Origin of the sequence: Pseudomonas sp. OA65 (assembly GCF_017498305.1) — a bacterium.
Lineage (GTDB): Bacteria > Pseudomonadota > Gammaproteobacteria > Pseudomonadales > Pseudomonadaceae > Aquipseudomonas > Aquipseudomonas zanjanensis.
The window spans coordinates 203,910-257,284 of the sequence record NZ_JAGDEZ010000005.1; the positions used below are offsets into that span (position 1 = coordinate 203,910).

Here is a 53,375-nt window from a genome sequence, read left to right on the forward strand (position 1 = left end):
CAGCCCGGGCCGCCATGCAGGATCAGCAGCGGCGTACGGCCACTGCTGAGGTCGCCAGTGATGCGATACCAGGTTTGATACGGACCAAAAGGCGCAAAGCCTTCGTGCGTTACGGGAAAATCCATTTCGTGCCGCTCCCTAGGAATCCTGCGACACACGATACCGGGGACTGGCCGGCGGAATAACTAGAGAAACAGATAGGTTTTTGCCCGATTTCAGCTATCGAGCAACCGATAATGCACCGCCCTGACCACGGCCTGGACCCGATTCCTGGCGCCGAGCTTGTGCATTGCAGACGTCAGGTGGAGGGTGATGGTGGCCAAGGAACGATTCAGTTGCCTGGCGATGTCCGCCGCCGTCAACCCTTCAGCGGCCAATCTCAAGCACTCACGCTCACGTTTGGTCAGGCGAACCGGGCATGCGCGGGCTTCCTTGCCGAGCAGCGGAAAAGCCGCCTCTTGCAGGGCATGGGAAATCAGGCTGAAGTCACCCAGGGTTTGCCGGACATCCGGCAGGGTGCTCCCCTTCGTATCGGCGCGCAGCCCGGTCAGTGTCGCAAAGCCGCCTCTGGGCAAATGCATCGGCACCGTCACGCCGCAGGTCATGCGCGAATCCTGCAGGTAGCTCACGACCGGTGCATGACTCTGGCCGATGAACGGCTGCAGCACCGTGTCTGCCTCCGGTCGATAGGACCAGACAAAAGGAGATATGGCATTGATTGCCAGATGCTGGACGGGGTCGATCTGGTAATAACCTTCTTCACACCAGAGCGAATGCCAGTCACGGGGGGTATTGCGCAACTTCAGCACGGTCGGGGTGATCAATGCCCCCTCATGATCCAGCGGCACCGGACTGTAGTCGTACACCAAGGCGTCAAAGCCTAACGCCTGGACCATCCCCAATGCATTGTCCATCTGTTCGTCCAGGCTCCTGCCAGACAAAAGACGAGTATTGAAGTCAGACAGCTTGGCCTGCATCCATTCAGCTCCCTTATTAATTTCAATCCTGAAATCGTGCAAGTAGAATGCCACGCCTGAGCGAGGGAGTGCCAGATCAAACCTATAAGAATTGCTAGCTTATGGGCGCGTAGCTTCCTCGGTAAGGTTTAGCCAACGGGCGGTACCTGAGCAGGAGAGCAATGATGTGGCGTGAGATCGAGCCAGACCAGCGGTACGACGTGGAAGTCGATGGTCACCATCTGGTGGCCTATGGCTTTGGCGACGGCGACGAAGTGCTGTTGTGCCTCAATGGCGGCCCGGGACTGCCTTGCGATTATCTGCGCGACAGCCATGGCTGGCTCAAGGAAAAGGGCTTGCGAGTCATCGCTTTCGATCAGTTGGGTACCGGCGCCTCGGCCAGGCCTACTGACGAATCCCTGTGGGACATCACGCGCTATGTGGCGGAGGTAGAGACCGTCCGCCAAACCCTCGACCTGGGCAAAGTGCACCTGCTGGGCCATTCCTGGGGTGGCTGGCTGGCGATCGAGTACGCCATTCATCATCCCCAAGCGCTGAAAACCCTGATCCTGGAAAATACCGCCGGCGATATCCCTCACCTGTCCCTGGAGCTCGAACGTCTGCGGGCAGCCCTGGGCAGTGAGACCGTCGCGATGATGCAGCGCCATGAAGCCTTGGGCACCCTGGATCATCCGCAATACCAGGCGGCCATCACCCTGCTCAACTATCGCCATGTCTGCCGTCTGGACGAGTGGCCAGCACCGGTGACACGTTCCCTGGGCGACTGGAACATGGGGCCCTACATGACCATGCAGGGCCCCAACGAATTTCTCTATACCGGCAATCTCAAGGACTGGAATCGCATCGAGCAGATGGCCGGCTTCGAAATGCCTGTGCTGATCACCACCGGTCAACATGATGAACTGACGCCAGCCTGTGCAATGCGCATGAAAATGGCGCTCAAGGATGTACAACTGAATGTGTTCCCCAACAGCAGCCACATGCCGTTCTACGAAGAGCCCCACGCCTATTTCCCAGTCCTGCTGGATTTTCTGCTCCGCCATCGGAACTAGCCCATGAACCTGGCGCGCTACCGTTTCATACTGTCGCGCCCGCTACAGCTATTGCCGGTGCTGTTTGGCATCAGCATGATCACCTTTGTGCTCGTGCGCTCAATCCCCGGGGACCCTGCCCGGGCCCTGTTGGGCTCGCGCAGCACGCCGGAGGCGCTGATCAGGATTCGTGCCCAGTACGGTCTGGACCAGCCCTTGTGGATGCAGTACTTCTACTTTCTCAAGAACCTGTTCAAGGGCGATCTCGGCCAATCGCTGCTCTACAAAGTCGATGCCTTGAAGCTGATCAGTACCCGCATTGAGCCAACCTTGTTCCTGGTGCTCGGCAGCGTACTGCTGGCGCTGCTGATTGCCGTGCCGCTGGCAACGGTGGCGGCGCGCAACAAGGGTCGCTGGCAGGATCACCTGATTCGCCTGTTCACCACGGCAGGGCTTGGCATGCCGGCGTTTTGGCTAGGCATCATGTTGATCCTGCTGCTCAGTGTGCAGTTGGGGCTGTTCCCGGTCTCAGGCTATGGACGTACAGGGTGGGACAAACTGCATCACATGGTTTTGCCGTGCCTGACCATTGCCTTGGCACTCTCCGCCGTGCTGGTGCGCAATCTGCGCGCCAGCATGCTCATGGAGCTACACGCCGATCATGCCACCGCCGCACGAGCCCGGGGCTTGTCCGAGCGGGCGATATTTCGTCGCCATGTGCTGCCCAACTCCCTGGTACCGGCGGTCAACCTGCTGGCGGTGAACATCGGCTGGTTGATCAGCGGCACGGTGGTCATCGAAAGTCTGTTTGCCATTCCCGGCATCGGCCAATTGCTCGTACGCGGCATTTTTACCCGCGACTACATGGTGGTCCAAGGCGTGGCCATGGTGCTGGCCCTCGCCACCGTCACGGTCAATTTCCTCGCCGATGTGCTGACCGTGATGATCGACCCGCGGGTGAACATGCGATGAGCGGCCAGGCCCTCAGTCCCACCTGGCGACTTGCGCTGCGTTTGGGCTTGCGCAACCGGCGCCTGGCCACCGTGCTGGGCCTGGCGATTCTGTTTGGCTGGCTGTTGCTCGCACTCTTCGCACCCTGGGTCGCGCCCTTCGATCCGATTGCCCAGAACACCGATATCCGCCTGCTGGGGCCGAGCCTGGCCCATCCGTTCGGCACGGACAATTTCGGCCGCGACGTTCTTTCCCGAGTGATCTGGGGCGCGCGCATCGACTTGCAGATTTCCGTGATCGGGGTGGTTTTCCCGTTCTTGATCGGCACTTGCGTCGGCGCCTTGGCCGGCTATATCGGTGGCCGGTTCGACACGATCTGCATGCGCCTGATCGATATTATTCTGGCCTTCCCCTTCCTGGTGCTGATGTTGGCAATCATGGCCATCCTCGGCCCTGGCCTGGGCAGCTTTTATATTGCGATGGCCCTGGTCGGTTGGGTGTCCTATGCACGGCTGATCCGTTCGCAGATCCTGGTGCTCAAGCAAAGCGATTTCGCCTTGGCGGCGAAAAGCCTGGGCTTCGGTCATGGACGCATTCTGTTTCGGCACCTGTTGCCCAATGCCATGTTCGGTTCGATCGTGTTTTCCATGTCCGACGCGGTGCTGGTACTGCTCAATGGGGCGGCGGTCAGCTACCTCGGCCTGGGGGTTCAACCACCCACCGCCGAGTGGGGCACGATGGTCGCCGAGGGCCAGAGTTTCATCACCAATGCCTGGTGGATCTGCACCTTCCCGGGACTGGCGATCGTCACCTTGGCCATGGGTTTCAGTCTGCTGGCCGACGGTGTCGCCGAGCACCTGGGAGAGCGCCCATGAGCACACCGGTGTTACACGTCGAAGACCTCAGCGTGATCGCCGGCCACGGTGAGGGCGAAGTCACGCTGGTGGATCGCGTGTCATTTGACCTGGCCGAAGGTGAAATCCTCGGTCTGGTGGGTGAAAGCGGCTCAGGCAAGACGATGGCGTGCCGGGCCTTGATGCGCTTGCTACCCTCTTCAAACCTGCGGGTCAAGGGCAAGGCCGTGCGCCTCGCCGGTGAGGATCTGCTGTCGCTGGATGAAGCCGACATGCGGGGCATACGGGGTCGGCGGCTGGGGATGATTTTTCAGAATCCCGGCAGCCATCTTGACCCATTGATGCGTATCGGCGAACAGATCGGCGAGGGCATACGCCTGCATCAGGGGGCGTCCAAACGTGAAGCACGGGCGAAGGCCATCGATGTGTTACGCCAGGTGGGCATTCCCGATCCGCTAAGGCGGGTCGACAGTTATCCCCATGAGTTTTCCGGTGGCATGCGTCAACGCGCCATGATCGCCGTGGCCTTAGGTTGCAACCCCCAGGTGCTGATCGCCGATGAGCCGACAACCGCCCTGGATGTCACGGTACAGGCACAGATCCTGCGCCTGCTCCTGGATTTGCGCGATCAACGTGGGCTATCGATCATCATGATTACCCACGACCTGGGTGTCGTCGCCCAGACCTGTGATTCCATCGCGGTGATGTATGCCGGTCGGCTCTGCGAGCATGGCAACAAGCTTGATCTGCTGACTCACCCACGACATCCCTATACAGCGGCCCTGATCGACTGCCAACCGGCTACCAGCGCCGGCCATGCCATGCTCAAAACCATCGCCGGCCAGCCTCCTCTGCTGGATGCGCTGCCCACCGGTTGCCGCTTCAACCCACGCTGCCTTCAGCAGCGCAGCCAGTGCACGCAGTTGTTGCCACAGATGCAAGTCACGACAGAGGCACACCGAGTGGCCTGCCATTACCCGCTGCCGGTGGGAGTTTCGTCATGACCCTGTTGCACGTGAAGGATCTACAGGTGCGCTTCGCCGCCCCTGGCAGTGGTCCGTTCGGAATCAACAGGCAATGGTTGAAAGCCGTCAACGGTGTGTCGCTGAGCCTGGCCACCGGGGAAGTGCTTGGGCTGGTGGGTGAGTCGGGCAGCGGCAAGAGCACCCTGGGTCGGGCCATCTTGCGCCTCACGGAGGTCAGCGCCGGACAAATCCTGTTCGATGGCGTGGATATGGCTCAAGGCAAGCGGATCGACATCGAGCGGCTGCGCCACGAAACCGCGATGATTTTCCAGGATCCTTACACCGCCCTCAATCCGCGAATGAGTATCGGCGACACCCTGGCTGAAGTGCTGCGAGTGCGCTGTGCGATTCCTGCATCGCTGATTGGCCGGCGGGTCGATGAACTGCTGAACCTGGTTGGCCTGCGACCGGAGCTGGCCCACCGCAAGCCGGGTTCGTTGAGTGGTGGTCAATGCCAACGTGTGGGGATCGCTCGGGCACTGGCCATCGAGCCACGGTTGATCATCGCCGATGAATGCGTGGCCGCGCTGGACGTTTCCATCCAGGGACAGATCATCAACCTGCTGCTGGAGCTGCGACAGCGCATGAACCTGGCGATTCTGTTCATCGCTCACGACCTCGCGATCGTTCGGCGGCTCTGTGATCGGGTCGCCGTGATGTACCTCGGCGAGATCGTCGAGCAAGGCCCCACGGATGCCGTGTTCAGCAGCCCGCGGCATCCTTATACCGTCGCGCTGATCCAGTCCATTCCACACATCGATCCGACTCGACCGTTGCTGAGCGAACCCCTGCCTGGCGAGCCACCCAGCCCACTGAACCTTCCATCCGGCTGCGCTTTTCACCCGCGCTGCCGGTATGCACAACCCATCTGCGCGAAAACGCCGCCCCCCATCCATGACATCAATGGACATCGTTATAGCTGTGTGCTCGGAGAGCCATTGCTCTAAAAAACATTCATCAATAGGGAGTTTGACCATGCGATCGAAACATTTGAAGTTGCTGACCGCCGCGACGTTGACCGTTTGCACTCTGGCGGCCGGTGTCGCCCAGGCGGCAGGCGTGCTGACCATCGGTTGCCGTGAAGAAAGTACGACGTTCGACCCGATCAAAAGCGCGCAGAATCGTGATAACTGGGTGTTCTCCAATGTCTACGACGTATTGGTGCGCGTCGACAACACCGGTACCAAACTGGTGCCGGGGCTGGCCGAAAGCTGGCAGGTTTCCGACGATGGCCTGACTTACACCTTCAAACTGCGCTCGGCCAAGTTCTCCGACGGCTCACCGATTACCGCCAGCGATGCAGCGTTCAGTCTGTTGCGCATTCGCGACAACAAAGGGTCGCTGTGGAGCGACTCCTACAAGATTATCGACAAGGCCCAGGCACCCGACCCGCAGACTCTGGTGGTGACACTCACGAGCCCTTCAGTGCCCTTCCTCGCGCAGCTGGCGTTGCCCAACGTCTCCATCCTGTCGCAAAAGGCCATGGAAAAAATGGGTGAGGAAGCCTATGCCCAGGACCCCGTTGCCTCTGGCGCCTTTATCGTCAAGGAGTGGCTACGCGGTGATCGCGTGGTGCTGGAGAAGAACCCCAACTTCTGGCAAGCCGACAAGGTGAGCCTGGATGGCGTGGAATGGATCTCCATCCCGGATGACAATACGCGGATGTTGAAGGTACAGGCCGGTGAACTGGATTCGGCGATCTTCGTGCCCTTCTCGCGCGTCGAAACCCTGAAAAAAGATCCCAACCTGGTCGTACACATGGATCCCTCCACCCGTGAGGATCATCTGCTGATCAACCATGAGCACGGACTGCTGGGCAAGCCTGAAGTACGCCAGGCCCTGGACCTTGCGATCAACAAAAAATCCCTGGTCGATACCGTGACGTTCGGTCATGGCCAGGTGGCTTATTCCTACATTCCTAAAGGCGCGCTTTATCACAACGCCGATAATCTGCAGCGCCCGTACGATCCGGAAAAAGCCAAGAAAATGCTGGCGGATGCAGGCGCCTCAGGCCTGAAGCTCAACTATGTGGTCAATGCGGGCAATGAAGCCGACGAGCAGATCGCCGTGCTGGTCCAGCAACAGCTCGCAGCCGTCGGCGTGACAGCCACCTTGCAGAAAGTCGATCCTACCCAGAGTTGGCAAATGCTGATCGACGGCGATTACGATCTGTCCGTGATGTACTGGACCAACGACATCCTCGACCCGGACCAGAAGACCACCTTCGTGCTGGGACACGACACCAACATGAATTACATGACCCGCTACAAGAACGATAAGGTCAAGGATCTGGTCGCGGCCGCGCGGGTAGAAGTGGACCCGACCAAGCGCAAGCAGATGTACACCGATCTTCAAGCGATCGCCAAGCAGGACGTCAACTGGATCGATCTCTACTACAGCCCGTACATCAATATCTCGCGCAAGAACATCGAGCACTTCCAACAAAACCCACTGGGACGCTTCTCTCTTGAAGAAACGGTGAAGCGCTAGCGAGTAGGGGCTCTCATCCGAGTCGGATAGGGCCCGTGGCAACGCCTTGACCACGAGTCGAGGCTTGCCGCTTGGCTTCGATAAAAGATTATCCCTATCGGCCGTTAATACTGCGCCTATTAGCTATCTGGCAAAGGGGGACTAGCCTGAGTTCAGGCTGGTGCAATCCGGCCCGTGAAACCTGACAACAGATACGAAGCGTTCAGAAACGTATTGGGCTTGCCGTGGGCCATTGCACTGGCAACCAGCGCACGTAGCCGTGTCGCCACACACGATCAGTTGAGCGAACTGTGAGCCCTGCGCCCTGTGTCATTTATTTCGCCTGTCGCTATCCGAAGCCCGGCCGGGCTGGATAGCTGGATGAATACGACCAAAGGTAGCTTCCCATGGCAAACGAATCGAAATGCCCGTTCAATCACGCCGCTGGCGGTGGCACGACGAACCGCGACTGGTGGCCGAACCGACTGAATCTGAAGATCCTGCACCAGCACGCCTCGCTGTCCGACCCCATGGGTGAGGATTTCAACTATGCCCAAGCGTTCAAGCGCCTGGATTTCCAGGCCTTGAAACAAGACCTCAACGCACTGATGACCGACTCGCAAGATTGGTGGCCAGCGGACTTCGGTCACTACGGACCGCTGTTTGTCCGCATGGCCTGGCACAGTGCAGGCACCTACCGCACCGGTGACGGTCGCGGTGGCGCGGGCTCCGGCCAGCAGCGCTTTGCTCCGCTCAACAGCTGGCCCGACAACGTCAGCCTCGACAAGGCACGCCGGCTGCTGTGGCCGATCAAGCAGAAGTATGGTCGCAACATTTCCTGGGCCGACCTGATCGTCCTCACCGGTAACGTCGCGCTGGAGTCCATGGGCTTCAAGACCTACGGTTTTTCCGGTGGCCGCGCCGATGTCTGGGAGCCGGATGAAGACGTCTACTGGGGCTCCGAAAACAAATGGCTGGGGGGCGATGTTCGCTACGGCAAGCCCGACAAAGCCGCCATGCAGGATCCCGGCGAAGGCCAATTGGTCGCCGAGCCTGGCAACGAAGAAAGCCGCACTGACGACGGACGCAATCTGGAAAACCCGCTGGCCGCCGTGCAGATGGGGCTGATCTACGTCAACCCGGAGGGCCCCGAGGGCCAGCCGGACCCGGTCGCCGCCGGGCTGGACATCCGCGAAACCTTCGGCCGCATGGCGATGAACGACGAAGAAACCGTGGCACTGATTGCCGGCGGCCACGCCTTCGGCAAGACCCACGGCGCGGGACCTGCGGACAACGTCGGTGCCGAGCCCGAAGCCGCCGGCCTGGAGCTCCAAGGCCTGGGCTGGAAGAGCACCTTCGGCACCGGCAAGGGCGCCGACACCATCACCAGTGGCCTGGAAGTCACCTGGACCACCACGCCCACCCGCTGGAGCAACAACTACCTGGAGAACCTGTTCGGCTTCGAGTGGGAACTGACCAAGAGCCCGGCCGGCGCGCACCAATGGACGCCGAAAAACGGTGCAGGCGCGGGGATCATTCCCGATGCCCACGACCCGGCCAAACGGCGCAACCCAACGATGCTGACCACCGACTTGGCACTGCGCTTCGACCCGATCTACGAAAAAATCTCCCGGCGCTTCCTGGCCAACCCGGACCAGTTGTCCGACGCCTTCGCCCGCGCCTGGTTCAAGCTGATCCACCGCGACATGGGCCCGCTCTCACGCTACCTCGGCCCGGAACTGCCCAACGAAGAACTGCTGTGGCAAGACCCTATTCCAGCGGTCAACCATCCGCTGGTCGACGACAGCGACGTCGCCGCCCTGAAAGGCAAGCTGTTGGCCTCGGGTCTCACGGTTCCACAGCTGGTGTCTACGGCATGGACCGCGGCCTCCACCTTCCGCGGCTCCGACAAACGCGGCGGCGCCAATGGAGGCCGCCTATGCCTGGCCCCGCAGAAGGATTGGCCAGTCAACCAGCCTGAGCAACTGGCCCAAGTGCTGGCGATCCTCGACAAGGTCCGGAGCGCGTTCAACGCCGCTCAATCCGACGGCAAGAAAATCTCCCTGGCGGACCTGATCGTGCTGGCCGGCAGCGCCGGTATTGAACAGGCGGCAAAGAATGCCGGGCTCAGCGTGACGGTACCGTTCGCGCCGGGACGCATGGACGCCAGCCAGGAACAGACGGACGTGGAGTCGTTCGGTTTTCTCGAGCCTATCGCCGATGGCTTTCGCAACTACCTCAAGGGTCGGTACCGCGTGTCTGCCGAGGCGCTGCTGATCGACAAGGCACAACTGCTGACGCTCAGCGCCCCGCAAATGACGGCGCTGATCGGCGGTCTGCGGGTACTCGATACCAACGTCGGCCACACCGCTCACGGTGTCTTTACCCAACGGCCAGGGACGTTGAGCAACGACTTTTTTGTCAACCTGCTGGACATGGGCGTGGAATGGAAACCCCTTTCCGACACCCAGGAAACCTTCGAAGCCCGCGACCGCAAGACCGGCCAGGTCAAATGGACCGGCAGCCGTGTCGACCTGGTCTTCGGCTCCAACGCCCAGCTACGGGCCTTGGCCGAAGTCTATGCCAGCGCGGATGCGCAAGAGCAGTTCGTCAAGGACTTCATCGCGGCGTGGGTCAAGGTGATGAACCTGGATCGGTTTGATCTCAGGTGAAAAGTGTCCGAGGACATGAGGTCGTGCAAGGCGCCGGCCACATAAACTTTTCTTCACCCCACGCCCCCGCGTGATTGGGTACAGTCGCCTCGCTCATTCAAGAAACTAAGGTTTTAGCCCGCGCTCCCAGCGGGCTTTTTTTTGCCTGGCGTTCAGCGCCCCGCCAATACCCGGAAAAAAACTTTCAGATCCAGGACCGGCGGCCGATACAGGCCTGCACACGTTTTTGCTGGCTCTTAACAACAACAATCTTCCAGCGTACCGATGATCAAGCAGCACAACGTTCCTGGAGGAATTGATGAACAGCTGGTTTGGCAACATTAGCGTCAACATGAAATTGGGCCTGGGCTTCGGCCTGGTGCTGGTACTGACCTGCCTGCTGGCCCTGACCAGTTGGACCAGCCTCGGTGGGCTGATCGATCGCAGTAACTGGATGAGCGACATCACCCAGCTCAACGCCGGCCTGACCAAGCTGCGCGTGGTTCGCCTGCAATACATGCTGGCCAACGGTGACGAGACCGTCGCACAAAATGTGCAGACCACCCTCGATGGTTTCGTCGCGCAACAGAATGCCTTGCTCAGCAGCTTCAAAAGCCCGGCAAACGTCAAGCTGCTCAAGGAGCAGAGCGCGGTCATCGGCGCCTATCAGGTGTCCTTGAACAAAATGCGCAGCGCCTACCGCACCGGCAACAGCGCCCGCGATGTCATGGGCACGAACGCCGAGGTCGCCCTCAAACTGATCGAGACCCTCGACGCCGACGTGCGCCAGATGGCCCTTGGCGATGAGCGTTTCATCCAGTTCCAGGCGATCACGGAGGCCAAGCTGGCCTTCATGCTGGCCCGCTATGAAGTGCGCGGCTACACCGCCAACAGCAACGCCGACACTGAACGCAAGGCCCTCGCCCAACTGGACGCCGCCATCGCTTCGCTCAAGCCACTGAACGAACGTTTCTCCAGCACCCGCCAGGATGAACTGCGTCAGCTGGAAAACGCCCTGACCCAATACCGCAGCGCCGTGCAGGCCTTCAAGCTGGCCACCGCCGACGCGGTACAGGCACGCAAGGAAATGACTGAACAGGGCGCGTCAATCGTGACGTTGAGCGAGCAGCTGTACCAGATCCAGCTCGACCGTCGCGACGCCGAAAGTGCCCAGGCCCGCACCCTGCAACTGGTCAGCACTCTGTTGGCATTGCTGGTCGGCATCATCGCGGCCGTGATCATCACGCGCCAGATCACCGGCCCGCTGCGTGAAACCCTGGCCGTGGTCGAACGCATTGCCGGCGGCGACCTGTCGCAGAACGTCATCGTCACCCGCCGCGACGAGCTGGGTGTGCTGCAACAAGGCATCGCGCGCATGGGCGTGACCTTGCGTGACCTGATCAGCAGCATCCGCGACGGCGTGACCCAGATCGCCAGCGCCGCCGAAGAACTGTCCGCCGTGACCGAGCAGACCAGCGCCGGGGTCAACAGCCAGAAAGTCGAGACCGACCAGGTCGCGACCGCCATGCACGAGATGACCGCCACGGTCCAGGAAGTGGCGCGCAATGCCGAAGAGGCCTCCCAGGCCGCAGCCGCCGCCGATGGCGAAGCCCGCGCCGGCGATCAGGTGGTCAGCGAAGCCATCGCCCAGATCGAACGCCTGGCCAGCGAAGTGGTGCGCTCCACCGACGCCATGAGCGTGCTGCAACAGGAAAGCGACAAGATTGGCGCCGTCATGGACGTGATCAAGGCCGTGGCCGAGCAGACCAACCTGCTGGCGCTCAACGCCGCGATCGAAGCGGCCCGGGCCGGTGAAGCCGGGCGTGGTTTCGCCGTGGTGGCCGACGAAGTCCGTGGCCTGGCCCAGCGCACGCAGAAATCCACCGAGGAAATCGAAGGCCTGGTGGCCGGCCTGCAGAACGGCACCCAGCAAGTGGCTGCAGTGATGAACAACAGCCGCAGCCTCACCGACAGCAGCGTGGCCCTGACCCGCAAGGCCGGCGTGTCACTGGAAAACATCACCCGCACGGTGTCGAACATCCAGTCGATGAACCAGCAGATCGCGGCCGCTGCCGAGCAGCAGAGCGCAGTGGCCGAGGAGATCAGCCGCAGCATCATCAACGTGCGCGACGTCTCCGAACAGACCGCCGCCGCCAGCGAAGAAACCGCCGCCTCCAGTGTGGAACTGGCACGGTTGGGTAATCAGTTGCAGATGATGGTCAGCCACTTCCGCGTCTAAACACTCGCTCCACCACTGTGGGAGCGAGCCTGCTCGCGAAAGCGCCGGATCAGCCGACATTGAAGTTGGCTGACCTCGCCTTCGCGAGCAACTCCGCTTCCACAGGATTAGCAGCAGCCCTACCCACGAATCGCTCTTTCGTACAAATCTCCCGTCTCTAGTCCTACCGCTTTTCTTTGCCCGCTCCTGTACGGTTTTCGCTTGAACAAGCACATTCCGTTCGCACAGGAGATGCCCCACATGGACGTAAGCAACAACTTACTGTTGCACAGGCTCGTTGGCTCCCACGATGGTGAGGGCGCCACAAAAACCGCTTTGAAAACCGCCCTCGCACAAATGGGCGTGACATCGGTGTTCGATATCGTGCGCATGAGCAAGGCGCAGTTCGCCCAGGAAGTCGCCAGGTACTGCGATGTGAATGCCGAGCAGTCCTATGACAACGCGCAGAGCCATGCCCGAAGGATCAGTCGCTTGTACTTGGAGCATCAACTCTCCTCCAGCGACGCCAAGCCCCGTGTCCGACGCAGCCTGGGTTCAGACCCAACATCAGGGCCGATCAGCTATCAAGCGCTGTTCCAGGAAAACTGGGATCAATTCTGCAAGGACGGTGACATCGCCGCGATCGACTCGCCCGTCGCCTACCTGCGTGCGCTGTATCTGTTTGCCAGACAGTTGGAAGACAGCTCCACAGATGGCCGCAAGATAGCCCTGGGATCACGTCGAGCGGATCTCGACACACTGATGCTCGACTCACAAAGTGCCATGGTTCCACGCCCGATGCTCAACATCGTCAACGACACGTTGCGCAGCAATATCGAGGCCAGTCTCGATGAGGGCACAACGGTCCATCAGGCCTTGGCCAGCGCACACTATCCCTTTTCATTGCCCTATGACCTTCATCATCAGCAATGCCTGCTTGGGTTGGGCTCAGGCAAACCAACCTTGGGCGAAGTGAATTACCAGATCAGTCTCAAGCTTGCGTTTTGCCAGGACGGTTCAACGTACGGATACGTTTCGCAGTCACCCAGCGAGGCACAAAAGCTGCTTTCAGGGCTCAGTCCGCAGCAGCAGAAGATATTGCTCGCCCCCCTCGCTTCGCAAACCGATTTCGAAGTCCTGAAAAAATCCTACGGCACTGAAGAAGTTGGGCGCCTGGGCGACCTCGAATTCTTCAAAGAACGCACCGGGCTGACGACAGAGCAGGTCAAGCAGCTACTGGGGCATGGCCGGTACAGCCCTCATGTCTCGTCCAACAGCCCGCCCTCGACTCGTAACCGCCAGGACGCTAGTTACATCAATGGCCCCTACGCGTACCCCGCCCTACAGCTTGAAACCCAAACGACCCAACAAGGGTTCAGTAACAAGTCCTACGAACGTTTCGACCGCATGCAGCGAATGGTCCGATTGCAGCAATGGACCGGTATCCCCTTTGCCGAACTGGATACGCTACTCGTCAATGTCATGCATTCGGAAGGCGACGCCACAATGACACTCAGCGTCCATACCTTGCGCGCGCTGGGGGTCTATCAGTACATGAGGCGGCGTCATGGCATCACACCAGAAGAATTTGCCTCGCTCATGAGCGAAATGCCGACCCGCGCTAGTGCAGAGCGTGTTTCGTTGTTCGACCAGGTATTCAATCGCACCGGTCTTCTCCAAAGCCCTGCGTGGGGGGGGCAAGCGACAAACCTTGATACAGCCGACCTCAAGACACTCAGCTATCTCGGCGCGGGCCTGGGACTCGCCATCACCGAAGACGCGTTGCTACTGCTGATGAAACAGACCAAAAAATACCTGCCACTGAAACAGGATTTGCCGACGATCTCCTCGCTCTACCGCCAGGCCCGCATCGCACGGATGTTCGGGCTGTCGCCGCTTGAGTGCACAGAGCTGGCCCAGCTATTGGGAGGTGATAGGTTCTGTCGGGCGTTAGTGACCGGAGCACTGGATACCACGCACCCCGACATTCTCGACGTACTGATGGCAATGGATTGGGCAGTGGACTGGCTCAAGCAAAACAATCTCGATGTGCTGCTATGGTGTCGCCGGTTCGACAATGCCGGGCATGACTTGCCGTTGAACCAGAACCTGGAAAATCGATTGGCCGTCTTTCGGGAGCACGCCAAATCCATCAGCGACCATCAACGCCTGGTAGAAACATTGCTGCACGATACGGCGGACTTGTCCGCCGAATACCTTCCCAGCGTGATGAAAATGGCCGACACGAATGTCACAGGAATTGTCGAGGCGATCGCCGAAACTGTTGGCAAAACACCTGGATTGCTGACCCACGTGCTTCGCACCGCTGAAGCCTGTCAAAAATTGCATCTGAGCAGCAGCACGCTACAGGTGTTGATGGACCATCCCAAGTGGTTAGCCTCGGACAGTTCGGGAACGCTTACCCCCCAAACACTGTTTCTACTCGAACGGTTCAGTCATTGCGCAAGACATCAGGCGCAGTCAGAAGAAAACCTGCTGCACTACTTCCAACTCGCCAATCAAGACCCGTCTCAACACTCGGCAGAGACAGCCAACCACCTGTTGGCTCACCTGCTGGGCTGGAACCCTGGGCAAGTGAGTTGCCTGACAGCGAAGCTGACATCGAAACGCGCCATGACGATGCAAGACGTGGATTGGGTCATGCGTTGCCAGGCGTGTTGCATGAGTACAGGCCTGTCGGCAAGCCTGCTGCTCAAGGCTACTGAACTCAATAGCGGCAGCCCGACGCAGTACTGGAAAGCCGTCGGTGAAGGCCTGATCGCTGCGTGCCATTGAGGCGCACATTTTTTATTCAAGGATTGAATATGACCGTTGCCATGAAACAGCAGCTGGATGAAAGCTTGCGCGATGCACAGTTGGCGTACTACCTGAACAAGATTGTGCCCGCCAATGGCCCGTCAGGAACAGTGCAGCTCAAGTCCGCCCGAGACCTCTACGAATACTGGCTACTGGACGTGCTGGTCAGCCAGGATGTGCCCACCACACCTGTGGCGTGCGCCATTGCCAGCCTTCAGCAATACATCAATCGCATCCTGATGAATATGGAGCCCGGCTACGACCGGGCAAACATCACCCCCGAGCACTTGCAAACGTGGCGCAACGAGATGCATCAATACCCCATCTGGGCCGCTCATCAAAAGCTGCTTAATTTCCCCGCAAGTTACCTGGACCCCGTCCTGAGAAACAACAAGAGCGACAACTTTCAGCAGTTGGAAAACGAACTCAACCAGAACCGGATCCAGGCTGATGCGGTTCAATCGGCGGTCATGGCCTACCTGACCCGATTCGAAGAAATCGCCAACCTGAATATCCTCAATGGCTACATCGACGGTGCAGATTTTACCAACAGCACCTACTATTTCATCGCCAAGTCCCGCACCGAAAACACCTATTTCTGGCGCTCGTTGAACATGGGGCAACGTCCGCTGGACGGTACGCCACCGCCGCTACCGGCCATCGCCACCAAACTGGACCAGCCGGATCCGTTCGCCTGGTCGGATTGGGAAAAAGCCGATGTGCCGATTCCCGACAGCGCGGTCGAACACTCGATTCGTCCTGTCTGGTTCAACAATCGTCTGTTCGTTATCTGGGCAGAATGCATCCATCAGGAGCAGCCCGCCTCCAGCGCTCCTTCAAGCGCCGAAGCCACGGCCCCACAAATGAATCATCCGCTACTGCGCTTGTGCTATTGCTTTAAAAAACAGGATGGCATTTGGAGTACCCCACGAGTTGGCCTGCAGGGTTATTGCGAGGACAAAATACTATGTGGCAAGGACCTTAATGCCATTAAATCATCCATAGGTACTGTAGCTGAGCAACACAATAAAGGCGCCCACGGTGCATTGTTTCTCACTCTGTTTGCAGCAGGGTCCAAAACCGACGCCCTCCATAAGGCCGACAACGAATTTGCCTTTAATAGAACGATTTGTATCGACAGCAACCTCGCCACTACTAGCCCAACCATCACCGAGAAAGAGCACATAGGCGCTGCCAACCAGCGCATTCAAACAAGAATACTTTCAGAAATCGAAATCGCTGAAGCGTCTCTCCCAACGGACATGAACATTCTCATGTCGGATTTCGAAAGCCAACAACATCGGATAAGCATCAGATCGAAAACAGACCGGACCGCCTCCGCGGTGACGCTACGCATGACCTCAAGCCTTGACCTCAACGGGGTGGGTTTATATACAACTCCTGAAACAATCAAGTTGAGACTTGCAACCCGGCCCGATCAATCCCCGAGACTTCAACTTGACTTTGTACTTCCTGCTCGCAGCCTGCCAGACGCAGCCTACGTTGTGCTTGAGCCGGGTTCACAACTCACCATCAGCAGCCACACCCCGTTATCGCACCCGCACAAGCTATCGATCGACGGCATGGCTGATGTACTCAGAGACTCTGAACATTCGCTCGGTATTACCCTGCACGCAAATACAAACCTTCGGGGAAAAGTTGTTTCTACAGCGGCAGTACGGCATCTGATTAAGGAAAGTAGACGCGGGAATGACAGCTCAGTTTCCGGACAGGTACGAAACGTAACGATGCAAGCCAGCAATGGCACAGCTCAGGACCTTGGTCAGGCCGTCGTCAGTCTTGATGAACCGCTTTACCTTCAATATGTAATTTTCCGTCAGCCAACCCACTTGGAAACTCAAGCGCCGTCATATAAAGACCTGACGGTGGTAGCGGAGTCCAACCCCGCGCCTAAGCTCATGAAGTCCTTCGAGTTCGTTTGGCACAGCAGGGAACTCAGCGGTGACGGCGATACATTTTTTTGTGGGGTCGCCTTTGTCTACCCCAATGAACCGGAAACGAAGCGCTATTCCGCTCTTAAAGGCATCAAGCTGAGCTTCATCCCGACGCGCCGCCAGGCCCCAGGCATTACTTCCTCATCGACAGCCGGACTATGCACCGCCCAATTCATCGATTTCACCCATAGCGCCGCCAAAACCAGCGATGTCGGAAGCCTACTCCGCCAGCCGATCAGGTTGAACACCACGTTTGCCGCAGAACTGATCCGCCGTACAGAAAACGGCCTGGATGAACTGTTCGATTGGACGACACAACACTTGCGCGAACCGACCATATCCGACGGCGTCAACAATGGGATGGATTTCCACGGACCTTACGGTCGTTATTTCACCGAACTGTTCCTCCATCTGCCATGGCTGGTCGCTCATCGCTTGAACGCCGAGCAGCGCTACGAAGAAGCCGAGCTCTGGTTGCGCCGCGTCTTCGATCCAAGTCGCGGCAAAGAAAATTGCTGGAAGGCCGTTCCTTTGCTCGACAGCAGCACGCCTTCGTATGCCGACCAGGCGCCCCACGACCCTCATCTGATCGCGCTCAGTCATCCAGTGCACTTTCGCAAGGCGCTGTACTTCCTGTACCTCGATATCCTGATCAATCGAGGCGACGCCGCCTACCGCGAACTGACCCCTGACAGCCTCAGCGAGGCAAAGCTATGGTACGTGCGGGTGCTGGATCTATTGGGACCACGCCCGATCGTTCAACTCATCGATGATTGGACGAGCATCAGCCTACAAACGCTGAGCCAAACGACCAGTGGCGATTTACGGACATTTGAACAATCACATGCCCATTCCCAGCCGTCATTGTCGGTTCGTGGGAGCGGCGAGCACGCGTCCTTGTCAGCGACCGACAGCCCGTATTTGCGCCTGCCGTTTCACCCGCAGTTGCTCCGGTGCTGGGACATTGCAGAAAGCCGCCTGTACAACTTGCGACATAACCTCGACATTGCTGGCAAACCGCTGCATCTGCCGATATTTGCAGCGCCGCTGGATCCTCGCGTGTTGCTCGGCCCTGCGGCCTTGAATACTTCGGACAATACGGTTCGAGGGGTGCCGCCCACAGCTATCCCGCACTTTCGGTTCTCGGTCATGCACCATCAGGCGTTGAGTGCGGTGGAAAGCCTCAGCCAGTTTGGCACCACACTGCTGTCGCTGATCGAACGCAAGGAACAGGCGCAGTTGCAAGAACTGCAACAACAGCAGGCCTGGGAATTGGCGAAAATCTCGGTCGACCTGCAGCGCCAGGCCTTGAATATCGATCGTCAGAACCGCCAGGCGCTGCTCGCAAGCCAGGCAATTGTTCAAAACCGGGTAACCCATTACAAAAAACTGCTGGACGGTAGTCTAACTGGCAAGGAAATAGCCGTCAGTGGGTTCGCCATATCCAGCGGTACGTTTGAGGCTGCTGCACTGTCTTTCCAAATCGGGGCGGGGTTGGCGATGCTGGCTCCAAACATGGTGGGGTTTTGCATGGGCGGCAGCCGTTGGGAGGGGCCGTTGCTCTCAGCCTCTGCGGCCGCCCATAGCACTGCGATCATAAACCGCACGATAGCGGCCGACCTCGACCGTCAAGCCATATTCGATCGCCGCCGGGAGGATTGGCAACACACCTATGATCAATCACAGCTCGAACTGGCCCAGATTGACGCACAACTGGCGCAATTCACTGAGCAGGAAACCGCCACTCGCCTGCAACTGCGCCTTGCCGAATCAACCCTGAGCCAAACCAAGACCCATTACGATTTTCTCAGCAAGCGATTTACCAAAGCACAGCTGTACCAATGGCTGAACAGCCAGTTTGCCGCACTCTATCGCCAAGCCTACGACACTACGCTCTCCCTGTGTTTGGCCGCCGAGCATTGTTGGCAATACGAAATTGGCGATTACCACACACGATTCGTTCGGCCCGGCGCATGGAATACAACCTATCGAGGACTAGGAGCAGGCGAGCAACTGAAACTCAGCCTGTTGAACATGCAGGCCGGATATCTGAGCCGTAACGAGCGAGAGCTCGAGATACGCAAGACGATTTCGTTGCGTCAATTAACGGACCTGACCACAACCTCGACGATCAACAAGCCATGGCTGGACATGCATGCCGAACTGAAGAAAGGCCAATGCGAATTCGAGCTGCCCCATGATCTTTTCGAGAATGATTACAAAGGCCAGAAACACTACATGCGGCGGATCAAAACCATCAGCGTTTCCTTGCCGACCGTTGTGGGTCCTTACGAAAACATCCGGGCCACGCTGACCCAGGTTTCCAGCAAAGTGTTCATGTCCGCCGATGACCCGGGGCGGGTCATGGAAGGCCGGCGCGCCAACCAGCAGATCGCCCTTTCCACCGGCGTCGACGACAACGGCCTGTTCACCCTGAACTTCAACGATGAACGTTACCTGCCGTTTGAATACACCGGTGCGGTTTCTCAATGGCGACTGACATTCCCCAACCCCGACACACAAAAGGACATGCTCGAGTCGCTGACCGACATCATCGTGCACATCAGCTACACAGCCAGGGTCGGCGGGGGTATGTCATGAGTGAACAAACCACATTGCCCGTCACCGCGCCGTCCCTGCCCAAGGGTGGCGGTGCTATCCAAAGCATCGGCAAAGGGTGGAGCCCCGTCGGTGCCCACGGCACGGCTGCCTACGAGGTTGCGTTGCCGATTTCTCCTGGGCGCGGCTTCGCTCCGGCCTTGTCCTTGAGCTACAGCAGCTCAGCCGGCAACGGCGTGTTCGGTACCGGCTGGGGGCTTTCGTTACCTTGCGTGGCGCGACGTACCAGCAAGGGCGTACCTGCCTATACCGATGACGATGAGATCGTCGGCCCCAGCGGCGTGGTCTGGTTGCCCGAACACGGCGTCAGTCCAATCCGAGTCAATCGCTACAACGGCCTGGACCTGGGCACGACCTACACGGTGACCCGTCATCTGCCAAGAATCGAAAGCAGCTTCGATCGGATTGAACATTGGTCGTCAGGCCTGGATAAACCAGGTTTCTGGCTCGTGCACGGGGCCGACGGCAGCCTGCATGTCTACGGAAAAAATCCCCGGTCGCGACGGACCGATCCTCAGGATGCAAGCCGGGTAGGTGAATGGCTGTTGGAGGAAAGCCTGAATGCCCATGGTGAGCACATTCAATATGTGTACGCGGGAAATGGCGGGGCCCAACGCTATTTGAGCCATGTGCGCTATGGCAATGTGAAGGCCGACGCCAGCCTTTATGCTTGGAAAACAGATCCACCCAAGCAGGACCAATGGCACTTCGAGTTGGTGTTCGACTACGGTGAGCGAAGCACCGAGTACGAGAAAAAACCATCTTATGAAGGACTACAATCGCAAAAACGTAGCGATGGGTTTTCCACCTTTGCCTACGGTTTCGAACTGCGTACCGATCGCCTATGCCGCCAGGTGTTGATGTTCCATCGCTTTCCCGAAGCGCTGGGCGCCGATCCGGTGCTCGTGCGGCGTCTGCTGCTTGAATATCGTCAGACGCTCCTGGGCTACAACTTCTTGAGCGCAGCGCATGACCAAGCGTTCGGCGACGGAGCAGTTCCCCAAAGCCGTCCCCCCATGGAATTCCACTACAGCGAATTCAAAGGCCTGCTCGATAAGCCCGCCTGGAAGCACTTTGAGAACATGCCGGGGTTCAGCGACGAACAAAGTTTCCAATGGGTGGATTTGTACGGCGAAGGTGTGCCCGGCGTGCTCCATCGAAGCGATGCAGGCTGGCACTACCGTGAGCCCATGCGAGCCAAAGCCGGGACGGACGAAGTGGCTTACGACCAGTGGAAAGCGCTGCCTGAGATTCCCGTTGCCGACACCGCGAATACACTGAGCCAAACCCTAAGCGACCTTACTGGTGACGGTCGCCTGGACTGGATCATCGCCCAACCGGGGCTTAGCGGCTTTTTCTCCCTGGGCGCGGATAGAAAGTGGTCGAACTTCGCTACCTTCCAGGCGTTTCCGGCAGAGTTCTTCAACCCACAAGGGCATCTGGCCGACTTGATGGGCGAAGGCCTCAGCGACCTTGTCCTGATAGGTCCACGCAGCGTTCGCTTTTACGCCAATCGGCGCGAAAGTGGTTTCGCTGCCGCCCGCGAAGTTCCTCGCGACGACGATGACGATGCCTTGCCGGTATTCAGCGGGTCGCCTTCCGAGTTGGTGGCTTTCAGCGATCTGCTCGGCAGCGGCCAGCAGCATCTGGTGCGCATTCGCCACAACGAGGTGAAGTGCTGGCCGAACCTGGGCCACGGGCGATTCGGCAAAGGCGTCGTCTTGGACTTTCCGGGCCTCGCCTACCCCACCTTCGATGCCTCGCGTATCCGCCTAGCAGACCTGGATGGTTCCGGTGCCGCCGACCTGATCTATCTGCAAGCGGATCGAGCGTTGATCTTCATGAACCGCTGCGGCAATGGCTTCGCTCCCGCAATTTCGCTGCCGTGGCCAACCGGCCTGCGCTACGACAACCTATGCCAGGTGAGCATCATCGACCTGCTAGGGCTGGGTTGCTCCAGCCTCGTGCTGAGCATGCCGCACCTGACCCCGGCGCAACATTGGCGCTACGATTTCGTCGAGGAAAAGCCCTATCTGCTCACCGGCACCCACAACAATATGGGCGCCGCCACCCGCATCGCATATCGCAGCTCGGCCCAGGAATGGCTGGACGAGAAAGCGGCAAGGGTCATAGCCAGGCAATCCCTTGCGTGCCATCTACCGATGCCCCTGCACTTGGTGTCGCGCCAGGCCCAGCGGGATGAGATCACCGGTAATCGCCTGACCCAGCGGTTTTCCTATCGCCAGGGTTATTACGATGGCGTCGAACGGGAGTTCCGCGGCTTCGGCTTGCTGACACAAACCGACAATGAAACCTATCCCAACGATGCCGATTCGCCAGGATTCACAGAGCCTTGCTTGAAAAAAAGCTGGTTTCATACCGGTCAGGCAGTGGACATGGACCGAAGCGAATATCACCGTGCCGACTCGGCAGCCGTGGTGCTGGGCACGACGTTACTGTGCCGATACGTTGATGACAGTCGTGGCGACGAATGGGTCCGAGCACCCGACGCCGCGACCACGCTTGAAATGTGCCGAGCCTTGAGCGGCCATTTATTGCGTTGCGAGACATACGCGGGAGGCCATCAAAGGACGCTGTACTCGGTCGAGGAAAACCGTTATCGAATCCGCGTGCAACAAACTCCCCAGGGCCCTCGGCGCTATGCCTCCCTGTTGCCACTGCCGCTGGAATCCATCAGCTACCAATACGAAGGCCACAGCAACGACCCACAGTGTCAGCACCTGATCAACCTGCAACATGACCGGCACGGTGCAGTGATTCACAGCGTGAACGTCCACTACGCCCGACGCAAAACGGTCGAAGATAGCGCACCGTTCAGCGACCCAGACCAGCAACAATGGTGGCGGGATGCTCATGACCCGGCACAACAGTTCTACTACCTGACCCAAACGCGTGCCGAATTCATCAACCTGCAAGCACTGCAAGGATGGCGCCTGGGTTTACCTTATCGCCAGCGGACCAACGCGTTGAAACGACCCAAGGCGCCTGAAGACGGAGGGCTGGTACCGGAGGAGATTACGTTTGAGAAAATTTCCGAACTCGTCGCAAAGCCAAGCTGGACGACCCAGGCCGTTCTCACCAGCCTGTCCGTAACGCGCTACAAGAAGCCTTCTGTCGACGAAACGCTGCCGGACGGCAGCGCCAGCTTCGAAGCTCTGGTCGCCCATCTGGAAACCGCAGAGCTGGACGAGTCCGCCTTGCAAGCCTTCGACCTGTTACCGGAACAATCTCGACCCGAGGAAACGTTATTAAAAAAAATCGGCTATGAACCCATGACCGATTTCCTTCCCGCGAGCACCTCACCCAAGACGCTGTGGTCAGTCAAAAGTGGCTTCGCGACCTACGCCGGCTTGGAAGGTTTCTACAAAACCAAGACCGTGCAGTCGAGCAACAGCCACGGCGTGACCAAGATCAGCTACGACCCATACACTTGCTTTGTGACCGGGTTCGAACTGCCCGATGGCTGCACGATCAAGGCGCAATACGATTACCGTACCTCCCTGCCCCAGCTCGTCGAAGACTCCAACGGTAAGGTACAGGAAGGCCTTACCGATGCCTTCGGCCAGGTACTGGCCAGCACCTTTTACGGCGACGAGCGCAACAACCCCGTTGGTTTCAAACCGGTCGCGGCGTTCAAGCCATCGCCTAAAAGCCCGGCGGCAGCGATCGCACAGAGCAAGGACGCTTTGCAGGACGCCGCCACCGCTATCTATTACGCGCCATTCAGCTGGATGGGAGACATATCGGAAACGGGCCGCAAGGACACCGACTGGCTAGCGCGCTGCGTGGCCAACGGTGACGTACTGCCAACCGGGCATATTCGTGCTTCGGCTCGCGCTCGGCTGTCGAAACTCGAGACACTCTCTGCCGCCGACAGGAAACTGAAACGCGAAATTCGCACCTCGAAACGTGAGCCGATCCACATCGCCACACTGGTCGCCGATCGTTATCCCGATGACGACCAGAGACAAATCCAAATCACCCTGACGTGCTTCGATGGCTTTGGTCGCCTGTTGCAGAGCAAACGATTGGTCGAGTCAGGCATGGCTTACAGCGTAGACGCCAAGGGTGAACTGACACTTGAGGATGGCAAACCACTGGAGCGGATCGCCGCAACGCGCTGGCATGTCAGCGAACGGGTGGAATACAACAGCAAAGGTTTGGCGATCCGGATCTACCGCCCCTACTTTGCTGATCAGCATCGCTACATCAACGATAAATCCTTTCGGCAGTTCGGCCATTGCGACCAGCAGTTCTACGACGCATTGGGCCGCCCTACCCACACCCGTCTCGCCAAGCAGAATGACCTGTCCTACATGCGGCGACAGACGCGTCATCCTTGGTACAGCGTGGACGAGGACGAAAACGACACGCTGGAAGAAATCACGCCCCAACCGTCCCCGACAGCAGGAGGTGAGGCATGACCGCACGCCTTCATCGCAAGACCCCCACCCTCAACGCCGTCGACGGCCGCGGCCTGCCGGTGCGCCAGGTGGCTTATTGCCGAGCCAAGGAAGGCGAAAAAAAACAGATGCGCGCCAGCCGGCAAGAATACGACGTCGCCGGACGGTTGATCGCCCAGCGCGACCCTCGACTTACCAACGCAACTGACGCCAATCTCGCCACCGTCTACAGCCTGTCCGGCAAATCATTGCGAGTAAAAAGCGTCGACGCTGGATGGCGCCTGAACCTGCCAGGCGACGCCGGACAGATCCTGCACAGTTGGGATCAACGAGAAAATCATTGGCAATCGACCTACGACAACCAACTGAGACTGACCGCCGTCGAGGAACAAGCCGCAGGACGAAAACTGCACAAGGTCGAGTGCCTGAGCTACGGCGACAGTTCCCAGGCATCGGCGAGGCTCAATCGTTGCGGCGCGCTTATCCGCCACGATGACAGCGCGGGCACGCTGATCGTCGAGGAATATGCGTTATGCGGTAAACCGCTTAGCCAGACAAGGCACATGCTGATCGAGGCGGCACAACCTGACTGGCCAACCGACGTAAAAGATCGCGATGGGCTGCTTGAAAAGGGCGAAGGCTACAAAACGAGTTGGTCCTACGACGCGCTGGGACAGATTATCCAGCAGACCGACGCCGCTCGACACGAACAGCACTACGCCTTCGATGTCGCGGGCCAACTCAGATCCGTGAGTCTGAAAATAAAAGGCACCGAGGCCATAAAAACGATCGTCGACGACCTCGTCTACAACGCTTTCGGCAAAGTCGAATCGCAAACCGCCGGCAACGGCGTAACGAGTCGCGCGGTGTTCGATCCGGCCAGCGGGCGACTGACCTCGCTCAGCGCATCGGCGCCAGGCAAAACCTTGCAAGACCTTCACTACACCTACGACGCTGTGGGTAACGTGACTCAAATTACCGACAACGTCCAACCGGAGCGTTTCAACAGCAATCAACGGGTAAAACCCGTCAGCACCTTCACCTACGACAGCCTCTACCAATTGACCTGCGCCACGGGGCGTGAGGCCGCCGGGCTGGCCACGCCCCCCGGCCTCCCAGGCGCGGGGACGATTTCATTCGACCCCACGCAACTGTTCAACTTTACCGAGCGATACACCTACGACGACGGTGGCAACCTGACCGAGCTGCGCCATATACGCGAAGGGAACAACTACACCCGCACATCGAACGTCGCCGCCGCCAGCAATCGCCTCGTGTCTTGGAGCCAAGGCGACGCCGCCACGACCAGGATAACGATGGGCTTCGATGCCAACGGCAACCTGCAGGCCCTATGCCCGGGCCAGACACTGCAATGGAATAGTCGCAACCAACTTGACAGTGTGATGCTGGTCCAGCGTGAAAACAGTTCCGACGACGTCGAACGCTACACCTACGACAGCGGCGGTCAACGCGTGTGCAAGATCAAGACAATCCATACCGCCGCAATGATCCGCACAGAGGAAGTTCGTTACTTGCCAGGCCTCGAAATCCGCACCCGTCATAAGGAGCGCCTGGAGGTCATCACCTTGCAAGCCGGACGCTGCAGCGTGCGTTACCTGCATTGGACCAAAGGCCGACCGTCCGGGATCGCGGCCAATCAACTGCGCTATAGCCTCGATGACCACCTGGGTTCCAGCTCACTGGAACTCGACGACAAGGCCGACCTGATCAGCCAGGAAAGTTACCTGCCCTACGGAGGAACTGCTTGGGTGGCGTCCCGTTCGGCTGTGGAAGCCGATTACCGGACCATTCGTTATTCCGGCAAGGAGCGCGATGCCAGCGGGTTGTATTACTACGGGCATCGGTACTACGCGCCGTGGCTGCAACGTTGGATCAGTCCCGACCCGGCGGGGGCGGTTGATGGGTTGAACTTGTATTGCATGGTGGGGAATAACCCGGTGAAGTACATTGATCACCAAGGATTGGTCCTAACTGACGCCCAAGGGAAGAGCATCGATCCCGTCAATTGGCTGAGACAGGATGGGGCGGCGCGGTCAAAAAAGATGATGGAAACACCCACTCCAAAGAAGAAGGGCAAACAAGGCCCTACCGAAGATCCCAACGCCAGCCCCAGCTTCAGCAAAACCAAACGCAAGGATCTGGTCGTCCACGCCTATGGCGTTGTCGTTGATCGCAAGGGCGATGACGATGTTGCCTTCAACGAGTACTACAACCTCACCGGGCCAAAGTCCGGCCCGGCGGGTTACCGCGGCGTGGTCGAGGATTATGACGGCACCGCCACAAGCGATAGGTTCTACTTGAATTTCGGAAGCTATAAGATCGGTAATATCCAAGACTACCTGGCCGATCTGGGAGAACGGTACAGCGCGACGAATAACGACCCGGTCCATCAACTCAAACTAGAGCCTGGTGTACTAGAACTCGAACCGACGGCAAGCAGGACGGTCGAGACCATGCATGAGCTCCAGCAACCCACCCAGGAACTCATCGCCAGGCACATCGAGAAATCCAATGGGATCATTCCTGTGCGCGCCGGAGGACCAGGGGCTCATGGAGAAGTCCGCGTGCTCAACTCAATCGTGGCGGTCTATCCAGGTCAGGTTGAAAGAGTGTTATCGGATACGCATCTGTACACCGAAAAACTAACCAGCGTGACACAACCGGAACCTTTCATTGCCTGCTTCAACTGCAGCGGTATCATCCCCGAAGAAGTTAGCATCCCGACTGGCCGCAACTTGAAAAACTATAAGTTGTACAACTTTCACGTATCGGAAATAAATCGTGCCAAGCGTACAGGCAGCACGTCGTGAGGCGATAGGGATCGGTTAATGTCGGACACACGAACCGTCCTTTGTCTGAATAAGCGATCTGCAAATCTGCCCAAACGGCTCAAACATTAATCGCATTGGTAAACACCAACCGATTCCCGAACGGATCCATCACGGTCATGTCCTGGCTACCCCAGGGCATGGCCTGGATCTGTGGGTGGGCGTAGCGATATTGCTTGGCGAGCAATTGCTGCTGGAAGGCTTCCAGCTCATCGGTCTCGATTCGCAGCGCCGAGCCCGGCGTGCAATCGCCATGGTGCTCGGACAGGTGCAGCACGCAGTCACCACGGGAGACTTGCAGGTACAACGGAAAGTTGTCACCGAAGCGGTGTTGCCAGTCGACGGTAAAGCCCAGGAAATCGACATAGAACGCCAACGCCTTGGTTTCATCGAAGATCCGCAGGATCGGAGTGGTTTTACCGAAACTCATGGGTTGCTCCCTGGCTGAAAAGACCCAGTGTAGATGGGTTGACTTCAATGCTTCGGCTTTAAACCCGGCTTCTTTAGTGTCGCAATGCCATTATTGTGGCGTCAATTAACACAGCATCAGCCGCTTACACACCCTTCGACGGACCAAACCCCCGACTCAAATCGCCCTCACGCGCCAGGAATCGACCGGCCCGATGCCCGTTTGCCTGCCCTTCGCGATAGCTCAGGACACCGTTGACCCACACGCCATCAATCCCTTCGGCAGCCCGCTGAGGCTCGTTGAAATCGGCCACGTCGCAAACGGTTTGTGGATTGAACAAGACCAGGTCCGCCCAGTGTCCTTCACGGATTTCGCCTCGGTCCTTCAGGCCGAAGCGCGCAGCTGAAAGGCCGGTCATTTTGTGCACGGCGGTGTGCAAGGGAAAAAGCCCAATGTCTCGACTGAAATGTCCGAGTACCCGTGGGAAAGCGCCCCACAAACGCGGATGGGGAAAGGGGTCTTCGGGCAGGCCGTCGGAGCCGACCATCGATAACGGGTGCGCGAGGATTCGTCTTACGTCGCTTTCATCCATGCCGTAGTACACCGCGCCTGCCGGTTGTAGGCGACGCGCTGCGTCCAGTAGCGACACTTCCCATTCAACAGCGATGTCCGCCAAGTCTCGGCCGCCCATGTCCGGATACGGTGTCGACCAGGTGATGGTGATGCGGTGGGCCTCGGTCACTTGCTTGAGGTCCAAGGTCGAGGAGCTGGCCGCGTAGGGGTAGCAGTCGCAACCGACCGGATGGGTTTTCGCCGCGCTCTCCAACGCCGCAAGTACCTGCGGGCTTCGTCCCCAATTACCGGCGCCGGCACATTTGAGGTGGGAAATGATCACCGGACTTTGTGCGTGTCGACCGATCTGGAACGCCTCGTCCATGGCTTCGAGCACCGGTTCGAATTCGCTGCGCAAATGAGTCGTGTAGACCGCACCGAACGCCCCCAACTCCTCGGTCAGTTGCATGACCTCGTCGGTGGACGCCGAAAAAGCGTTGGCGTAGGCCAGGCCGGTGGACAAGCCCAGCGCCCCAGCCTCCAGGCTTTCGCGCAGTTGCCGACGCATGGCGGCGATTTCTCCTACCGAGGCCGTGAGCAACAAATCGTCCATGTGGTTGCTGCGCAACGCTGTGTGCCCGACCAACGCAGCCACGTTGACCGCTGGTGTCGCCGCTTCCACCGCTACGCGATAATCGGCAAAGCGTGGGTAGGCAAACGCCTGGGCCGTGCCGAGCAGGTTCATCGGGTCTGGCGGATCGCCCCGCAGGCTCACCGGCGCGGCGCTGATGCCGCAGTTGCCGACGATCACCGTGGTCACGCCCTGGCTGAGCTTGGGCAGCATCTGCGGTTGACGAATGACCACCGTGTCGTCGTGGGTGTGCACATCGATGAAGCCTGGCGCCAGCACGCGGCCGGCGGCGTCGATGTCTTCCACTGCCTGGGCATCGCGCAGCTCGCCGATGCGTTGGATGCGACCGCCGTGGATCGCTACGTCGGCGTGGTAGCCGGGCGTGTCGCTGCCGTCGATGACCAGCGCATTGCGGATAAGCGTGTCGTACAGCATGTCAGTCTCCCAGCGGCAAGTGATCGTCGCCGCCGCGGTAATCGTCCAGGGCGAGTTTGACCCGCCGCAGGCGCTCTTGATTGTCTTCGGGATGGGCCAGCGCCAGCTCGGTGGCGAGCACGTCGATGGCCAGCAGCATGCCGTAGCGCGCCGCCGTGGGTTTGTAGATGAACGAAGTTTCGGCGCCTTGCAGGGGCAGCACGCAGTCGGCCAGTTGGGCCAGTGGCGAGTCGGCGCGGGTGACGGCCAGGATCGCCGCCCCGTAGCTGCGGGCCAACTCAACTGCACTCAACAGCTCCGGCGTGATCCCGGTCAGTGAACAGGCGATGACCAGATGCTGGTCGCTCAACGAGGTGGCGGTGATGCGCATCATCACCGGATCCCGGCAGGCGGCAATCGGGTAGCCAAAACGCACCAGCCGCACTTGCAGTTCCTCGCCACACAGTGCCGACCAGCCACCCAGGCCGAACGCATGGATCATCCGTGCCTTGCCGATCATCCGCACGGCATCGCCGAATCGCGACTCTTCGAACCCTGACAGATGCTGGCGCAGGGTCGCTTCGATATCGCCGACGATCTGTCCATAAAACGCCGACTGTTCCGGCGCGCCGGCCGGGTCGAGGAAACGGCTGCCGACGCCGCTGGCCTGGGCCAGTTGCAGGCGCAAATCCCGCAGGTCGCGACAACCGACGGTACGGGCGAAGCGCGACAGGGTGGCGCTGCTGACTTCGGCACGCAGGGCCAATTCTTCCAGGCTGGCGGAGGCGGCAAATCCTACGTCGTCGAGCATCAGCCGAGCAATTCTTCCTTCGCCGGCGCTGAAGGAATCCTGACGGGAGCGGATCTGGTAGAGGATGTCCATGACGGTTCCTTGCAGTGGCGGTCAAAGCACGCGGGCAAGCCCGAGGGTTAAGGCGAACGCGACCAGGGATATCAACGTCTCAAGCACCGTCCAGGTCTTGAACGTTTGGGAGACGGTCATATTGAAGTATTCCTTGATCAGCCAGAAGCCGCCGTCGTTGACGTGGGAAAAGATAACCGACCCGGCCCCGGTCGCCAGCACCAGCAGTTCGGGATGGGGATAACCCAGGCCAATCGCCACCGGCGCGACGATGCCCGAGGCCGTGGTCATCGCCACTGTGGCCGACCCCGTGGCAACCCGCATCAGTGCGGCGAACAGCCAGCCCATGACCAGCGGTGACAGCTGGAATTCCTGGGCCAGACCGACGATTTGCTGAGTCACCCCGGCGTCCACCAGGATCCTGTTCAAACCACCGCCAGCGCCCACCAGCAAGGTGATGCTGGCGGTCGGTGCCAGGCATTCGTTGGTGAATTTGAGGATCGATTCACGGTTGAAGCCCTGGGCCAGGCCGAGGGTCCAGAAGCTGAGGATGGTCGCCAGCAGCAAGGCGATCACCGAGTTGCCGATAAACAGCAGGAACTGGTTGAACCCGCTGCCCGGCGTGGAGATCAGGTTGGCCCAGCCGCCGATCAGCATCAGGATCACCGGCAGCAGAATCGTCCCCAATGTCACGCCGAAACCCGGCAGCTTGGCGCGTGGTTCACGGTCGAGGAATTGCCGCTCCAGCGGATTTTCGGCCGGTAGCTGGATGCGCGGCACGATGAATTTGGCGTACAGCGGGCCGGCGATAATCGCAGTGGGAATGCCGATCAGGATCGCGTACAGCAGGGTCTGCCCCACCGAAGCCTGGAAGGCCTGCACCGCGAGCATCGCCGCCGGATGCGGCGGCACCAGCGCATGGACCACCGACAGCCCGGCGACCATCGGCAGCCCCACCATCAGGATCGACACACCCACACGCCGGGCGATGGTGAACGCGATGGGCACCAGCAGCACAAAACCGACCTCGAAGAACAACGGCAAGCCCACGAGGAAGGCAATGCACACCATCGCCCAGTGGGCATTGCGCTCGCCGAAACGTTCGATCAGCGTCTGCGCCATGCGCTCCGCACCGCCGGATTCGGCCATCATCTTGCCGAGCATCGTGCCCAGGGCCACCACCAGCGCAATGTGTCCCAGCGTCTTGCCAACCCCCGCCTCGTACGCCCCCACCACACCCGACGGCGGCATCCCAGCCAGCAACGCCAAGCCAATGGAGACCAGGGTGATCACAATGAACGGATTGAGCCGGTAACGGGCGATCAGAACGATCAGCGCAATGATGGCGATGGCCGCGTAGACCAGTAGCCAATAACCGAAAGCAGGTGCCATGCGTTACTCCTCGAATGGGGTCACGTCGATGTGTTGTGAAACTCATAAATCATTTCGACGGAAAATCTTCAAACCCACTGAAAGTAATTTTCGCGCACAGATAAAATTTGTCGCTGACGGACATCGCGACTCGGCGTTGATGAAAATTCAGCGCAAGACTTTCATCGTCCCTGTGGCGAGGGGATTTATCCCCGCTGGGCTGCGAAGCAGCCCCAAAAGCAGTAGGGCCGCTGCGCGCCCCAGCGGGGATAAATCCCCTCGCCACAGACGGCTGGCCGCCCCGCATTCAATTCCGTACCATCCGCACCTGTTTTTTGCATCAGTTCCCCGGCAGCCGACGGTCCACCGGCGCCCAGTCAGGTAAATCATGAAATCAGCACGTCTTCGCGCCGACGCCCTCGCCGGCCTCACCACCTCTTTCGCCTTGCTCCCCGAGTGCATCGCCTTCGCCCTGGTGGCCCACCTCAACCCGCTGATGGGTCTGTACGGCGCGTTCATCCTCTGTACGCTGACCGCGTTGTTCGGCGGTCGCCCCGGGATGGTCTCAGGCGCGGCGGGGTCGATGGCGGTGGTGATCGTCGCGCTGGTGGTGCAGCACGGGGTGCAGTACTTGTTGGCGACCGTGCTGCTGGGCGGGCTGATCATGATGGCGTTCGGGCTGTTGCGGCTGGGCAAGCTGGTGCGCATGGTGCCGCACCCGGTGATGCTCGGCTTCGTCAACGGCTTGGCCATTGTGATTGCGCTGGCGCAACTGGAACATTTCAAGAACGAAGGCGTCTGGCTGAGCGGCACCCCGCTCTACCTGATGGCCGGGCTGGTGGCGCTGACCATGGCCATCGTCTACCTGTTGCCGCGCCTGTCCCGCAGCGTACCGTCGGCCCTGGTAGCGATCCTCGGCGTTGGCCTGGCGGTCTATCTTCTCGGCCTGCCGACCCGGACCCTGGGCGACATGGCCCACATCGCCGGCGGCTTGCCGACCTTTGCCCTACCGGACATTCCCTGGAACCTGGAAACCCTGCAAATCATCGCGCCCTATGCGGTGATCATGGCGATGGTCGGTTTGCTGGAAACCCTGCTGACCCTGAACCTGACCGATGAAATCACTGAGAGCCGTGGGTATCCGGACCGTGAATGCGTGGCGTTGGGCGCGGCCAACATGGCCTCCGGGCTGCTGGGTGGCATGGGCGGTTGCGCCATGATCGGCCAGACGATGATCAACCTCAGCTCGGGCGGACGCGGACGGTTATCGGGCGTGGTGGCCGGGGTGATGGTGTTGCTGTTCGTGTTGTTCCTGTCGCCGTTGATCGAGCGCATTCCGCTGGCGGCGTTGGTGGGCGTGATGTTCGTGGTGGCGCAGCAGACGTTCGCCTGGGCCTCGTTGCGGGTGGTCAACAAAGTGCCGGCCAACGATGTGCTGGTGATCATCGCGGTGACCGTCATCACGGTGTTCACCGACCTGGCCGTCGCCGTGCTTTGCGGGATCATCATCGCGGCGCTCAACTTCGCCTGGCAACAGGCCCGGGAGCTGTACGCCGACACCCATGAGGAAGCCGATGGCAGCAAGCTGTATCGCCTGCACGGCACGCTGTTCTTCGCCTCGTCGACGCCATTTCTCAACCAGTTCGACCCGGCCAACGACCCGGCCCTGGTGACCCTCGATTGCCGTCACTTGCGCTTCGTCGACTACTCGGCCGTCGCCGCGCTCAAGACCTTGCGTGAGCGCTACAGCAAAGCGGGCAAGCACCTGCGCGTGTATCACCTGTCCGAGCGCTGCAAACAAATGCTCAAGCGCGCGGGCGTGCAGCACGACTGAAGCAACACCCACAGGGGGTTATAGGACTGATGAAGATAGAGTGATCACTGGCGATCAAATGTGGGAGCGGGCTTGCTCGCGAATGCGGTGTGTCAGTCTGCGCCAATGTTGCCTGACACACCGCTTTCGCGAGCAAGCCCGCTCCCACAGGTCCGATGTTTTACTGACGGATCACACCATTTCTTCAAGAATCCATGCCACCACCGACGTCCGCTTCGATGCCCACCCCAGCAGCTCACGGGCGTTGTTGCCGCGCACACTCATTGCCCAAATCACTCATGCCTTGAAGTCACGAATCAACCCTTGAACTCCCGCGAGGCATAGTCGGCGAGCTTGCCCTGGATGAAGTCCAGGAAACACTGGATCCGCAGGGCCAGTTGCGAGTTGCGGTAGTACACCGCGTTGATCGGCTGGCGGTAGCCGCTGTTGGCATCGGCCAGCAGCACCTTCAGCCGGCCGGTTTGGATGTCGTCGCGGGTCATGAAATCTGACAGGCAGGCAATGCCCTGCCCTTGCAGCGCCAAGTGACGCACAGTCTCGCCGCTGGACGCGCTGATGGCGGGCTGGATCGCCCAGCGATCACCGTGCGGGTGACGCAGCGGCCATTGGTTGAGGCCCTCGTTCTGGGCAAATCCCAGCAGCGCATGCTCTGCCAGTTCGGCGACGCTCGTGGGGGTGCCGTGCTGCTTCAAATAGGCCGGGCTGGCGAGGATGTGCAACGGGCTGCAACCCAGGGCACGGGCGTGGAGTGTCGAGTCGGTGAGGGTGCCGATGCGGATGGCGATGTCAGTGCTTTGCTCCAACAGGTCGATGATCAGGTCGTTGCTGTTGAGTTCGAGCTGGATGTCCGGGTAAAGCCTGCGGAACGCTTCGATGTGCGGGACGATGGCGTGCAGCATGAACGGCGAGGCCGCGTTGATTCGCAAGCGTCCTGCGGGATTTTTCTGGCGGGACGACAGGCGCTCTTCCAGTTCATCCATCTGGTCGAGGATGCCCTTGGCCTGTTCAAAGAAATACTTGCCCTCTTCGGTCAAGTCCATGCGCCGCGTGGTGCGGTTGATCAGCGTGGTGTCGAGCTTGGCCTCCAGCCGCGACAACGTGCGGCTGACCGCCGACGGCGTCTGCCCAACTTGCTCGGCGGCGGCGGAGATGGATCCGCATTCGATCACGCAGACGAAAATCTGCAACTCGTCGGATCTGGCTTTCACAGACATCCTCTCGTGGAATGCACACCCAATGTAATGTGATGAAGATGCCTTTGTGGCGAGGGAGCTTGCTCCCGCTGGGCGCGAAGCGACCGCTTTTGGGAGGCGCTTCGCACCTCAGCGGGAACAAGCTCCCTCGCCACGGTTACACCTTCGCTTCAGGTGAAGCCTGATACTAGCGGATTACCGCGAAAGGCCGAACACCTCGCGCAAATGCCGCTCATACCGCGCCACATCTTCTTCGATGTTCGGGCGCTTCATCACATCCACGCACAGGAAGGTCGGCAGGCCGGTCATGCCGAGGAATTGATTGGCCTTGTGGAACGGGAAGTACACCGCGTCCACACCCTTGGCTTCGAAGAAGTCGGACGGGTCGTCGAAGGCTTGCTGCGGGGCGTTCCAGGTCAAGGACAACATGTACTGCTTGCCTTGGATCAGGCCGCCGCTGCCGTATTTCTGCGAGGCATCGGAACGGGTCCGACCGTCACTGGCGTAGAGGCTGCCGTGGCCTTCGGTGAAGACTTCGTCGAGGTACTTCTTCACGGTCCACGGCGCGCCCATCCACCAACCTGGCATCTGGTAAATGATCACGTCGGCCCAAAGGAACTTGGCGACTTCCTCCTGGAGGTCGTAGCCGCCATCGATGAACGTGGTTTTCACGTCAAACCCGCCACGGTCCAGCACGCTGAGCGCCGTCTCGTGGAGGGTGGCGTTGTAGCGACCGTCGGAATGGGCGAATTGTTTGCCGCCGTTGAGCAACAGGACTTTTTTCATGGGAAGCCTCATCGGGTTCCAAAGGCGTGGGCCGTTGGCTGGCCGCCGTATGGAAAGGTTGAAAATGATGGCGGCAGAGTACCGATGAGCTTCGCGCGGAATAAGCACCGCAACGGCAAAAGTGATTTGACCTATACGCAAGAATGAACGGTCGATTGTTGCCGTAAGCTTCGGCACTTCTTTTATTTCAGGAGCCCTCTCCATGAGCGAACTGCACGGTTTCATCCTGCACGCCAAGACCCGCCCGGAAAAAGCCGAGGCCTTCGAGGCGCTGTTCCGCGCCTACGTCGAACCAAGCCGTGCCGAGCCTGGCTGCATCGAATATCACATGCTGCGGGACCAACAGGATCCAACGCTGTTTATCTTCTATGAGATCTGGGCATCCCAGGCACACCTGGAGGTGCATTCGAACCTGCCGCACATGAAGCAATTTTCCGAACAACGCATGGATTATCTGGAGCGCGACTTCGACATCCGCCGCGTCGACATGCTCAGCCCGTCCTCGGCTAGCCGCTGACCAGCAGATGGCCGCCGAGCGCACCGAGGCCGATGAAAAATACCCGCTTGAACAACACGGCGCTGATCCGCTGGCGCAACCATTGCCCCAGCCACATCCCCAGCAGCGCCGGGGCCAGCGCCAGCAACGAAGCGCTCAATTCGCCCCCGCCCAGCTCGCCGCGCCACCACAGGCCGGCGGCCAGGGCCAGGGTCGAAACGGTGAATGACAGGCCCAGGGCCTGCACCAGTTCATCCTTGCTCAAGCCCAGCGCTTGCAGATAAGGCACTGCCGGAATGACGAAGACACCGGTGGCGGACGTGATGAGGCCGGTCAGCAATCCGCAGAGCGGCGCGATCCACGGCTCGGCATCGGGACGAACCCGCAACGTTGGCAATAACAGCCCGCTCAACGCATACAGCAACAACGCCCCGCCCAAGGCCCGCACCACCCAGGCCCCACCTGTCATGCCGAGCCACAGCGTACCGAGCCCGGTGCCAATGAAAATCGCCAGCAGCAGCGGCCATAGGCGCCGAATCAGGGCTTGTAGATGGCCGCCAAACGCCAGTTGCCAGAGATTGGTCAGGGTGGCCGGGATAATCAACAGCGCCGCAGCCTGCGCCGGCGCCATAGCCAGACTGAGCAAGCCCATGGAGATGGTCGGCAGGCCGAGGCCTATCACGCCCTTGATGGTGCCGGCCAGCAGGAAAGTGCCGATGACCAGCAGAGATAGGGCCAGGCCGAGGTTCTGATAGAAAGCGATGAGTGTATTCATGGGGCTATCGTGCGCCCCAGGGGCTTGGCTTGAAAATCTGCCATATACTGAGGGTGCCTATTGCTAGACAAGAGGCAAAGAATTTCGTTGAAGCTGCTGACCTCATCGCGAGCAGGCTCGCTCCCACAGTTGGAATGCAATTCCATGTGGGAGCGAGCCTGCTCGCGATAGCAATGCATCTGGCACCACAAATCCCGGCACAGGATCATCTGCCCATGCACTTCGACCTGACCGACCTGCGCCTCTACCTGAACATCCTCGACATCGGCAACATCACCGCCGGTGCGGCCCGCAGCCATTTATCCCTGGCCGCGGCCAGTGCGCGAGTCCGGGCCATGGAAGCGTCCCTGGGCATCGACCTGCTTGAACGCGGACGACGTGGCGTAACCCCAACGCCAGCTGGCAGGGCCCTGGCCGAGCATGCCCGGGGCTTGCTGCAACAGGCCGAACACCTGCAACAGGACCTGGCTGAATACGCCAAGGGCGTCAAAGGCCGGGTGCGGCTGCTGTGCAACACCAGCGCCATGACCGAATACCTGCCCGAACTGCTGGCCAGTTTCCTCAAGGCCCATCCCAACCTCGACATCGACTTGCAGGAGTTGCCCAGCTCACGGATCACCCATGCGCTACGCCAGGGGGCGGCGGACCTGGGGATCGTTTCCGACGCGGTGGACACCGATGGCCTTCAGGCCTGGCCGTTTCGCGACGATCCGCTGGTATTGATCCTACCGACCGGACATCCCCTGGCTGACGGTCGAGCCGTGCGTTTCAGCGAGACCCTCAGCCACGACTACGTCGGCCTGAACGCCGCCAGCGCCCTGGCGATCCACCTGGAAGAACAGGCCCTGCACATCGGCTCGCGCATGCAAATCCGCATTCGCGCCGAGGGTTTCGACGGGATGATTCGCATGGTGACCCATGGCGCAGGCATTGCCATCGTGCCGAAGGCGGCCGTCGATCGGCGACCGACCGAGCTATCGTATCAATGCGTCCCACTGCAAGAGGCCTGGACCCACCGGGCGCTGCTGCTGTGCGCCCGCAACTTCGAAGGTTTGCCCGCCTACGCCATGGCCCTGGCACGGCATCTGGCCGATTGATGCGCGTTTCTGGATAGCCCGGTGTCGACTACAGACATCTGCCCCCCCATGCCGCGCGTTAGGGTGCCTGTTCTCTTCCGCCCCTTTCGGAGCTCACATGACCGCCCCCATCACCGTCCTGCGCGACACCCATCCGCTGCCCGTACTCGATGCCTGCAAATGGGAAAAACTCGAAGGCGACCCACACACCGTCAACCTCAACGCCTACACCAGCGAAGACGGCAGCAAGATCATGGGCACCTGGATCTGCACACCGGGCAAATGGTATGTGGAATACGTGAAGTGGGAGTACTGCCATTTCCAGGAAGGCTATTGCATCATCACCCCAGAGGGCATGGCGCCGATCCATCTGCGTGCCGGTGATATTTTCGTCATCGAACCCGGCATGAAAGGCACCTGGGAAGTGGTCGAGACCGTGCGCAAATATTTTGTCTTTGCCTGAAACGAAAAAACCGAGAGACCACCCGACGTGGTCTCTCGGAAAACAACATGGATTGCACAACCTCTTTGGCGAAGAAGGCATCTGTGGGAGCAAGGCTTGCCCGCGATGCAGACACCTCGTTCCCTCAGAGACCGCACCGCCTGTCATCGCGGGCAAGCCTTGCTCCCACAGATAAATCCCCTCGCCACAAAAGCTTCAGAACACCGCAGGTTTACTGCGGCTTGCGATAGCTGTTCACAATCGCCGAAAAATCCTTGCCACCCTCACCCCGCTGGCTCATCGCCTGATACAACTGCTGCGCCACCGCCCCCAGCACCACCGGCTGATGGACTTGCCGCGCGGCTTCGGTCGCCAGGCCCAGGTCCTTGAGCATCAGGTCGGCGCCAAAGCCTCCCGTATAGCCACGGGATGCCGGGGCCGTTTCGATCACGCCCGGCCAGGGGTTGTAGGTGTCCGAACTCCAGCAACGGCCCGTCGAACTGTTGATGATGCCGGCCAACACCTGGGTGTCGATTCCCAAGGCATCGCCCAGGGCCATGGCTTCGCTGACGCCCACCATGGAAATCCCCAGCAGCAGGTTGTTGCAGATCTTGGCGATCTGCCCGGTACCGACTTCACCACAATGCACGATGTTACGGCCCATTTGCGCCAGCACCGGTTGCAAGGTGGCAAACAACTCCGCCGTGGCGCCGACCATGAAGGTCAACGTGCCCGCCGCCGCGCCGCCGGTGCCGCCCGAGACCGGCGCATCGGCCATCGCCACGCCTTGTTTCGCCGCGGCAGCCGCTACGTCACGAGCGGTTTGCGGATCGATGGTGCTGCAATCCACAGCCGGTGTGCCGGCGGCGATACCGGCCAGCACGCCGTCGTCACCCAGCCAGACACTGCGCACATGGGCGGCGGCCGGCAGCATGGTGATCACCAGTGCGGCGCCCTGGGCCGCGTCGCGCGGCGAGGCGCTGATGGTACCGCCCAATGCCGCCAGTTCGGCCAGCACGGTCTGGTTCAGGTCGAACAGGTTCAGCGAATGGCCGGCTTTGAGCAGGTTGCGCGCCATGGGGGCACCCATGTTGCCCAGGCCGATAAATGCGATGTTCATGTCCGGCTCCTTAACGCAAATTGATGGTGGTGTTCACACCGTCATTGACGCTGTCATCATCGAACCAGCGCGCGGTCACGGTCTTGGTTTGAGTGTAGAACTGCACCACTTGTTTGCCGTACGGGCCGAGGTCGCCGAGTTTCGAACCGCGGGAACCGGTGAAGCTGAAGAACGGCACCGGCACCGGGATCGGAATGTTGATGCCCACCTGACCGACGTCGATTTCGCTCTGGAATTTGCGCGCCGCCGCGCCGCTCTGGGTGAACAGGCCAGTGCCGTTGCCGAATGGGTTGGCGTTGACCAGGGCAATCGCCTGGTCCAGGGTGTCGACTTCCAGCACCACTAGCACCGGGCCGAAGATTTCTTCGGTGTAGATGCGCATGTCGGTGGTCACGCCGGAAAACAGGGTCGGGCCGACGAAATTGCCCTGCTCGAAGCCCGGCACACTGATGCCACGGCCATCGAGTTCCAGCTTAGCCCCTTGCTGCACACCGCTCTCGATCAACTCGAGAATCCGCGCCTTGGCCCGTTTGGAAATCACCGGGCCGACGTCCGTGCCCGGCTCGCTGCCGGCGTTGACCTTGAGTTTCTGCGCCAAGGCCTTGAGCTCCGGCAACCACTGCTTGGCCGCGCCCACCATGACCACTACGGAGGTGGCCATGCAACGCTGGCCCGCCGCGCCGAAACCTGCACCGACCAGGGCGTTGAGGGTTTGCTCACGATTGGCATCGGGCAACACCACCGCATGGTTCTTGGCGCCCATCATCGATTGCACGCGCTTGCCGTGGCGACCCGCCAGGTCATACACATGGGTACCGACCGCCGTCGAACCGACGAACGAAACCGCCTTGATGTCCTTGTGGGTGCAGAGTGCATCCACCACATCCTTGCCACCGTGCACCACGTTGAGCACGCCCGCCGGTACGCCGGCCTCGATGGCCAGCTCCACCAACAGCATGGTCGACAGCGGATCCTGTTCCGATGGCTTGAGCACGAAGGTGTTGCCACAGGCGATGGCCATCGGGAACATCCACAGCGGAATCATCGCCGGGAAGTTGAACGGGGTAATGCCCGCGCACACACCGATCGGCTGGCGCAGCGTGTAGGTGTCCACACCACCGGCGACGTTCTCGGCGAACTCGCCCATTTGCAGGGTACCGATGGAGCAAGCGTGCTCGACCACTTCCAGGCCTCGGAAAATATCGCCCTCGGCATCAGCGATGGTCTTGCCCTGTTCGGCGCTGAGCACGGCGGCGATGCGCTTGGAGTGCTCGCGAATCAAGGCCTGGAGCTTGAGCATGATGCGCATCCGCGCACCGATGGGCGTCAATTTCCAGGTCTGGAACGCACGCTGGGCAGCGGCGATGGCGGCATCGACTTCCGCGACCGTGGCGAACGGAACCTTCGCCAACACCTGCTGGGTGGCCGGGTTGACAATGTCGTGCCATTCGCTGGTTTGGGATTCGACCCACTCGCCATCGATCAGCAGTCTGACGGTTTGCAAGGTGGTGTCGCTGGGCGTAAGGGAAACGTTCATGCTGGCCTCCGGGATTGTTCTTATAGAGAGAGCGCTGGTTCAGCAAAGACCAAGGTGCATTGGCACACATGGTGATGAGACGGTTTTTGGAGTATAGATGTGCAAACTTCTAATAAGAATGCACATAAAAGCCGGTCCATCATGCAAAAAAACATCACCTCCCTGGGGTCGCTGAATTGGGACGACCTCAAGTTTTTCCTCGAAGTGGCCCGCACCCGCAAGGCCAGCACGGCCGCCAAGCGCCTGGCCGTCGACTACACCACGGTGTCGCGACGCATCAGCTCACTGGAAGCCTCGTTGGGCACGCTGCTGTTCGAGAAATCCCGGACCAACGGTTTTGTCCTGACGGCCGAAGGCCAGCGCCTGCTGGGTTACGCCGAATCGATCGAAAGCACCCTGCACATGGCCTGCGAGCAGGTCTCGGGCTCTGGCGTCGCGTTGTCCGGCCACGTGCGCATGGGCTGCACCGAAGGCTTTGGCAGCTTCTTCATTACCCCGCAGTTGAGCCACTTCGTCGACGCCTACCCGGCCATCTCGGTGGACATCCTGCCGCTGCCACACTTCATCAGCCTGTCCAAGCGCGAGGCCGACATCGTCATCGCCCTCGAACGCCCCGAACACGGCCCGTATGTGTGCTGCAAATTGTGCGACTACCGGCTGCAGCTCTACGCTACCCAGCCTTACCTGGACAATCACCCACCGATCCAGCGCCCAGCCGACCTGAGCAAGCATTCGTTCATCAGCTACGTGGATGACCTGGCGTTCAGTTCCGAGTTGCTCTACCTGGCCAACGTCCTGCCCGGCGCCAATGCCCACCTGCGCAGCACCAGTGTGATCGCGCAATTCGTGGCAGCGCAGCAAGGCCGTTCGCTGGCGATCCTGCCCTGCTTCCTCGCCGCCCAGGATCCACGGCTGTTGCCGGTGCTGCCGGAGGAAATCAACGTCACCCGGCAGTTCTGGATGTACTGCCGGGAGGATTTGAGGAAGCTCAAGCGAATTACGTTGTTGTGGGATTACATTCGCGAGGTGACTGAACAGAACCGGCCATTGCTGATGGGCGAGAGTCGGGAGATGGTGTTTGCCGACTAGTCGGCGATGACCACGATGGCGACGCGGCGGTTTTCGGTGCGGCCGCTGGCGGTGTCGTTGGAGGCGACCGGTTTGCTGCTGCCAAGGCCACGCAATTGAACATTCTCTTCGCGCATGCCAACGCTGGTCAGCACCTTGCTCACGCTCGCGGCCCGACGCTTCGACAGTTCTTCGTTGTAGGCCTGTGAGCCCGATGCGTCGGTATGGCCATCGATACGTACCCGCTCGATGCCCGCCCCCAGCAGCGCCTTGCCGATGCGCTCGACGATTTCGGTACTGGCCGGATTGAGGTTTTCCACATCGCTGCCAAACAGCACCTTGCCCGACAAACCGAAGGCCCAGCCATCGTCGGTCAATTCGAAACCTTGCTGCTTGAGTACGGCAATTTGCGCCGGGGTCAGGCCTTTCGGCGGTGCCGTCTGGCAACCGCTCAGGGCCACGACGGCAAGCAGGAAAAGCGCCGCGAACCAGCGCAGGGAAAATGAGGGGTATGAACGCACGAGTCAGCTCCTGGTTTGAAGATCAGCGACGGAGTGATCCGACCCCGCCGTATGTTGACCGCCTCGGGCGAGGCGTTTGGCTTGATACATGGCCGCATCGGCGGCGTGGAGCAGGGTGCCCGGTGTGGCACCATCATCGGGGTAAACGGCAATGCCAATACTGAGAGAGGTCAACACGGAGGCGTTGCCGGGCAATTGAATCGGCATCTCCATGCTGGCAATGATTTTTTCGGCGATCCGCTCGGCGTCCTCGGCCTTGTGCAGGGGCGCCAGCAGCACGGCGAATTCGTCGCCCCCCAAGCGCGCGACCAAATCGTCTTCGCGCAACTGCGCCCGGACTCGGGTCGCCACGGCCGTCAGCACCGCGTCGCCGGCGGCGTGGCCGAAGTTGTCATTGATGCCCTTGAAACGATCACTGTCCAGATACAGGACGGCCACTTGTTCATTGAGCTTGCTGGCATTGCGCAAGGCGCGAATCAGCCGGCCCTCGAAAAATGCCCGGTTCGGCAAGCCGGTCAAGCTGTCGTGGCTGGCCTGGTGGGCCAGGGTTTCGTTTTCGCTTTGCAGGTGGGTCTGCCAGGATTCCAGTTCATCGAGCAGCGCGTTGAAGTCATTGGCCAGATTATCCAGTTCGGCGATGGCGGCCGGCGGCACACGTCGGTCCAAGGCTCGTTCACTGCGGGCCGCGTGGGCCACCTCAGCCAGGCTGCGCAGCGGCCCGGTGATCGCCCGCAACTGCCGCCGCGCCAGGTACAGCGCTACCCAGGCACTCACCGCCGTGCACAGGATGATCCCCGCCAAACCGCTGAGTAAAAAACGCAACAGGCTGCCGCCATGCCCCGCCAACACGATACGGCCGATGTTCTGCCCTTGGTGAACGATCGGCAGGCTGATGGGTTTTTCCAGGAATGCCTTGGCAATGTGCACTTCCAGTTCCGACAACAGGCCGGTTTGCGGGCGTTGCCAGCGCGCCAACAGACGGCCATGTTCATTGAACACCTCGGCATCGGCGACCTCCTCGGTGGAGGCGATCAAGGCCAGTGCCTCGGTGGCCGCGGCCGAATCATCGAAGACCACGGCGGCTTCCACGGTGTAGTTGATCGAACGGGCGATCAAGTGCAGGTTGTGGTCGGCGTAGACCCGCAACGCCAACAGCCCGAGCAAGGTCAGGGACACACTGGCCATGGTAATAGCCACTAATGCGACGATCAGATGACCGCGACCGATGACCGAGCCCAGGGTGGGGCGAACCCTTGGTTTGCTCTGCTTCATGGGGTAGCGGACCTGCGGCGGGAAAGCTGCAGCACGCTCGGATGGATGCGCACGCCACTGCGTGCCACGGAATCGAGGTTGACCTCGAAAGACACTTGTTCATCACCGACTCGCAGGCAGAACAGGCTACCCACGGTGCACTGGTCGCCGCCCTCACTGATGCTCAACACGGGCTTGCCGATCAAGGACGCAAACAGACGGGTGTGCTCATCGTTGGTCAGCCTGCCGACGTAGACCGCGTTGCACTCAGTGGCGATATTGGGATGATCGGCCAACAACCGCTGCACAATTACCGGCCGCCCCGTGGCCTGGGTGGTGCCCTTGACCAGATCGTCGGTGTATTGGGTCGGCCCGACGATGCACAGTTGCAACTGGGTGGGTTCCACAGGCCAGCGGGCATAGCTGAGAATGCCCAAGACCACTTGGGTCACCGCTTCGGCCCGCTGCTCGGCCTGGGTGGTGGAGGCCTGCTCCTGGGCAACCGCGACAGGCAGCAGCAGACACAAAAGGCCGGCAAGCAGAATATGCCCCCAGCCCTTGCTGCGCACTGCCTCCCCTACAGGCACTTCCATGGAAATCTCTTGATCCAGACGATAAGTGCCGGAACGATAGCACAGTGCCAAAAAGCCAGCGAGACAGCGCGTTACGTAGGCTGGGGAGCGAAACAGGCCAAGTTGCCACAAGGACATGAATCCTTGAAAGCCAATGATTCAGTCAGCCTGCTCCAACGCCAGCATCAAACCGCTCAAGCGCTTGACCTTGCGCCCGACCGCCTCTTCGAAGACCCCCGCCCGCGGTTCGATCAGGCTGAACCATTGCTTGCCCCGGGTAATGGCGGTGTACACCAATTCCTTGGTCAAGACCGGGTTGAGCGCATCCGGAAGGATCAACGCGGTATGGGTGAATTCCGAGCCTTGGGATTTGTGCACCGTCATGGCATACACGGTTTCCACATCATTCAGGCGGCTGGGCAGGACGAAACGCACACCGCCCTGGCCGTCATTGCGCGGGAAAGCGACCCGCAGGACCTGCTTGCCGGCATCCGGCCCGTCACGCTCGGGGAGCTTGAGGGCAATGCCGATATCACCGTTCATCAACCCCAGCCCATAGTCGTTACGGGTCATCAGTACCGGACGGCCTTCGTACCACTGGTGATCGCTATCGATAAGGCGGGCCTTGAGCAATGCCGCGGTGATTCGCTGATTCAATCCTTCGACGCCCCACGGGCCTTTGCGCACCGCGCACAGCAATTGGAATTCGTCGAAGCCCGCCAGGACCTCCCGGGCCCAATCGGCCCAGCAACGGTCTTCCAACGGCTGGGAAATGGCCGGGCGGCGCTGCCGTAGCAGGCTCAGGTAATGCCGATAGCCCTGGGGCCCTTCTGGCTTGCCGTCGAGAAGCAGTTTTTCCAGCTTCGTGTCGTGTTCACCCGCCAATTTCAAGGAAAACAAATCGACGTACTGCCCGTTATCCAATAATTGGCGGGCTTTCTCCGGCTGTTGCTGGTTGACCGAACGAGCGAGCTGACCGATCCCACTGCCTTCGCCGAAGCGCCGGGAATGCCTGAGCATGACCACTTGCTGTGCCAGGGGATGAGTGCCGTCGAGGTCTTGCAGCAGGTCACTGGCCGCCAGGTTTTCCCCACTGACCGACTCCAGCCAGGCACGGGTCTGGGGGCTGTACCAGCCGTCCTCGGCGTCTCGACACAAATCCCCCAGCACCGCACCGGCTTCCACCGAGGCCAACTGATCCTTGTCCCCCAGCAATACCAACCGTGCATGGGCCGGCAGTGCATCCAGCAGATTGGCCATCATCTCCAGGTCGATCATCGACGCTTCATCGACCACCAGCACATCCAGCGGCAAGCGATTGCCTGCATGGTGACGAAAATGCCGAGTGCCGGGACGACTGCCCAGCAATCGATGGACCGTCGTGACGTCGCAGGGAATACGCTCGCGCACCGCTTCATCCACATCCAGGGTCCGAACCTGTTGGCTGATGGACTCGGTCAGGCGCGCCGCCGCCTTACCCGTAGGCGCGGCCAGGCGAATCCGCAGCGGCTTCCCGACCTCGACGGCGGGCGCCTGCAACAGGGCCAGTAGACGCACAACAGTGGTGGTCTTGCCGGTGCCCGGACCGCCGGTCACGATGCTGAAGGCTCCACGGGTCGCCAGTGCGCAGGCCAGTTTCTGCCAATCGATCGGGCCCCTGGCATTGGCCGGCCCGAACAGCCCGTCCAAACGCTCGCGCAGATCGCCGGGCGCAGCTTCCTGCTCTATCAACCGTTGGCGCAACGCCTCGTCGATCCGCCGTTCATACCCCCAGTAGCGACGCAGATAAAGACGTTTGCCAGACAGTACCAAGGGACGTTGCTGCGCCTCTTCGCTCTCGTCCACAGCCAAGGCCACCAGTCGACTGGAAGCCAGGGCCTTGCACCAATGGGCCCCGTCGAGCGTCTGCAACATTTGCGAAGGCAGCAGCATCGCGCCGGTCTGCTGATCACCCTCGGGGGGCAGCGACAGGGCAAAGTCCGGTTCCTTGAGGGTTTCGAAAACATCCAGGCAAACATGCCCGTGGCCCAGTTGATGGCTGGTCAGCGCAGCGGCGAGCAGGACCAATGGATCATCGTCGGGCGCCAGTTCATGGAGGAATGCCACGAAGGCCTTGTCCAGGGCACGCAGCCAGCCGCGCTCGACCCAGCGCGTCAGCAACAACAGCAAGTCCTGTGAACGGCTCAAGGGGGCCAGATCAACCAGGCTTTCATCGTCGGACGCCTTGGGCAACAGGTCGGCAAAGGAACGACTCATAGCAATTCTCCCTGTACCCACGCCGGCTCAGCCTTGGGTTCGGGCGCCCCTTGGAACAGCCGATCCAGTTGTTCGATCAAGGCCCGTGGCGGCTTGGTGAAATACACGCCCTGGCTGGTTGAGCGAGTTCCGCGCAGGAACAGGTACAGCGCACCGCCGACATGTCGGTCATAGTCGTAATCGGGCAGTCGTGCCTTGAGCTGGCGGTGCAGGGCCAACAGATACAGCACGTATTGCAGGTCGTAGCGATGGTCCAGGATCGACTGTTCCATGGCCTGTACGGTGTAGGCCATGTCATCGACACCCAGCCAGTTGGACTTGTAATCGGCCACGTAATACCGGCCGTCGTGCTCGAACGTCAAATCGATGAATCCCTTGAACATGCCGTTGAGCAGCACCGGCTCCGCCGCGACACGGGCCACACCGCCATGGGTGAACCGGCAAACCAGTTGGTCGAGCTTTTGTACATCGACCTTGTGGCTGGCGAACCAGAACTCCATCTCGACCTGGAACCGGGTCAGTTGTTCGAGCACCACCGGCGCCTGGTCATTGCCGACGAGCATGGGCATTTTGATCAAGTGCTGCAGCCAGTCACTCAGCGTGTTGATCCAGCCTTTCCAGTCTCGGCGATTGCAGCGTCGGGCAATGGCATCCTCGATATCTGTCGGCGCGGGTGAAAATCCTTCCCCGGCCGCCCACTCCAGCAGGCCATGTAGGAAAGTGCCGGGGCCAGGGCCGCGGGGAAAGCGGTGGATATCGCCACCGACGGCGATGGTTTCCCTGGGAGCGTCCGGGTCCAGTCGCTCATCGTCGAACAGTTTCTGGGCTTGTGGATTTTCTGGCGCGGTATCGCTGCCTTCGCTCAAGTTTTCACCGATGCGCAAGGCACTGTAGGAGGCGATCCACCAATTTTCGCTGGCTTTTCGCAAGGGCACCAAGGGCTCGAGTAACACAGCGTCGTTGCGTGGCGGCCGATAGTGCTCGTCGGTAGTTTCAGGCAATGGCTGGCAGCTCACCGCGACGCTGCCGTGTTGCAGTTCTTCCAGCCAACGCCTCAGTTCCACCGAATCGGTCAGCGGCGCCCCACCGCCCAACAGATAACCCAGCGCGGACACATGCAGGATCGAGCTGTTGTTATTGCCTCGCTTGAGATCCGCGACCCCCAGCCAGCAGGCATGTTGTGCGCGGGTCAGTGCCACGTAGAGCAGCCGCAGATCCTCGGCCAGTCGCTCGTCATCGGCCTTGGCGATCAACTCGGCGGTGGGCTTGAGGCTGATCTGCGCCTTGTTGGCCTCATCGTGGTAATGCAACGGCAATCGACTGCCATCCACCGGTTTCGTCGAGCAGATGAAGGGCAGGAAAACCAACGGATATTCAAGCCCCTTGGACTTGTGAATCGTGACCACCTTGACCAACTGCTCATCGCTTTCCAGGCGCAGGATCTGCTCTTCTCCCGCCTGCCCGGACAAGGCCAGGTGCTCGGATAGATGCCGGATCAAGGCCTGCTCGCCATCCAGCTCGCCGGCGGCCTGCTGCAACAATTCGCAAAGGTGCAGCAAGTTGGTCAGCACCCTCTCGCCATCGCTGCGCGTCATCAGGGCCTGGGGCAGTTCGAAATCATGCAGCAGGCGCCGCAACATCGGCAGCACGCCCTGGCTGCGCCAGACCGTGCGATAACCGCGAAACTGCATGACCCGGGCTTCCCAGGCCAGTTCATCCTGATTGAGACGCTCCAGCTCCGTCAGCGGCAGGTTCAATGTGATGCTGGCCAGCGCTGCCCGTAGCGGTCGCTCCACATCCGGTTCGGCGCAGGCCTTGAGCCAGGTCAGCAGGTCCCGCGCCTCTTGCGAAGCAAAGACCGAATCCTTGTCGGACAGATAGACACTGCGCACGCCCCGCACGGACAACTCGTCGCGCACGGCCTGCGCCTCTTTACCGTCACGCACCAGAATAGCGATATCCGCCGGGCGCAACCCGCGCAGCGTTTCGCCATCGACGGTGAAGCCGTCGCGTCCCGACTGGCCGCCGTTGAGCAATGCCGTGATCTCACTGGCGCAGGCGGCTGCCATGGATTGCCGATACACCGCACCGGAGAGCGGCTGGTCCGACGACAGGTGCCAGATGTTCAGTGCCGCGACGGCGTGTCCTGCCACCTGTAGGGACTCCTTGCGACCCTGGGACTCAACGGACAGGAACGGCACCGGATTCTCACCCGAGGGCTCACGGAACAGAAAAGCCCCACGCCCCGTCGGACGGGATTCGGCCTTCTGGAAAATATGGTTTACCGCTCCCACCATGGCATGGCTGGAACGGAAGTTCGTGCCCAGCGTATGCAACCGGCCGGCCGTGGCCTCGCGAGCACGCAGGTAGGTGTAGATGTCGGCACCGCGAAAGGCGTAGATCGCTTGCTTCGGATCGCCGATCAGGAAAAGTCCGGTTTCTGGGTCGTTGTCTTCAATACGATAGATGCTTTCGAAGATCCGGTACTGAACCGGGTCGGTGTCCTGGAATTCATCGATCAGCGCCACCGGAAACTGCTCGCGGATCAGGCTCGCCAGGCGCTCGCCCCCGTCGGCCTGCAACGCCGCGTCAAGACGCAGCAGCATGTCGTCGAAACCCATTTCGGCGCGGCGACGTTTCTCCGCTTCGAAACGCGCCCCGACCCATTGCGCGGCATGCTGCAACACGGCGGCATCAGGGGTGGGCAACGCATCCAGGCTGGCCTTGAGACCGACCATGGCCTCCAGTCCGGGATGGTTAGGCACTTCGCCTTTCCAGGCTTCGGCCATGCCCTCGGGTGTCAGGCGCGTGAAGCCGGTGCCGATGTCCAGCAGCTCGTGGCTTTCGTCATCGACCCAGGCGGTGATTTTCTGAAACCACGGTTCGAAGTAACGCGCCTGCATCTTGCGTCCATCAACAGACTTGCTGGCGACGCCTTGCTGGCAGATCTCCAACAGTTCCACGGCCCATTGCCGCCACGGCGCCTTGAGATCGAGCAAGGCGGCACTGCGCTCCTGCAACGAGGCGGCAATTAGCTCGGCAGGCTCAAGCCCTTCAGCGTCGCGAGGTTCGCTGGAAAACAACCCCCTCACCCGTGGCAATAGCGCCGCAGGACCTCCCCAATGGGTACGCACCCAGTTCAGCGCCTCGCCTTGCATCGAATAGCAGAACAGCCGCCAATAATCGCGCAATACCTCGCCTAGCAATTCGCTGTGGTCGGTTTCCAGGGTCTGGGTGAACAGGCTGCCGCTGTCGAAGGCATGCTCACGCAACATCCGCTGGCACCAGCTATGGATGGTCGAGACGGCCGCTTCGTCCATCCACTGCGCGGCGATGTCCAGCCGGTTCGCGCAACCAGGCCATTGCTCGGCATTGAACTCATCGCGCAATGCGCCGATCAGTGAATCCGGAGCTGGAATCTCATCGCGAAAAAAACGTGCGGCTTCGGCCAGACGGGTGCGAATTCGTTCACGCAACTCCTTGGTGGCAGCGTCCGTAAAGGTCACAACCAGGATTTGCGGGGGGAGCAGCTCGCGGCCAAAACCGGACGCCGAACCGCCGTGCCCCAGCACCAGGCGCAGGTACAGCGCCGAAATGGTGAAGGTCTTGCCGGTACCGGCGCTGGCCTCGATCAGTTGGCTGCCCCGCAGCGGGAAAACCAGGGCCAATGGTGCCTGCTGAATCATGAGCGGGTCTCCTCGCTGACCAATGAACGCCATGGGGCTTCGAGCAATGGTCGGTAAAGCGCATCGCACCAATCGGGGAATGTCTCGTCAGCCATCAAGGCCGCGAAATCAGGAAACTGTCGAGCCAAGGCCGGGTTTTCCCGCCGCTCGCCCTCGAACGTCTGTCCGTCGCCCTCATAGGCTTTGCGGGCCGCGGCTTCAGCCTTGAGCAGATCACTCTGGCCGAGCCAGGCGAACGCCGTCTTCACAGCGATCGGCAGCGGCTGGCGCATACCGGCCTGCCAGGCCTGCAATAGGTCGCCGAGCATTTTTTGTGCGACGGGCTCTTCGAAAGGTGCCAGCAGCAGGCTGTCATCACTGGCCACCAGCGCCGTGGTCAACGACAAGCCGTTCGCACACGCAACGAGATGATTGACCCAGGGCCGAATCAGACGATGCCACTTGCGGGTCTTGGTGGAGCCGATGCTGTTGGGTATGGCCGTGATGGCGAGAACCGCACCGTCGGAGCGTTGGTGCAGGCCACTGAGCCACCCTTCGACACTCACTCCCTGCAATTGCAAGCTGACCGGCACAGCACTGGTTAGTGGTGTAGGCCACAACGCCAGAAGCTGTTGGTAGCGCTGGAGCAGATCCGGCAACGGTTCGATCAATTCGCGTTGCATGCACTCACCGAACCCGGCCATCGGTAACAGTCCGCTGTTCTGGAGCCTCTGGGCATGAGCGGCCAGGGCTAGCTCCGGCTGGTCCAGGCGTACCAGGGCAGCCTCGAGCAGGCTGTCGCTCAGGGTGTAGCGTTGCAGCGCGTCGAGCACAAAAGGTTCGTCATCGGCCAGTGGCGCTTCGATGGCTTCGAAGAACACTTTCAGGCGCTGGCTGAAGAAATGGCGGACGGGGTTACGCAGGAAGTCCTGCAACTGGCCGAGTCCCAAAGGCTCTTCCTGGGCGTAGGGTTCCAGCACCTGAATTTTGTCAGTGTGATCGGAGATGCCGTGGAGCGTTCGCCATTCGCTCGCGTAACTGAACAGCTCGTTTCCTTGATGGAAATAACGCGCGCTGAACGGTTGCAGCGGATGCTCCTGAGTCAGGGCATCGAGGAGAGGCTTGCTGTCATCGGCCAACCGCCAGCCATTGGCGAGGTGATCGCGCAGTTGGCCGATCAACACCGATGCCGGCCGCTCGCTGTTGTCGCGGATACTGCGTCCCACCCAACTGATGTAGAGCTTTTCCCGGGCCGAAAGCAGCGCTTCCAACAACAGGTAACGGTCGTCCTCACGGCGGGAACGATCGCCCGGGCGATAATCACCGCCCATCAGATCGAAATCCAAGGGCGGTTGGGCACGCGGGTAATCACCATCATTCATCCCCAGCAGGCACACCAGCTTGAAGGGGATCGCACGCATTGGCATCAAGGTGCAGAAATTGACGGCTCCGGCCAGGAATCGTTGGGACAGCCGCCCTTGATCCAGCCCGGCCAACCACGCTTCACGCACCACCGTCAGCGGTAATTCATCGTGCAGCCCTACCGACTCACAGGTTTCCAGCCAGGTTTCACGCAAATCCTCGAGTTGGGCCAGCAGATAGTCGTCATGCTCGTTACTCGCCTGGAAAAACAACCGCATCAGATCGTGCAGGCGCGAACCCCATTGCTGCGGCGATGCTGGCTGGGTGAGTTCCTGGTGGGCGACTTCCAATGCATCCAGCAAAGCAACCAGCGGACCGATCAACGCCGCGTCCAGGCCACCTATCTCGTCATAGGGCTCGATGCCGTCATAGGCCTGCGAGCTGCCGACGGCGTACCCCAGCAACATGCGCCGCAAGCCGAAATGCCAGCTGTTCTGCTCAAGCTCCGCAGGCAAGCCCAACCCGGCGCGGTGTTCGGCACTCATTCCCCAGCGAATCCCCGCCCCTTCGATCCATCGATGCAATGTCGTCAGGTCGGCTTCATCGATACCAAACCGTTCGCGCAACGCCGGGACATCCAGCAGATCGAGGATTTCGCTGACTGGGAAACGACTGTCCGGCAGCTTGAGCAAATGCTCGACGGCGATCAGCAGTGGATCACGTCCGCGCTGGCCCTGGTCGGTCAGCGTGAATGGAATGAAACGCGGGTCGCTCCTGTCGAGCTGGCCGAACACCGCGCGAATGTGCGGCGCATAACTGTCGATGTCCGGGACCATGACGATGATATCCCGTGGGCGCAGTGTCGAATCCGCACTGAAATGGGCCAGCAATTGGTCATGGAGAATTTCCACTTCACGCTGGGCGCCGTGGGCCACATGAAAACGAATCGAGCCGTCTCGTTCCGTGTCGACGACAGGCCAGTGTTCCCGGGTTTCATTCAGGGGGCGGAGTTCCAGGATGTCATCCTGCAACTGGCTGAGAAGGGTCGTCGGGGTCCCGTCAGTGAACAGGTCGACGCGCCCATCGCGAAATACCGCGCGATAGCTGTTGGGATCATCGTAGCTGTCGAGCAGGTTGATATAGTCGCGCCCCTGCTTGCCCCAGGCGGCCAATAAGGGATGGGCATGTTGATGCAGGGTTTGCGGATCGAGGGCGACAGGCATGCCAGCCTTGCGTGCCTGGCGCTTATATTGATGACGTAGCAAGTCCTTGTCGGCAACGATGTCCGCCCAATGGTGGCGACACGGATTATGCACGCACAGCAGAACCTGGCTGAACCGGGAAAGACCCGCGAGCGCCTCGAGGACTTGGGCAGGCAACGAAGAAATACCGAACACGATGACTCGCGCGGGCAAGCCTTTCGGAGCTGCTTCCAGGTTGTTGATACGTTCGATGTAGCGCTGGTGAACGCCTGCGCGACTTTGCGCCATGCCTTGTTCCCCCACATCCAGCAACAAGGCTCGCCACAGTTCCGCTTGCCAGCAATTCGCCGGCGCGAGCGGCTTGATTTCGCCTCGGACATTTCGGGTCTGGTGTCGACCCTCAGCCCAGTCCTCGAGCCAGTCGGCCCGGTACACCTGGTATTGGTCGAACAGATCGGCAAGGCGCTCGGACAGTTGATAGCGCTTGCGCAAGTCGGTGTCGTGGGTCAGGAATCGTCGCAGAGGTTCGAAATGCGGCTGCTCGATCAGTTGCGGCAGCAGGCGCATCAGGCGCCAGGTTAGCGGAGCCTTGTCCAACAGCGACTTGGCCGGAATCTCATCGCGCCCCAGGACCGTTCGATAGAGCTGCCACATGAAGCTGCCTGGCAATTGCACATCAATAGCCGCCGCGATACCGCAGCCGCCGGAGTCATCGTCTTCAGGGTCCTCAGCCAGCGCGAGCTTGAGCCATTGGGCAATACCGTTGCTTTGCACCAGTGCAATTTCATTTTCAAGAGGGGCCAGTGGATAGCGCCGCATCAGGCTGATCACCAGGCTGCGCAATTCATCCAGGCGATTCCCGTGAACCACCATGAACGCTGAGCTGAGGGACGTTGCGTCCGGCATGAAAGGCATCCTTGAAAATGCAAAAGCTAGGGCAGAACCTTAGCACTGTCGGGGGACCGTGACAGCCGGGAGCTGTCCGAGCTTGTCGTAAGAACTTTCCTGCGGGCAAAACAAAACCCCTACCTGCATCAGCAGATAGGGGTTTCGGAATTTAATCTTGACGATGACCTACTCTCACATGGGGAAACCCCACACTACCATCGGCGATGCATCGTTTCACTGCTGAGTTCGGGA

Annotated in this window: 34 protein-coding genes (1 of these 34 only partly in view); 17 read left to right on the forward strand and 17 right to left on the reverse strand. The window is 60.2% G+C overall.

The window, feature by feature from the left end; translation table 11 throughout:
• Both J3361_RS06525 and J3361_RS06530 read right to left on the reverse strand, forming a co-directional pair.
• Window positions 1–125, reverse strand: partial view of a proline iminopeptidase-family hydrolase gene (locus tag J3361_RS06525; RefSeq protein WP_207963381.1) — the start only. It extends 775 nt beyond the left edge of the window; the window shows 125 of its 900 coding nt (coding positions 1–125); the start codon lies at window positions 123–125; the stop codon falls past the left edge of the window.
• Between the two features lie 90 nt (window positions 126–215).
• Window positions 216–977 (reverse strand): LuxR family transcriptional regulator, encoded by a 762-nt coding sequence (locus J3361_RS06530; protein ID WP_207963383.1) that lies wholly within the window; start codon window positions 975–977, stop codon window positions 216–218.
• A 164-nt stretch (window positions 978–1,141) separates the two neighbouring features.
• Here J3361_RS06530 and J3361_RS06535 point away from each other — a divergent pair, with 164 nt between their 5' ends.
• The 12 genes from J3361_RS06535 to J3361_RS06590 all read left to right on the forward strand — a co-directional run bounded on the left by J3361_RS06535 (window position 1,142) and on the right by J3361_RS06590 (window position 26,822).
• The gene (locus J3361_RS06535; RefSeq protein WP_207963385.1) at window positions 1,142–2,029 is read left to right on the forward strand and encodes a proline iminopeptidase-family hydrolase; all 888 of its coding nucleotides are present in this window, start codon (window positions 1,142–1,144) and stop codon (window positions 2,027–2,029) included.
• A 3-nt stretch (window positions 2,030–2,032) separates the two neighbouring features.
• Window positions 2,033–2,980 (forward strand): ABC transporter permease, encoded by a 948-nt coding sequence (locus tag J3361_RS06540; RefSeq protein ID WP_207963387.1) that lies wholly within the window; start codon window positions 2,033–2,035, stop codon window positions 2,978–2,980.
• Window positions 2,977–3,834 carry an ABC transporter permease gene (locus J3361_RS06545; protein ID WP_207963389.1) on the forward strand — a complete coding sequence of 286 codons (858 nt, stop codon included), beginning with the start codon at window positions 2,977–2,979 and terminating at the stop codon, window positions 3,832–3,834. The genes J3361_RS06540 and J3361_RS06545 overlap by 4 nt, the downstream gene beginning before the upstream one ends.
• Window positions 3,831–4,817: an ABC transporter ATP-binding protein gene (locus tag J3361_RS06550; RefSeq protein WP_207963391.1), complete on the forward strand. Its 987-nt coding sequence runs from the start codon at window positions 3,831–3,833 to the stop codon at window positions 4,815–4,817. Before J3361_RS06545 ends, J3361_RS06550 begins: the two co-directional genes overlap by 4 nt.
• The gene (locus J3361_RS06555; RefSeq protein ID WP_207963393.1) at window positions 4,814–5,785 is read left to right on the forward strand and encodes an ABC transporter ATP-binding protein; all 972 of its coding nucleotides are present in this window, start codon (window positions 4,814–4,816) and stop codon (window positions 5,783–5,785) included. Before J3361_RS06550 ends, J3361_RS06555 begins: the two co-directional genes overlap by 4 nt.
• 28 nt (window positions 5,786–5,813) lie before the next feature.
• Entirely contained in the window at window positions 5,814–7,328 is a 1,515-nt protein-coding gene (locus J3361_RS06560; protein WP_186650477.1) for an ABC transporter substrate-binding protein, read from the forward strand.
• 386 nt (window positions 7,329–7,714) lie between these two features.
• The gene (katG, locus tag J3361_RS06565; RefSeq protein ID WP_207963395.1) at window positions 7,715–9,979 is read left to right on the forward strand and encodes a catalase/peroxidase HPI; all 2,265 of its coding nucleotides are present in this window, start codon (window positions 7,715–7,717) and stop codon (window positions 9,977–9,979) included.
• 298 nt (window positions 9,980–10,277) lie between these two features.
• On the forward strand, window positions 10,278–12,197 hold the full coding sequence (locus J3361_RS06570) for a methyl-accepting chemotaxis protein (protein WP_207963396.1): 1,920 nt from the start codon (window positions 10,278–10,280) through the stop codon (window positions 12,195–12,197).
• A 240-nt stretch (window positions 12,198–12,437) separates the two neighbouring features.
• On the forward strand, window positions 12,438–14,972 hold the full coding sequence (locus tag J3361_RS06575) for a Tc toxin subunit A (RefSeq protein WP_207963397.1): 2,535 nt from the start codon (window positions 12,438–12,440) through the stop codon (window positions 14,970–14,972).
• Window positions 14,973–15,001: 29 nt separating this feature from the next.
• Window positions 15,002–19,549 (forward strand): neuraminidase-like domain-containing protein, encoded by a 4,548-nt coding sequence (locus J3361_RS06580; RefSeq protein ID WP_207963398.1) that lies wholly within the window; start codon window positions 15,002–15,004, stop codon window positions 19,547–19,549.
• Window positions 19,546–24,012 (forward strand): SpvB/TcaC N-terminal domain-containing protein, encoded by a 4,467-nt coding sequence (locus J3361_RS06585; protein WP_207963399.1) that lies wholly within the window; start codon window positions 19,546–19,548, stop codon window positions 24,010–24,012. Before J3361_RS06580 ends, J3361_RS06585 begins: the two co-directional genes overlap by 4 nt.
• Window positions 24,009–26,822, forward strand: a complete 2,814-nt coding sequence (locus J3361_RS06590; protein ID WP_207963400.1) for an RHS repeat-associated core domain-containing protein — start codon at window positions 24,009–24,011, stop codon at window positions 26,820–26,822. The genes J3361_RS06585 and J3361_RS06590 overlap by 4 nt, the downstream gene beginning before the upstream one ends.
• A 79-nt stretch (window positions 26,823–26,901) precedes the next feature.
• Here J3361_RS06590 and J3361_RS06595 read toward each other — a convergent pair whose 3' ends face one another.
• The 4 genes from J3361_RS06595 to J3361_RS06610 form a co-directional block, all read right to left on the reverse strand.
• Window positions 26,902–27,270, reverse strand: coding sequence for a glyoxalase superfamily protein (locus J3361_RS06595; RefSeq protein WP_207963401.1), 369 nt, complete (start codon window positions 27,268–27,270; stop codon window positions 26,902–26,904).
• Window positions 27,271–27,394: 124 nt separating this feature from the next.
• Window positions 27,395–28,867, reverse strand: a complete 1,473-nt coding sequence (locus J3361_RS06600; protein ID WP_207963402.1) for a D-aminoacylase — start codon at window positions 28,865–28,867, stop codon at window positions 27,395–27,397.
• Window position 28,868: 1 nt separating this feature from the next.
• Window positions 28,869–29,729, reverse strand: a complete 861-nt coding sequence (locus J3361_RS06605) for a MurR/RpiR family transcriptional regulator (protein WP_207963403.1) — start codon at window positions 29,727–29,729, stop codon at window positions 28,869–28,871.
• A 21-nt stretch (window positions 29,730–29,750) separates the two neighbouring features.
• Window positions 29,751–31,100, reverse strand: a complete 1,350-nt coding sequence (locus tag J3361_RS06610) for a gluconate:H+ symporter (RefSeq protein ID WP_207963405.1) — start codon at window positions 31,098–31,100, stop codon at window positions 29,751–29,753.
• A gap of 367 nt (window positions 31,101–31,467) precedes the next feature.
• Here J3361_RS06610 and J3361_RS06615 point away from each other — a divergent pair, with 367 nt between their 5' ends.
• Window positions 31,468–32,913, forward strand: a complete 1,446-nt coding sequence (locus J3361_RS06615; RefSeq protein ID WP_207963406.1) for a SulP family inorganic anion transporter — start codon at window positions 31,468–31,470, stop codon at window positions 32,911–32,913.
• Window positions 32,914–33,209: 296 nt separating this feature from the next.
• Here J3361_RS06615 and J3361_RS06620 read toward each other — a convergent pair whose 3' ends face one another.
• Both J3361_RS06620 and J3361_RS06625 read right to left on the reverse strand, forming a co-directional pair.
• Complete coding sequence (locus tag J3361_RS06620; protein WP_207963408.1) at window positions 33,210–34,121, reverse strand: LysR family transcriptional regulator; 912 nt, start codon at window positions 34,119–34,121, stop codon at window positions 33,210–33,212.
• A gap of 180 nt (window positions 34,122–34,301) precedes the next feature.
• A complete protein-coding gene (locus J3361_RS06625) occupies window positions 34,302–34,892 on the reverse strand; it encodes an NAD(P)H-dependent oxidoreductase (protein WP_207963410.1) in 591 nt (196 codons plus the stop codon).
• Between the two features lie 202 nt (window positions 34,893–35,094).
• On the opposite strand from J3361_RS06625, the gene J3361_RS06630 reads away from it, so the two are divergent.
• Complete coding sequence (locus tag J3361_RS06630; protein WP_207963412.1) at window positions 35,095–35,409, forward strand: putative quinol monooxygenase; 315 nt, start codon at window positions 35,095–35,097, stop codon at window positions 35,407–35,409.
• On the opposite strand, the gene J3361_RS06635 is transcribed toward J3361_RS06630, so the two are convergent.
• Window positions 35,399–36,163 carry a sulfite exporter TauE/SafE family protein gene (locus J3361_RS06635; protein ID WP_207963414.1) on the reverse strand — a complete coding sequence of 255 codons (765 nt, stop codon included), beginning with the start codon at window positions 36,161–36,163 and terminating at the stop codon, window positions 35,399–35,401. The genes J3361_RS06630 and J3361_RS06635 overlap by 11 nt on opposite strands.
• A 215-nt stretch (window positions 36,164–36,378) precedes the next feature.
• On the opposite strand from J3361_RS06635, the gene J3361_RS06640 reads away from it, so the two are divergent.
• Together J3361_RS06640 and J3361_RS06645 are read left to right on the forward strand one after the other, a co-directional pair.
• The gene (locus J3361_RS06640; protein ID WP_207963416.1) at window positions 36,379–37,260 is read left to right on the forward strand and encodes a LysR substrate-binding domain-containing protein; all 882 of its coding nucleotides are present in this window, start codon (window positions 36,379–36,381) and stop codon (window positions 37,258–37,260) included.
• Between the two features lie 97 nt (window positions 37,261–37,357).
• Window positions 37,358–37,702: a cupin domain-containing protein gene (locus tag J3361_RS06645; RefSeq protein WP_007900627.1), complete on the forward strand. Its 345-nt coding sequence runs from the start codon at window positions 37,358–37,360 to the stop codon at window positions 37,700–37,702.
• 211 nt (window positions 37,703–37,913) lie between these two features.
• Here the strand turns inward: J3361_RS06645 and mmsB are convergent, their stop codons facing one another.
• Together mmsB and J3361_RS06655 are read right to left on the reverse strand one after the other, a co-directional pair.
• Window positions 37,914–38,801 carry a 3-hydroxyisobutyrate dehydrogenase gene (mmsB, locus tag J3361_RS06650; protein WP_207963418.1) on the reverse strand — a complete coding sequence of 296 codons (888 nt, stop codon included), beginning with the start codon at window positions 38,799–38,801 and terminating at the stop codon, window positions 37,914–37,916.
• Window positions 38,802–38,811: 10 nt separating this feature from the next.
• The gene (locus J3361_RS06655) at window positions 38,812–40,338 is read right to left on the reverse strand and encodes a CoA-acylating methylmalonate-semialdehyde dehydrogenase (RefSeq protein ID WP_207963420.1); all 1,527 of its coding nucleotides are present in this window, start codon (window positions 40,336–40,338) and stop codon (window positions 38,812–38,814) included.
• A gap of 141 nt (window positions 40,339–40,479) precedes the next feature.
• On the opposite strand from J3361_RS06655, the gene J3361_RS06660 reads away from it, so the two are divergent.
• Window positions 40,480–41,427, forward strand: coding sequence for a LysR family transcriptional regulator (locus J3361_RS06660; protein WP_207963421.1), 948 nt, complete (start codon window positions 40,480–40,482; stop codon window positions 41,425–41,427).
• Here J3361_RS06660 and J3361_RS06665 read toward each other — a convergent pair.
• From J3361_RS06665 to recC, 6 genes are all read right to left on the reverse strand, one after another.
• A complete protein-coding gene (locus J3361_RS06665; RefSeq protein WP_207963423.1) occupies window positions 41,424–41,927 on the reverse strand; it encodes an OmpA family protein in 504 nt (167 codons plus the stop codon). The genes J3361_RS06660 and J3361_RS06665 overlap by 4 nt on opposite strands.
• A gap of 3 nt (window positions 41,928–41,930) precedes the next feature.
• The gene (locus J3361_RS06670) at window positions 41,931–43,199 is read right to left on the reverse strand and encodes a diguanylate cyclase (protein ID WP_207963425.1); all 1,269 of its coding nucleotides are present in this window, start codon (window positions 43,197–43,199) and stop codon (window positions 41,931–41,933) included.
• Window positions 43,196–43,771 carry a YfiR family protein gene (locus tag J3361_RS06675; protein ID WP_207963426.1) on the reverse strand — a complete coding sequence of 192 codons (576 nt, stop codon included), beginning with the start codon at window positions 43,769–43,771 and terminating at the stop codon, window positions 43,196–43,198. The genes J3361_RS06670 and J3361_RS06675 overlap by 4 nt, the downstream gene beginning before the upstream one ends.
• A 138-nt stretch (window positions 43,772–43,909) precedes the next feature.
• Window positions 43,910–46,006 (reverse strand): exodeoxyribonuclease V subunit alpha, encoded by a 2,097-nt coding sequence (recD, locus tag J3361_RS06680; protein ID WP_207963427.1) that lies wholly within the window; start codon window positions 46,004–46,006, stop codon window positions 43,910–43,912.
• Complete coding sequence (recB, locus tag J3361_RS06685; protein ID WP_207963428.1) at window positions 46,003–49,692, reverse strand: exodeoxyribonuclease V subunit beta; 3,690 nt, start codon at window positions 49,690–49,692, stop codon at window positions 46,003–46,005. The genes recD and recB overlap by 4 nt, the downstream gene beginning before the upstream one ends.
• A complete protein-coding gene (gene recC, locus J3361_RS06690) occupies window positions 49,689–53,141 on the reverse strand; it encodes an exodeoxyribonuclease V subunit gamma (protein ID WP_207963429.1) in 3,453 nt (1,150 codons plus the stop codon). The genes recB and recC overlap by 4 nt, the downstream gene beginning before the upstream one ends.
• Window positions 53,142–53,375 lie beyond the last annotated feature (234 nt).

Excerpts from the sequence above, each read along its gene's own strand:
- J3361_RS06530 (WP_207963383.1), bottom strand. The coding sequence starts at position 977 with ATGCAGGCCAAGCTGTCTGACTTCAATACTCGTCTTTTGTCTGGCAGG.
- J3361_RS06535 (WP_207963385.1), top strand. The coding sequence starts at position 1,142 with ATGTGGCGTGAGATCGAGCCAGACCAGCGGTACGACGTGGAAGTCGAT.
- J3361_RS06540 (WP_207963387.1), top strand. The coding sequence starts at position 2,033 with ATGAACCTGGCGCGCTACCGTTTCATACTGTCGCGCCCGCTACAGCTA.
- J3361_RS06545 (WP_207963389.1), top strand. The coding sequence starts at position 2,977 with ATGAGCGGCCAGGCCCTCAGTCCCACCTGGCGACTTGCGCTGCGTTTG.
- J3361_RS06550 (WP_207963391.1), top strand. The coding sequence starts at position 3,831 with ATGAGCACACCGGTGTTACACGTCGAAGACCTCAGCGTGATCGCCGGC.
- J3361_RS06555 (WP_207963393.1), top strand. The coding sequence starts at position 4,814 with ATGACCCTGTTGCACGTGAAGGATCTACAGGTGCGCTTCGCCGCCCCT.
- J3361_RS06560 (WP_186650477.1), top strand. The coding sequence starts at position 5,814 with ATGCGATCGAAACATTTGAAGTTGCTGACCGCCGCGACGTTGACCGTT.
- katG (WP_207963395.1), top strand. The coding sequence starts at position 7,715 with ATGGCAAACGAATCGAAATGCCCGTTCAATCACGCCGCTGGCGGTGGC.
- J3361_RS06570 (WP_207963396.1), top strand. The coding sequence starts at position 10,278 with ATGAACAGCTGGTTTGGCAACATTAGCGTCAACATGAAATTGGGCCTG.
- J3361_RS06575 (WP_207963397.1), top strand. The coding sequence starts at position 12,438 with ATGGACGTAAGCAACAACTTACTGTTGCACAGGCTCGTTGGCTCCCAC.
- J3361_RS06580 (WP_207963398.1), top strand. The coding sequence starts at position 15,002 with ATGACCGTTGCCATGAAACAGCAGCTGGATGAAAGCTTGCGCGATGCA.
- J3361_RS06585 (WP_207963399.1), top strand. The coding sequence starts at position 19,546 with ATGAGTGAACAAACCACATTGCCCGTCACCGCGCCGTCCCTGCCCAAG.
- J3361_RS06590 (WP_207963400.1), top strand. The coding sequence starts at position 24,009 with ATGACCGCACGCCTTCATCGCAAGACCCCCACCCTCAACGCCGTCGAC.
- J3361_RS06595 (WP_207963401.1), bottom strand. The coding sequence starts at position 27,270 with ATGAGTTTCGGTAAAACCACTCCGATCCTGCGGATCTTCGATGAAACC.
- J3361_RS06600 (WP_207963402.1), bottom strand. The coding sequence starts at position 28,867 with ATGCTGTACGACACGCTTATCCGCAATGCGCTGGTCATCGACGGCAGC.
- J3361_RS06605 (WP_207963403.1), bottom strand. The coding sequence starts at position 29,729 with ATGGACATCCTCTACCAGATCCGCTCCCGTCAGGATTCCTTCAGCGCC.
- J3361_RS06610 (WP_207963405.1), bottom strand. The coding sequence starts at position 31,100 with ATGGCACCTGCTTTCGGTTATTGGCTACTGGTCTACGCGGCCATCGCC.
- J3361_RS06615 (WP_207963406.1), top strand. The coding sequence starts at position 31,468 with ATGAAATCAGCACGTCTTCGCGCCGACGCCCTCGCCGGCCTCACCACC.
- J3361_RS06625 (WP_207963410.1), bottom strand. The coding sequence starts at position 34,892 with ATGAAAAAAGTCCTGTTGCTCAACGGCGGCAAACAATTCGCCCATTCC.
- J3361_RS06630 (WP_207963412.1), top strand. The coding sequence starts at position 35,095 with ATGAGCGAACTGCACGGTTTCATCCTGCACGCCAAGACCCGCCCGGAA.
- J3361_RS06635 (WP_207963414.1), bottom strand. The coding sequence starts at position 36,163 with ATGAATACACTCATCGCTTTCTATCAGAACCTCGGCCTGGCCCTATCT.
- J3361_RS06640 (WP_207963416.1), top strand. The coding sequence starts at position 36,379 with ATGCACTTCGACCTGACCGACCTGCGCCTCTACCTGAACATCCTCGAC.
- J3361_RS06645 (WP_007900627.1), top strand. The coding sequence starts at position 37,358 with ATGACCGCCCCCATCACCGTCCTGCGCGACACCCATCCGCTGCCCGTA.
- mmsB (WP_207963418.1), bottom strand. The coding sequence starts at position 38,801 with ATGAACATCGCATTTATCGGCCTGGGCAACATGGGTGCCCCCATGGCG.
- J3361_RS06655 (WP_207963420.1), bottom strand. The coding sequence starts at position 40,338 with ATGAACGTTTCCCTTACGCCCAGCGACACCACCTTGCAAACCGTCAGA.
- J3361_RS06660 (WP_207963421.1), top strand. The coding sequence starts at position 40,480 with ATGCAAAAAAACATCACCTCCCTGGGGTCGCTGAATTGGGACGACCTC.
- J3361_RS06670 (WP_207963425.1), bottom strand. The coding sequence starts at position 43,199 with ATGAAGCAGAGCAAACCAAGGGTTCGCCCCACCCTGGGCTCGGTCATC.
- J3361_RS06675 (WP_207963426.1), bottom strand. The coding sequence starts at position 43,771 with ATGGAAGTGCCTGTAGGGGAGGCAGTGCGCAGCAAGGGCTGGGGGCAT.
- recD (WP_207963427.1), bottom strand. The coding sequence starts at position 46,006 with ATGAGTCGTTCCTTTGCCGACCTGTTGCCCAAGGCGTCCGACGATGAA.
- recB (WP_207963428.1), bottom strand. The coding sequence starts at position 49,692 with ATGATTCAGCAGGCACCATTGGCCCTGGTTTTCCCGCTGCGGGGCAGC.
- recC (WP_207963429.1), bottom strand. The coding sequence starts at position 53,141 with ATGCCGGACGCAACGTCCCTCAGCTCAGCGTTCATGGTGGTTCACGGG.